51 protein-coding genes and 1 other RNA gene (2 of these 52 only partly in view) are annotated in these 57,671 nt (G+C 40.1%); 24 read left to right on the top strand and 28 right to left on the bottom strand.

The genetic code is table 11. The features are described from left to right. On the bottom strand, positions 1 to 2,651 hold the 5' portion of the coding sequence (locus ACQ2HE_RS06415; protein WP_430897270.1) for a PKD domain-containing protein. 1,684 nt of this gene lie to the left of the window's left edge; only the first 2,651 of its 4,335 coding nucleotides appear in the window; its start codon is at positions 2,649 to 2,651; its stop codon lies beyond the left edge, outside the window. Positions 2,652 to 2,733: 82 nt separating this feature from the next. Further along, entirely contained in the window at positions 2,734 to 3,351 is a 618-nt protein-coding gene (locus tag ACQ2HE_RS06410) for a WbqC family protein (RefSeq protein ID WP_430897272.1), read from the bottom strand. Positions 3,352 to 3,632: 281 nt separating this feature from the next. Here ACQ2HE_RS06410 and ACQ2HE_RS06405 point away from each other — a divergent pair, with 281 nt between their 5' ends. Beyond that, positions 3,633 to 4,076, top strand: coding sequence for a hypothetical protein (locus ACQ2HE_RS06405; RefSeq protein WP_430897274.1), 444 nt, complete (start codon positions 3,633 to 3,635; stop codon positions 4,074 to 4,076). A gap of 76 nt (positions 4,077 to 4,152) precedes the next feature. On the opposite strand, the gene ACQ2HE_RS06400 is transcribed toward ACQ2HE_RS06405, so the two are convergent. Next, entirely contained in the window at positions 4,153 to 4,533 is a 381-nt protein-coding gene (locus ACQ2HE_RS06400; RefSeq protein ID WP_430897276.1) for a heavy-metal-associated domain-containing protein, read from the bottom strand. A gap of 41 nt (positions 4,534 to 4,574) precedes the next feature. Further along, positions 4,575 to 5,213, bottom strand: a complete 639-nt coding sequence (pyrE, locus tag ACQ2HE_RS06395; protein WP_430897278.1) for an orotate phosphoribosyltransferase — start codon at positions 5,211 to 5,213, stop codon at positions 4,575 to 4,577. A 67-nt stretch (positions 5,214 to 5,280) separates the two neighbouring features. Between pyrE and ACQ2HE_RS06390 the strand changes: the two genes are divergently transcribed. Further along, positions 5,281 to 5,910: an NUDIX hydrolase gene (locus ACQ2HE_RS06390; protein ID WP_430897280.1), complete on the top strand. Its 630-nt coding sequence runs from the start codon at positions 5,281 to 5,283 to the stop codon at positions 5,908 to 5,910. Here the strand turns inward: ACQ2HE_RS06390 and ACQ2HE_RS06385 are convergent. From ACQ2HE_RS06385 to ACQ2HE_RS06350, 8 genes are all read right to left on the bottom strand, one after another. After that, the gene (locus ACQ2HE_RS06385; protein ID WP_430897282.1) at positions 5,907 to 6,338 is read right to left on the bottom strand and encodes a hotdog fold thioesterase; all 432 of its coding nucleotides are present in this window, start codon (positions 6,336 to 6,338) and stop codon (positions 5,907 to 5,909) included. The genes ACQ2HE_RS06390 and ACQ2HE_RS06385 overlap by 4 nt on opposite strands. Beyond that, complete coding sequence (coaD, locus tag ACQ2HE_RS06380) at positions 6,335 to 6,805, bottom strand: pantetheine-phosphate adenylyltransferase (protein WP_430897284.1); 471 nt, start codon at positions 6,803 to 6,805, stop codon at positions 6,335 to 6,337. Before coaD ends, ACQ2HE_RS06385 begins: the two co-directional genes overlap by 4 nt. Before the next feature lie 6 nt (positions 6,806 to 6,811). Beyond that, on the bottom strand, positions 6,812 to 7,741 hold the full coding sequence (locus ACQ2HE_RS06375; protein ID WP_430897286.1) for an aspartate carbamoyltransferase catalytic subunit: 930 nt from the start codon (positions 7,739 to 7,741) through the stop codon (positions 6,812 to 6,814). Between the two features lie 177 nt (positions 7,742 to 7,918). Further along, on the bottom strand, positions 7,919 to 8,449 hold the full coding sequence (gene pyrR / locus ACQ2HE_RS06370; RefSeq protein WP_430897288.1) for a bifunctional pyr operon transcriptional regulator/uracil phosphoribosyltransferase PyrR: 531 nt from the start codon (positions 8,447 to 8,449) through the stop codon (positions 7,919 to 7,921). Positions 8,450 to 8,498: 49 nt separating this feature from the next. Next, complete coding sequence (locus ACQ2HE_RS06365) at positions 8,499 to 9,002, bottom strand: hypothetical protein (RefSeq protein WP_430897290.1); 504 nt, start codon at positions 9,000 to 9,002, stop codon at positions 8,499 to 8,501. Between the two features lie 31 nt (positions 9,003 to 9,033). Further along, the gene (gene pruA, locus ACQ2HE_RS06360; RefSeq protein ID WP_430897292.1) at positions 9,034 to 10,665 is read right to left on the bottom strand and encodes an L-glutamate gamma-semialdehyde dehydrogenase; all 1,632 of its coding nucleotides are present in this window, start codon (positions 10,663 to 10,665) and stop codon (positions 9,034 to 9,036) included. Between the two features lie 26 nt (positions 10,666 to 10,691). Beyond that, positions 10,692 to 11,790 (bottom strand): peptide chain release factor 2 gene (gene prfB, locus ACQ2HE_RS06355; RefSeq protein ID WP_430897294.1). Its coding sequence is split into 2 segments (ribosomal slippage): positions 10,692 to 11,741 and positions 11,743 to 11,790, totalling 1,098 coding nucleotides; the frame shifts between segments, so codons are not numbered across the junction. Between the two features lie 25 nt (positions 11,791 to 11,815). Further along, entirely contained in the window at positions 11,816 to 12,262 is a 447-nt protein-coding gene (locus tag ACQ2HE_RS06350; RefSeq protein ID WP_430897296.1) for a YHS domain-containing (seleno)protein, read from the bottom strand. Positions 12,263 to 12,360: 98 nt separating this feature from the next. Here ACQ2HE_RS06350 and ACQ2HE_RS06345 point away from each other — a divergent pair, with 98 nt between their 5' ends. Both ACQ2HE_RS06345 and ACQ2HE_RS06340 read left to right on the top strand, forming a co-directional pair. Then, positions 12,361 to 13,152, top strand: coding sequence for a DUF2452 domain-containing protein (locus tag ACQ2HE_RS06345; protein ID WP_430897298.1), 792 nt, complete (start codon positions 12,361 to 12,363; stop codon positions 13,150 to 13,152). A 77-nt stretch (positions 13,153 to 13,229) separates the two neighbouring features. After that, positions 13,230 to 13,652 carry a YqaE/Pmp3 family membrane protein gene (locus ACQ2HE_RS06340; RefSeq protein ID WP_430897300.1) on the top strand — a complete coding sequence of 141 codons (423 nt, stop codon included), beginning with the start codon at positions 13,230 to 13,232 and terminating at the stop codon, positions 13,650 to 13,652. Between the two features lie 71 nt (positions 13,653 to 13,723). Here the strand turns inward: ACQ2HE_RS06340 and groL are convergent, their stop codons facing one another. Both groL and ACQ2HE_RS06330 read right to left on the bottom strand, forming a co-directional pair. After that, positions 13,724 to 15,361, bottom strand: a complete 1,638-nt coding sequence (gene groL / locus ACQ2HE_RS06335; protein ID WP_430897302.1) for a chaperonin GroEL — start codon at positions 15,359 to 15,361, stop codon at positions 13,724 to 13,726. A 41-nt stretch (positions 15,362 to 15,402) separates the two neighbouring features. Then, complete coding sequence (locus ACQ2HE_RS06330) at positions 15,403 to 15,684, bottom strand: co-chaperone GroES (protein WP_430897304.1); 282 nt, start codon at positions 15,682 to 15,684, stop codon at positions 15,403 to 15,405. A gap of 315 nt (positions 15,685 to 15,999) precedes the next feature. Here ACQ2HE_RS06330 and nusB point away from each other — a divergent pair, with 315 nt between their 5' ends. The 6 genes from nusB (at position 16,000) to ACQ2HE_RS06300 (ending at position 20,462) form a co-directional block, all read left to right on the top strand. Next, a complete protein-coding gene (nusB, locus tag ACQ2HE_RS06325) occupies positions 16,000 to 16,935 on the top strand; it encodes a transcription antitermination factor NusB (RefSeq protein ID WP_430897306.1) in 936 nt (311 codons plus the stop codon). 4 nt (positions 16,936 to 16,939) lie between these two features. Continuing rightward, positions 16,940 to 17,398, top strand: coding sequence for a DUF1573 domain-containing protein (locus ACQ2HE_RS06320; RefSeq protein ID WP_430897308.1), 459 nt, complete (start codon positions 16,940 to 16,942; stop codon positions 17,396 to 17,398). Positions 17,399 to 17,423: 25 nt separating this feature from the next. Next, a complete protein-coding gene (gene yajC / locus ACQ2HE_RS06315; RefSeq protein ID WP_430897310.1) occupies positions 17,424 to 17,753 on the top strand; it encodes a preprotein translocase subunit YajC in 330 nt (109 codons plus the stop codon). Positions 17,754 to 17,804: 51 nt separating this feature from the next. Next, on the top strand, positions 17,805 to 18,398 hold the full coding sequence (gene coaE / locus ACQ2HE_RS06310) for a dephospho-CoA kinase (RefSeq protein WP_430897312.1): 594 nt from the start codon (positions 17,805 to 17,807) through the stop codon (positions 18,396 to 18,398). Beyond that, positions 18,395 to 19,102 (top strand): CPBP family intramembrane glutamic endopeptidase, encoded by a 708-nt coding sequence (locus ACQ2HE_RS06305; RefSeq protein WP_430897314.1) that lies wholly within the window; start codon positions 18,395 to 18,397, stop codon positions 19,100 to 19,102. The genes coaE and ACQ2HE_RS06305 overlap by 4 nt, the downstream gene beginning before the upstream one ends. Positions 19,103 to 19,229: 127 nt before the next feature. Beyond that, positions 19,230 to 20,462 carry a Gfo/Idh/MocA family protein gene (locus tag ACQ2HE_RS06300; RefSeq protein ID WP_430897316.1) on the top strand — a complete coding sequence of 411 codons (1,233 nt, stop codon included), beginning with the start codon at positions 19,230 to 19,232 and terminating at the stop codon, positions 20,460 to 20,462. A gap of 54 nt (positions 20,463 to 20,516) precedes the next feature. Here the strand turns inward: ACQ2HE_RS06300 and ACQ2HE_RS06295 are convergent, their stop codons facing one another. Together ACQ2HE_RS06295 and ACQ2HE_RS06290 are read right to left on the bottom strand one after the other, a co-directional pair. Further along, the gene (locus ACQ2HE_RS06295) at positions 20,517 to 21,728 is read right to left on the bottom strand and encodes a pyridoxal phosphate-dependent aminotransferase (RefSeq protein ID WP_430897318.1); all 1,212 of its coding nucleotides are present in this window, start codon (positions 21,726 to 21,728) and stop codon (positions 20,517 to 20,519) included. Between the two features lie 55 nt (positions 21,729 to 21,783). Then, positions 21,784 to 23,091 carry a serine hydrolase gene (locus tag ACQ2HE_RS06290; RefSeq protein WP_430902427.1) on the bottom strand — a complete coding sequence of 436 codons (1,308 nt, stop codon included), beginning with the start codon at positions 23,089 to 23,091 and terminating at the stop codon, positions 21,784 to 21,786. A gap of 163 nt (positions 23,092 to 23,254) precedes the next feature. On the opposite strand from ACQ2HE_RS06290, the gene ACQ2HE_RS06285 reads away from it, so the two are divergent. The 3 genes from ACQ2HE_RS06285 (at position 23,255) to ACQ2HE_RS06275 (ending at position 29,338) form a co-directional block, all read left to right on the top strand. Then, the gene (locus ACQ2HE_RS06285; RefSeq protein WP_430897322.1) at positions 23,255 to 26,629 is read left to right on the top strand and encodes a glycosyltransferase family 117 protein; all 3,375 of its coding nucleotides are present in this window, start codon (positions 23,255 to 23,257) and stop codon (positions 26,627 to 26,629) included. A gap of 80 nt (positions 26,630 to 26,709) precedes the next feature. Beyond that, a complete protein-coding gene (locus ACQ2HE_RS06280) occupies positions 26,710 to 27,807 on the top strand; it encodes a vWA domain-containing protein (RefSeq protein WP_430897324.1) in 1,098 nt (365 codons plus the stop codon). 22 nt (positions 27,808 to 27,829) lie between these two features. Next, a complete protein-coding gene (locus ACQ2HE_RS06275) occupies positions 27,830 to 29,338 on the top strand; it encodes a magnesium chelatase (protein ID WP_430897326.1) in 1,509 nt (502 codons plus the stop codon). Between the two features lie 27 nt (positions 29,339 to 29,365). On the opposite strand, the gene murB is transcribed toward ACQ2HE_RS06275, so the two are convergent. Continuing rightward, positions 29,366 to 30,367, bottom strand: coding sequence for a UDP-N-acetylmuramate dehydrogenase (murB, locus tag ACQ2HE_RS06270; protein WP_430897328.1), 1,002 nt, complete (start codon positions 30,365 to 30,367; stop codon positions 29,366 to 29,368). Between the two features lie 110 nt (positions 30,368 to 30,477). Between murB and ACQ2HE_RS06265 the strand changes: the two genes are divergently transcribed. From ACQ2HE_RS06265 to ACQ2HE_RS06250, 4 genes are read left to right on the top strand one after another with little or no spacing between them, the layout of a single operon-like run. Further along, positions 30,478 to 33,771, top strand: a complete 3,294-nt coding sequence (locus tag ACQ2HE_RS06265) for a tetratricopeptide repeat protein (RefSeq protein ID WP_430897330.1) — start codon at positions 30,478 to 30,480, stop codon at positions 33,769 to 33,771. After that, positions 33,768 to 35,678: a DUF3857 domain-containing protein gene (locus ACQ2HE_RS06260; protein ID WP_430897332.1), complete on the top strand. Its 1,911-nt coding sequence runs from the start codon at positions 33,768 to 33,770 to the stop codon at positions 35,676 to 35,678. Before ACQ2HE_RS06265 ends, ACQ2HE_RS06260 begins: the two co-directional genes overlap by 4 nt. 9 nt (positions 35,679 to 35,687) lie before the next feature. Next, a complete protein-coding gene (locus tag ACQ2HE_RS06255; protein WP_430897334.1) occupies positions 35,688 to 37,649 on the top strand; it encodes a DUF3857 domain-containing protein in 1,962 nt (653 codons plus the stop codon). Next, positions 37,649 to 38,311 (top strand): NAD(P)H-binding protein, encoded by a 663-nt coding sequence (locus tag ACQ2HE_RS06250; protein ID WP_430897336.1) that lies wholly within the window; start codon positions 37,649 to 37,651, stop codon positions 38,309 to 38,311. Before ACQ2HE_RS06255 ends, ACQ2HE_RS06250 begins: the two co-directional genes overlap by 1 nt. Here the strand turns inward: ACQ2HE_RS06250 and priA are convergent. The 3 genes from priA to ACQ2HE_RS06235 are packed head-to-tail and all read right to left on the bottom strand — an operon-like array spanning position 38,308 to position 42,020. Continuing rightward, positions 38,308 to 40,797: a replication restart helicase PriA gene (priA, locus tag ACQ2HE_RS06245; protein WP_430897338.1), complete on the bottom strand. Its 2,490-nt coding sequence runs from the start codon at positions 40,795 to 40,797 to the stop codon at positions 38,308 to 38,310. The two genes, ACQ2HE_RS06250 and priA, sit on opposite strands and share 4 nt — an antisense overlap. Positions 40,798 to 40,801: 4 nt before the next feature. Then, on the bottom strand, positions 40,802 to 41,599 hold the full coding sequence (locus ACQ2HE_RS06240; RefSeq protein ID WP_430897340.1) for a lysophospholipid acyltransferase family protein: 798 nt from the start codon (positions 41,597 to 41,599) through the stop codon (positions 40,802 to 40,804). A gap of 40 nt (positions 41,600 to 41,639) precedes the next feature. Next, complete coding sequence (locus ACQ2HE_RS06235) at positions 41,640 to 42,020, bottom strand: DUF4258 domain-containing protein (protein ID WP_430897342.1); 381 nt, start codon at positions 42,018 to 42,020, stop codon at positions 41,640 to 41,642. Between the two features lie 67 nt (positions 42,021 to 42,087). Here ACQ2HE_RS06235 and mtaB point away from each other — a divergent pair, with 67 nt between their 5' ends. Together mtaB and ACQ2HE_RS06225 are read left to right on the top strand one after the other, a co-directional pair. After that, a complete protein-coding gene (mtaB, locus tag ACQ2HE_RS06230) occupies positions 42,088 to 43,368 on the top strand; it encodes a tRNA (N(6)-L-threonylcarbamoyladenosine(37)-C(2))-methylthiotransferase MtaB (RefSeq protein ID WP_430897344.1) in 1,281 nt (426 codons plus the stop codon). Positions 43,369 to 43,426: 58 nt separating this feature from the next. After that, positions 43,427 to 43,720 carry a hypothetical protein gene (locus ACQ2HE_RS06225; RefSeq protein ID WP_430897346.1) on the top strand — a complete coding sequence of 98 codons (294 nt, stop codon included), beginning with the start codon at positions 43,427 to 43,429 and terminating at the stop codon, positions 43,718 to 43,720. On the opposite strand, the gene ACQ2HE_RS06220 is transcribed toward ACQ2HE_RS06225, so the two are convergent. After that, positions 43,717 to 44,328 carry a YdcF family protein gene (locus ACQ2HE_RS06220; protein ID WP_430897348.1) on the bottom strand — a complete coding sequence of 204 codons (612 nt, stop codon included), beginning with the start codon at positions 44,326 to 44,328 and terminating at the stop codon, positions 43,717 to 43,719. The genes ACQ2HE_RS06225 and ACQ2HE_RS06220 overlap by 4 nt on opposite strands. Positions 44,329 to 44,421: 93 nt before the next feature. Here ACQ2HE_RS06220 and ACQ2HE_RS06215 point away from each other — a divergent pair, with 93 nt between their 5' ends. From ACQ2HE_RS06215 to ACQ2HE_RS06195, 5 genes are all read left to right on the top strand, one after another. Beyond that, positions 44,422 to 47,385, top strand: a complete 2,964-nt coding sequence (locus ACQ2HE_RS06215; protein WP_430897350.1) for a WD40/YVTN/BNR-like repeat-containing protein — start codon at positions 44,422 to 44,424, stop codon at positions 47,383 to 47,385. 154 nt (positions 47,386 to 47,539) lie between these two features. Further along, positions 47,540 to 48,079 (top strand): YceD family protein, encoded by a 540-nt coding sequence (locus ACQ2HE_RS06210; protein ID WP_430897352.1) that lies wholly within the window; start codon positions 47,540 to 47,542, stop codon positions 48,077 to 48,079. Positions 48,080 to 48,107: 28 nt separating this feature from the next. Beyond that, positions 48,108 to 48,299, top strand: coding sequence for a 50S ribosomal protein L32 (rpmF, locus tag ACQ2HE_RS06205; RefSeq protein WP_430897354.1), 192 nt, complete (start codon positions 48,108 to 48,110; stop codon positions 48,297 to 48,299). 29 nt (positions 48,300 to 48,328) lie between these two features. Continuing rightward, positions 48,329 to 49,273 (top strand): phosphate acyltransferase PlsX, encoded by a 945-nt coding sequence (gene plsX / locus ACQ2HE_RS06200; protein ID WP_430897356.1) that lies wholly within the window; start codon positions 48,329 to 48,331, stop codon positions 49,271 to 49,273. A 29-nt stretch (positions 49,274 to 49,302) separates the two neighbouring features. Beyond that, positions 49,303 to 50,196, top strand: coding sequence for a hypothetical protein (locus ACQ2HE_RS06195; protein ID WP_430897358.1), 894 nt, complete (start codon positions 49,303 to 49,305; stop codon positions 50,194 to 50,196). On the opposite strand, the gene rnpB is transcribed toward ACQ2HE_RS06195, so the two are convergent. The 7 genes from rnpB to rnr all read right to left on the bottom strand — a co-directional run. Further along, positions 50,194 to 50,569, bottom strand: an RNA gene (gene rnpB, locus ACQ2HE_RS06190) — RNase P RNA component class A. The two genes, ACQ2HE_RS06195 and rnpB, sit on opposite strands and share 3 nt — an antisense overlap. Positions 50,570 to 50,586: 17 nt before the next feature. Next, positions 50,587 to 51,384 carry a DUF3050 domain-containing protein gene (locus tag ACQ2HE_RS06185; RefSeq protein ID WP_430897360.1) on the bottom strand — a complete coding sequence of 266 codons (798 nt, stop codon included), beginning with the start codon at positions 51,382 to 51,384 and terminating at the stop codon, positions 50,587 to 50,589. A gap of 108 nt (positions 51,385 to 51,492) precedes the next feature. After that, positions 51,493 to 52,122 (bottom strand): LysE family translocator, encoded by a 630-nt coding sequence (locus tag ACQ2HE_RS06180; RefSeq protein ID WP_430897362.1) that lies wholly within the window; start codon positions 52,120 to 52,122, stop codon positions 51,493 to 51,495. Beyond that, positions 52,119 to 53,141 (bottom strand): Smr/MutS family protein, encoded by a 1,023-nt coding sequence (locus ACQ2HE_RS06175; protein WP_430897364.1) that lies wholly within the window; start codon positions 53,139 to 53,141, stop codon positions 52,119 to 52,121. Before ACQ2HE_RS06175 ends, ACQ2HE_RS06180 begins: the two co-directional genes overlap by 4 nt. Positions 53,142 to 53,189: 48 nt before the next feature. Then, the gene (locus ACQ2HE_RS06170) at positions 53,190 to 54,878 is read right to left on the bottom strand and encodes an amino acid permease (RefSeq protein ID WP_430897366.1); all 1,689 of its coding nucleotides are present in this window, start codon (positions 54,876 to 54,878) and stop codon (positions 53,190 to 53,192) included. Between the two features lie 38 nt (positions 54,879 to 54,916). Continuing rightward, positions 54,917 to 55,882 carry a polyprenyl synthetase family protein gene (locus tag ACQ2HE_RS06165; RefSeq protein ID WP_430897368.1) on the bottom strand — a complete coding sequence of 322 codons (966 nt, stop codon included), beginning with the start codon at positions 55,880 to 55,882 and terminating at the stop codon, positions 54,917 to 54,919. A gap of 3 nt (positions 55,883 to 55,885) precedes the next feature. Then, on the bottom strand, positions 55,886 to 57,671 hold the 3' portion of the coding sequence (gene rnr, locus ACQ2HE_RS06160) for a ribonuclease R (RefSeq protein ID WP_430897370.1). Its footprint extends 236 nt past the window's final position; only the last 1,786 of its 2,022 coding nucleotides appear in the window; its start codon lies off the right edge, out of view — the gene reads right to left on this strand; it ends in the stop codon at positions 55,886 to 55,888.

The following is a 57,671-nucleotide window of genomic DNA, read 5'->3' as shown; positions in this document are numbered from 1 at the left end:
TGTGTTGATCCGACTCCACCGTCACCAAAACTCCAGTACCAATTTGAAATACTATTGCCAAGCCCGTCACTTAAGTCTGTAAATCTTGTAGTATCACCCAAACACACTTCTGTACTCACATCAAATTTTGCCTTTGCTTGAGCATAAATTGCCGATAAAGTTCTTGATGAGTCATCAATACAGCCATTGTTCGAGGTAACAGTCAATTTTATCTGATAAGGTCCGGTGCCATTGAAAACATGATATGGGTTCTTACTGGTAGCGCTCGAGTTGTCGCCAAAATCCCAAGCGTAGGCAAAGTTAGCCTGAGTGCCATCGGCAATGGTCGACTTATCGGTAAACTGAGCCCCGGCCGGCAAACAAACCACCGCCGGAATATCGAAAGATGCGAGAGGCTTCGAATTCACTTTAAAAGTAACAGGAGTAACATAGCTTTTGCAACCGGTGTTTGACTGAACTTCCAAACTTGCCGTGTAGGTTCCGGCAGCTGCATATGTATGTTGCACAGGATCTCCATTGGCAGCCATTAAACTAGAGTTGTCGCCAAAATTCCAATTCCATTGACTAATAGTACCTCCGGGGAAACTAGATGCATTGGTAAAAGTGATGGAAGACTGCTCACACTTAATATTATCCAAAGAAAATGCAGCAATAGGTGGATCAACAATTGGAATAGCTGTAATAGTTGTATCCGACAAACAGCCTACATCTGTGATCGTCGAAAAACGCACAGTCTTGGTTCCGGCAGAACTGTATTTGTGTTTTGGATTTTTCAAATTACTCAAAGTATTATCTCCAAAATCCCAAGAATACTTGATGATCGCCCTCTCTTGGCCATCGGTTGCATCAAAGAAAGAGACACTATCTGTAGCGCAACCATTGTGCTGGAATGTAAAACTGGCAACGGGCGGATTGAAGATCTGTAAATTATAGGCTATTTGCTGTAATCCGGCACATCCGTCGGGCGTAGGGTTATTTGCTATAATTTGAATGGGATAGGTTCCGGCCAATGGAATGGTATAAGATTGGTTTATTTTATACCGATAAAGAATTTTGTCATCCACCACCCAGGTTGAATCATAAGTAGGGCTGGTTATTAAAGTATCGCGTATTCCAAAGCTGTTTAATTGGGTACCGAATTTCCATTGCAAGGTTGTAGGCTGGTATGGCAACACCATGGAAAACTTAAAAGGGGAATTTTTGCACCCTGCAGGGAAATTTACCGTAGCATAGTCGTTAGATATATTAATGAATTGGTACAAATCCTTCACGTTCGTACCCGCATTGTATCCGTACGACTCTACATTCCCCATACCATAAGCCAAACAAATAAAACCACTATCTGCATTAATTCGATGCGACGGATTAATGCTAGTTGAGCCGGTTACATTTTCGTGTAAATAAGAGTATTGTGTATTAGGAATTGGAATAAAAGTTCCGGTAGGAGCAGCACCATCAATTTTCAAACTACCCGTTGAAATGGTTTTCATGATGATGGTGAAAAAATGTTTGGTGATATTAGTTGCCGGAGGCGATAGGTCACTCCGAGCTGAAACCACCGTAACATCATTGATGGTTTGTTCAATTGGATTTAGAATTACCATCTCTGGGTCACCGGGATATCGAATAGTACCACCCGAGTTTCTACTATCACAGGTCTGAGATATCATATACTGAACCACCATTACAGGTTTATCAGTTGTTATTGAATTCGGGGTGGAACTAGTAAACTCATAGTAAGAACCATTTCTCAAACTAGAAAGCGGTAAAAAACTACCATTCAAATTGACCTCGGTGGTAGGATCGTCAACAATAATTCTGAAAATATCATACTCCCGATCAGCAAATGGAGCAGTAATATACTTTTTGCCAAGCGCCGATTTTGGCATCAATTGTTGAAACAAATTGTCTCCTCCTGAAGCATTGAAACAATTCATGGAAGTCCAAGCACTTCCTGAAAATACCGCGATAGGTTTGCAGGGTGTGGCGGCGGTTGCAACTGATCGAACATTTGTACCGGTCACATCGGCAGTATAAACGGTTCTGAACTGGTACACATCACCTTGATTTAAAGTGACCGTATAGGGAACTCCGGCCGGCCTTGTGCCATTCACATCGGTTGCAGTTGGTGTAATTTCAACCACCGTATTATTTTCAACTGCTACTATACAAAACTGACTCCCCGCATTGTTACTATTTGTCGCATTCGAAGTAGAATTGGTTGAACTGGGGTAAGATGCTGCTAAATATTCACGGCCGAGCGTGCCTGTAGGTAAAATCAAACTCGAACCGGAACGAGCCGCATTTAAAATGTGTGCGTATACTACCACCGGTTGATCGGAAACAATATGAATACCTTTACCGGTAGCAATTCCCTCTTGTTGAAAATTGATCACCGGATAGGCGTTTGCTGCAATTCGAACCACGGTAGCTTGGTTCGCGGTAACAGTGAAAGGAATTAAACCACTTGGAAGCGTTATGGTACCACTTGCATTAACCGTGGAAGAAATATAAAGCGCCATACGAGACGAAGTACCGTCAATATGCCCCGGATAACAGAGCCAAAAATCGGTGCCCCGATTTGAAAAGTCCTGAGCTTTTCCGAAAAAGCTAAGTCCCAGCAAGCCAATAAACAGTAATAGTTTTCTCATCCTAAGTTTTGATCGATCCAGTTGTTTACAAGATACTAATTCGCTTGATAAGGTAAAAGGGACGAACGTATATAAGTTTCAATTATTTGTGATGTTCCAACCAAGTTTTCGCTGCCCTTCCTTCGCAAAACAACAAATCTAAAATCGACGCATGTGGCTGAAAACCGATCCTGTCTTCAAATACTTGATAATAGGGTTGAATTTCAATGCTTTCCACCGACTTTGGGGTGATTGTATTCCTTAAATCTAGATACGGATGAAATTCTTGAACCGTTTGGTTGGGTGCCAACAGTTCAAATTCCGTAAATAGACCCAATTTCTGACTCACCCACTGCATGCAACTCAGGTTCCAATCCACCAGAAAATCAACCTTCCTGGAATAAAGGCTCCAAAGCTCGTCTTTATAAAATTCGAACCATGGCGATCTATTATAACAAGCGGTGAGAGTTCGCCAATGTTGCAATTGCCATTTATAGTCGTTTGCAATACGAATGTCTTTTATCAACGAACGCTGATCCCTTCCGTTCACTATAGGAACCGTCAACCATTGAAAACCGGCCGCTCCCAATACCCTGCAACGGTTGGTAAAACTCATTTTTTGGTGGCGCTCATATATATCAAAAACAACATTTATTTCCTTATACGAAATTTTATAGTAAGTAACCGTTGGAAAATATTGTAAATCAATAATTAAAGTCATAAATAAATCAATAAATCTCTTTTTGTTTAACTTACCTCAAAACATCGAGACTTACAGCCTCAAATTCGTCTCAAATAACAGCAATTAAATAATCATCAACACTTATAAATATATGAATATCACTGTAAAATATGAGTAAAACAATACTAAATAAATTAGATCACAGAATGAGGTGGTTTAGATACACCTAAATTACAATTTTCTAAGAACATTAGCATAGCTTTTGCGAATTCAATCTTTGATTTTTTGGCATTTCTTGCTTATTGGGATAGATTGCATACATGAAAAAAGGAACGCAAATTTGGGCCTCTATCCTACTCTTCATTGCGGTTTCGGGATGCCATCCCAAAGACTTTCAAGTTGGAAGCGTGGAGGAATTTCAGGTTTCAAAATTGAATTTAAAGGAAGCGACAATTAAGGTTAAAGTGAAATGCTTTAATCCAAATGGTTATAAGGCAAAATTGATCAATTTCAAATCCGATGTTTTTGTAGGGGAGCAATTAGCTGGGCAGGCATTTTCAGATACCTCGATTTTTCTTCCGGCAAAAGACAGTTTTCTGCTGCCAGTGACTATGACGGTAAAAATGGGTACCTCTTTTAATGCACTTAAAAACTGGGCGATTTCTCCTTCAGCTGCAGTTCCAATTCGATTTAAAGGGGAAGCGCTGTTAAAAAAGGGCCTGTTTTCGTTTAAGAAACATTTCGATCAAAAGAATGGAGAATAAGAAGTACTTATTGAACTTCCTTAAATTGAAAAAGGGCTGCCTTATCAAGACAGCCCTTTTCTATTGAACTAGTTAGTTAGGCTTTGGGAGCAGGAGGAATAGCTTTTTTACAATTCTTAGGCAATCTGGCAACCGATTCAGGATTTGCCTTTACATCATCAGCATCGTATCCCATATTTGCAATAGCTGTTTTGATGTATTCAATATTGGTTCTATCAGTTGCAAATGTGATTTTTACCTGTTGCCTTTTAAAGTCGGCCGTTACTTTTAAAACCCCATCAATTCTTTTCAACTCGCCCTCAACCCTCAATTTACAAGGTTCGCAGTCAATCGTTGGCGACTCGCATCCCATCGTTGGGGTGCTAATAACAGCGTTTACTACTCCCTTTTTGCCTTGAGCATTGGCTACCAATACCAATGAAAAGAGGCACAAAATCAAAACACTTATTTTTTTCATAGTTGCTATTTTACCTGTATACGTTAACCCGCACCGAAGGGTTAGGTTGTAACCCCTTTCCAATTTGCAGGGTCGTTCCTCCATTCCAAAATTACTTCTTGTTGCTCTGCCGATACGATTCCCTTTTCAATAGCCAACTCAATTAGCACGGGAAAATTAGTAAGCGACTTGTAGGGCAACTGATATTTTTCGAAAGCAGCTTTCGCAACAGGAAAGTCGTAAGTAAAAATAGAAACCATCCCAATAACATCCAATCCCGCCTCTTTCAACACGTCTACCACTTGCAAACTACTTTTTCCAGTTGATACGAGGTCTTCGATCACCAAAACCTTTTGCCCTTTTTCGTAGAAACCCTCAATTTGGTTACCTAATCCATGTTCTTTTGGCTTTGGACGAACATAGATATACGGGAGTTTTAATTGGTCGGCTGCCATGGCTCCCCAAGCAATACCTGCGGTGGCAACTCCTGCCAACAATTCAGCTTCGGGGAAACTTTCGAAAATCACATTGCACATTTCAGACTTTATGAAATCTCGGCTGAAAGGAAATGATAATACTTTGCGATTATCACAATAAATAGGGCTTTTCCAGCCGCTAGCCCAAGTAAATGGTTGTGTTGGATTCAACTTAATCGCATTAATTTGCAGTAGCTTCTCAGCAACAACTTTTTCGTTTGTCATGGAGCAAAATTACCAACAAACTGTCATTGATACGCGATGATTTCGTTTGTGTTTAAAACTTGAGAATATGTTTTACCGCCTTTTTTTTGAAAGAACGCAGTTGATTTTGACCGATAAAACGGAAGTGATCAATGATTTAACTCGCAATAACAGCAATAACTCCTTGTATTACAACCCGAGTGAATTGATCATTTCTCAAATACTGAATACTATTGATCCAACCGAAGAGCGCGCGGTTGTATTAGCAGCTAATAAATTAGAAGATCTAAAAGCAGCCCTGTGGAAACGATTTGAAATTATCAAGGCCGGTGGAGGACTTGTATTCAATGAAGATGGAAAAGTATTGATGATGTTTCGACGTGGCAAGTGGGATCTTCCGAAGGGTAAGTTGGATGAGGGTGAATCAATCGAGGAATGTGCAGTACGAGAGATAGAAGAAGAAACCGGATTAAAAGAATTGGTGAGAGAGAAATTTATTACCACAACCTATCATCACTATAGCTTTAAAGGAAAAGAAATTCTGAAGGAATCGTATTGGTACGAAGTACGTACTAACTTTAAAGGTTCACTAGTACCTCAATTGGAAGAAGACATTACAGAAGTAAAATGGGTGGCTATTACTGAACTTGACAACTATTTGGAAAATACGTACGCGTCCATTCGTGAAGTTTTCGCAGCTGCCGGCTTGATCCATTAAGATCCCGGCTTCTTCAAAATGGCAACGGTGAGTCGGCTCACACAAACAAGTTTTTCCCTTTCATCATGAATTTTTATATCCCAAACATGGGTGCTGGCTCCTAAGTGCAAAGGGGTGGCTGTCGCTATAACCAAACCCGACCGCACCCCACGAATATGGTTGGCATTGATTTCGAGTCCAACACAAATTTGGCGTTCTTGGTCTACTACAAGTACCGATGCAACACTACCCAATGTTTCTGCTAACACGCAAGAGGCTCCTCCATGTAGCAGCCCATATGGTTGTTTCGTTCTGGCATCAACGGGCATAGAGGCTTTTATATAGTTTGGGCCCACATCGATAAACTTGATATCAAGTACCTCTGCAATGGTACCTGCGCCGAGCTTATTCAATTCTTCAACGCTAATATGTGGATTTTGCCAGATCATTTTCTGAAAGAATGGGACACCACTTCAGGCAGAAAGGGAGATGCATCCCCTCCGTTCTTGATAATGTCTCGAACAATAGTAGACGCTACCGAAGTATACTTGGGTTCACCCGTTAGAAAGATCGTTTCAATATTGCGGTCGAGTGTACGGTTCGCATCGGCAATTGTTTTCTCGTATTCAAAATCGCTCACGTATCGAATGCCACGCAAAATAAACCTCGCCCCTATTTTTTTACAGAAGTCTATCGTAAGTCCTTCATACACCCCACCACTTACTTTGGGTTCATTTTTGTAGATATCTTCAATCCATTGCAAACGTTGTTCGGGAGAGAACATGGGGGTTTTAGCTGAATTTAATCCAATACCAACGATGATCTTGTCGAATAGAGGAAGAGCTCTATTAATAATGTCGGTGTGACCTAAGGTTACCGGATCAAAAGTTCCGGGGAACAAACAGATGCGTTCCATAAGCGTTTAGTTTGAGTCTCTGCCGGCTAATAAATAGAGAACTGCCATTCGCACGGCAACTCCATTTTCAACCTGCTGAAGGATGATCGATTGACCGCTATCTGCCACATCACTGTCTAGCTCCACCCCTCTGTTAATGGGCCCCGGATGCATGATGGTGATGTCCTTTCCCAAGCTTTCTAGCAAAGAGCGGCTGATTCCGTATACTTGGTTGTATTCTCTAAGGGAAGAGAACAAAACTTGATTTTGACGTTCCAATTGAATTCTTAGCACATTCGCTACATCGGCCCATTCCAATGCTTTTTTCACATTGTATTCCACTTTTACTCCAAAAGCCTCGGCTGTATATTTGGGGATGAGTGTGGGTGGCCCGGCAAGCATTACTTCAGCACCCATTTTCTTGAGTAAGTACATGTTACTCATGGCAACTCTACTATGCATGATATCACCAATAATGGCTACTCTCAATCCTTCTAATGTGCCAAACTTCTCGCGCATACTGAGCGCATCAAGCAGACCTTGGGTTGGGTGTTCATTGATTCCATCGCCCGCGTTTACAATGGCAGCTGGAATGTGTTTGGACAAGAAATGGGGGGCTCCGGTGGCGCTGTGTCGCATTACCACCATATCTACTTTCATCGACAAAATATTATTCACCGTATCCAACAAGGTCTCTCCCTTTTTTACTGAGGAATTACTAGCAGTAAAACTGATGGTATCTGCGCTCAGCCGCTTTTCTGCGAGTTCAAATGAAATACGGGTTCTTGTAGAATTCTCGAAAAACAAATTGACGATGGTAACATCGCGGAGAGAGGGAACTTTTTTAACGGGTCTTTGGAGGACTTCCTTGAATTGAGTTGCCGTATCAAGAATGATTTGAATGTCCTCCTTTGTGAGGTCTCTGATCCCTAAGAGATGTTTAGTAGACAGCTTCATCTTAGGGGGCGAAGATAAAGGATATTCACCTATTGAGCCAAATGATTTTTGAACATTCCATTCAGATTTTTATGCATCACATAGTGAAGATTCTCAAGGCTCTAGAATAAATTTTACACAAAAAGAATGGCTCCAAATTGGAGCCATTGAACTATTTTTTGAAAATCAGATTCTCGATTATTCAATTAGAACCACTTGTTGTACACCATCTCTTTGTTTCCAATACACTTTCACTTTTTGCGAAATGATGGAGTCGATTGTTTTACCAACATAGTCTGCTTGAATAGGCAATTGGCGGCTGAATCTGCGGTCAATTAAAGTACATAATTCAACAGAAGCCGGGCGTCCAAAATCGAGCAAAGCGTCTAATGCCGCTCGAATGGTTCTACCGGTATGCAACACGTCGTCAACCAATACAACTCGTTTGTTTTCGATACTGAAAGGAATATCAGTTTTATTGGCAATATGGAGCTCCTTGCGAATATCATCACGATAAAAAGTGATGTCTAATTTTCCGTAATTGAACTTCACGGTTGGCAACAATTCTTCTAGGGCGTTAACAATGGCATCACTTACAAATACACCTCTAGGTTGCAAGCCAATGATCGCCAAGTCGGCAAGATCATTCGTATTTTCTACAATTTGGTGACTCAAGCGCTTTAAGGTAATCGCCAATTGTGATTCGTTGAGAATAATTTTTTCGTCCATACATCTAGTTGATCACTTTCTAAATTCATGTCACTATCCAAGCCCTTAATTATGGTAAAGAGGCTACAATAGCAATTACAATAATGAGCGTAATCACCACGCTAATTCCATAACCGATCCAGGCCCATTTTACACGATTTTTCTTGTCGGCATCGTCGTTAATTACATAGGCTAGTAATACTCCTATGAGGCCGAGAAAAAAACCCAAAATGAAGCCAATACCGTGAAATCCTACTTCAGGTCCTCCTGTCTTTTTTGCGAAAAACTTGGCATACTTCTTTTTGTTTATCGTACCATCTTCTGCAATTGACTTGCGCATTTTCTTTTGCGACAACTTGAACGAAAGTCTTTCACTAAAATTCATTTTACGCCCAGTCAACGCTTCAAGTTCTGATTCACTGATCCTCGACAATTCCGCAAGAGATATATTCTTTCCTGTTTTACCTACTGGAATCATAATTTGATGCGCATTTACCGATGGAAGCACCGGAGTTGAAGCGGACAATCCAAGTGTCATCAAAAATAATACGCAGTAAAAAATCAACTTTTTCATAAATAGCATTTCAGTTTTAGTAAGATACCATTTAAATCTCATTCAAAAAAGGATATCGATAGTCTGTAGGTGGAGTAAATGTTTCCTTAATTGTCCTCGGACTTAACCAGCGATACAAGTTCAAAATAGAGCCGGCTTTGTCGTTGGTACCACTCGCTCTGGCTCCTCCAAAAGGCTGCTGTCCTACCACTGCTCCGGTTGGTTTGTCATTAATATAAAAATTACCGGCAGCATTTCTAAGCTTTTCAGTTGCCAATACAATTGCCGCACGATCGGTTGAAATAATTGATCCGGTAAGGGCGTATGGTGATGTAGCATCTACCAATTCAAGCGTTTGTTCGAATGACTGTTCTGGATATATATAAATGGTTAGAACCGGTCCAAAAATTTCCTCGCACATCGTTACATAATGTGGGTCGGTTGTTTCAATTACAGTTGGCTGAACAAAGTATCCTGTTTTTTTATCACACTTACCTCCCACTACAATTTTCGCCTTTTTATCTTTTGCGGCTTTATCGATATAGGATTTGATCTTGTCGAAACTCTTCTCATCAATAACCGCATTAATAAAATTGGTGAAATTTTCAACAGTTCCCATTTTAAATGACTTCACTCCTGCTACCAATTTCTTTTTAACGGCATCCGCTAAATTGGAAGGGATGTAAGCGCGTGAAGCCGCAGAACATTTCTGGCCTTGGAACTCAAAAGCTCCTCTCAAAAGAGCGGTGGCAACTACATCGGGGTCGGCACTGGGATGTACCATTACAAAATCTTTACCGCCGGTTTCTCCAACAATACGTGGGTAAGAGCGATATTGACCCATATTTTTCCCAATAACTTCCCACATCTTATTGAAAACACCTGTTGAACCGGTAAAATGTACCCCTGCAAAATCTCTATGTTTAAAACAAACATCACCCAAAACAGGGCCTTCTACATAAACCAAATTGATAACACCGTCGGGTAATCCTGCTTCTTTCATGATGCGCATAAACATTTGCGCAGAATATACCTGTGTATTTGCCGGCTTCCAAACCACAACATTACCACACATGGCCGCAGAGGTTGGAAGATTGCCACCAATTGCTGTGAAGTTAAATGGAGTTACAGCCAGCACAAATCCTTCCAGGGGTCTAAATTCTAAACGATTGTGCATGCCCGGTCCGCTAATAGGCTGTTGTTTGTATATTTCACTCAAGTAGTGAACATTGAATTTCAAAAAATCAATGATTTCGCAAGCACTGTCTATTTCAGCTTGATAAGCATTTTTACTTTGACCCAACATCGTTGTACCGTTCATATACGGACGATATTTGGTAGCAATTAAATCAGCTGCTTTTAGGAAAATCCCCGCACGATCTTCCCAAGGCATCGCAGCCCAGGAAGCTTTTGCCTTCAATGCAGCATCAATCGCTTTTTCAACGTGAGCGGCGTCACCCATATGAAAGTATCCTAGAATATGCTTGGTTTCATGAGGAGGACGCATGGCTATTTTCTTACCTGTTCTCACTTCTTCAGCACCGATGTACATTGGAACATCGATTTTTTGTTTTTTTAATTCGGCAAGAACTGATTTCAATCTCTTTTTTTCGGGTGATCCCGGTGCATAACTCAACACCGGTTCATTTACCGGTAAGGGATAACTAAAGGTTCCTAAACTCATAACAAGCGATTTATTGAATTAAAATATTATTTAGACTCGTTTTCTTCCTTTGCACTCATTAAGTAAGCTTTGATAAAGCCATCCAATTCACCGTCCATTACCGGGCCTACATTCCCCACTTCATAATCAGTTCGATGATCTTTGATCATTTTATAAGGATGGAAAACGTAGGATCGGATTTGTGATCCCCATTCAATCTTTTTCTTACTGGCATTGGCAGCATTCTTTGCTTCTTCTCTCCTTCTTAATTCTTCTTCATACAAACGACTTTTCAGCATCTGCATGGCCTTTTCGCGGTTACCCAATTGGGTTCTCTCTGTTTGGCATACAACCACAATACCTGTTGGCAAGTGGGTCAACATTACCTTTGTTTCTACTTTATTCACGTTCTGACCACCGGCACCTCCACTTCTGGCAGTTTCCATTTTTACTTCACTGTCTTTCACCTCAATATTGATCGTGTCATCCACCAACGGGTATACGAAAACTGAAGCAAAGGAGGTATGCCTGCGGGCGTTGCTATCGAAGGGAGATATACGTACCAATCGATGCACACCGCTCTCAGCTTTCAGAAAGCCATACGCAAATGGACCATCGAACTGTAAGGTACAAGTTTTAATACCGGCACCATCGCCCCAAACCCAATCGAGTTCTGTTACCTTCCAGCCCTGCTTTTCCCCATACATTCTGTACATACGGGCCAGCATTTCCGACCAGTCTTGGCTTTCCGTACCACCGGCACCGCTATTGATCTGTAATACTGCCGGAAGTTCGTCTTCGGGTTGGTTTAATGTGCTTTTAAATTCGGCTTCCTCTATTTTTTCTAAGGCTTTTTTATAGGCGTCGCTGGTTTCTTCTTCGCTAGCATCACCCGATTTCCAAAAATCAAATAATACGGCAAAGTCCTCTACAGATGTTTCTGTAGAGCGAAACAATTCAACCCAAAACTCATTCAACTTGATGTTTTTTAGAATTTCGGTGGCGCGCTTGTTATCGTCCCAGAATCCGGGACTTAGAGAGAGTTGTTTGTCTTCTGCAATTTTAAAGAGTCGGTTATCGACGTCAAAGAAACCTCCTCAGGACCACCACACGGTCCCTCATATCCTGTAATTTTTCAGCTGTCATGCTGCAAAGATAACAGGTTTCAAGATTAAGGAAGGTTTTTCGGAGCAAATTTCACCCAAGAACTATCGGCTCTTTTAATATATTGGGCACTGTCTTTTACCCAAACATCCATAACCTTGAGGTTGTAATTGAAATATAATTTTTGATTCATAAGGGTAAATGCAACAGCTTCGGTGGGTGCTTTATACCCTCTCGACATGCCAAAGGCACAATAGCCGCCATACTGAGGTAGGAATTTCAAAGGCTCTTTCTCAAACATTTGACGGTGTTGATCAGAACTGAAGAGCCACTGTACGCCTTGATATTGATATGAGAATTCGGCCACTCCTTTTACCGGCTTGTGCTCAGTAAAAAAAGCGACCACATCATAGCCATCCAGTGCCAGACCATTTTTTTGAAAAATGGAAGGTTCTTGACTTTTGGCAATATATCCGACCAATAGTAAGCATGCTAGGGCAAAAATATTTTTCATTTTTTTCCCAAACTTACACATCGCTTGTTCTACTTTTTGTCAGTTAGCAGACACTGAATTCTAAACATTTGTGAAGCTTTTTTGTAATATTGTCACACATGGTACAAGCATACAATTTTATAGGAAGTTGGCAATTATTTCCCGAACGAGGAACCTATGACTTTGGGGAACGACCAAAAAGTGGAATCTACAAGATTCAATCGAATGGTGAAGAAAAGCAATTGTATATCGAGCATAATTGGGTGACGCTTGAAAATCAAGCTTTTAATTCGTCTTATACAGTACAGGCGGGCAGTGGTCTTCAGCCAATGGAACATCAAGAAATAGCAGAGGCATCAGAGCTTGATTTTCCGGATGGGATTACACTCATCATAAAACTTTACAAGGGTAGTGAATTGTGGCTTGAATTGCTCCATGAACTTCAACCCAATGGTTACTTGAAACTAACTCAAAAAGGCAGAAATGAATCCGGCGACGCGTATACGAATGTTGAGATTTTTCATAAGCAATTGAGTGTACTTCCTTACTCAGCCTCCGTATCGGGTGCTGTAATTAAACATACAGAAGAGGGCGTTATCAGGCACAAAGCACTTACTGCAATGGAAGAACAAACCAATATGCAGTTAGAGCAAATTAGGAAGCAAATTGAATTGCTCGCCATTCAAGCGCAAGAAATTCAAAAACGAAAGGAGCTTTCTATGATTATCTATGGCGCCCAACTTAATTTCCAGCCTGTGATTGGTCAGATATATTATTTATATGAGAGAAAAGACGGCTCACATCTCTTATCGATGGTTAGTCCGAAAGAATGGGGAAGATCTGCTCCGTTTAAAAAGGCCGTTGCATCGGTAAAACTATTGGCTGACCATACATGGACGGAAGTCTTATAAGAATTAGTTTAATATATATTTCCTGTGCCTTTTATATTTCGAAAGGGGTAACTTTGCGTCATATTAAATTTTTTACTATGAGACGTTTACGTTACAAAATTCTTACGCTCACTCTTGCAGGAGCCAGTTTCTTAAATCCTGTTTTCAGTGCCTCTATCGCCAGCACTCCTGCTTCAGTTGACAGTTCTAGTTTGCCAAACGAAGAAGTTGTAAAAAATGCCTTAAAAGAGTTTGAAAGCTTGTCGAACAAAGAACGCAAGAATAGAATTAAAGATGTAAAGAAAACCATGAAAGAATACCGTGCCGATAAAAAGGCCGGAAAAGCATCTGACACCGACACGCTGTTACTTGCTATTCTCGCTATCTTACTCCCACCGTTGGCTGTATATTTGAAAGAAAACGCAATTACTTCCAAGTTTTGGATCAGCCTATTACTTTGTTTTCTGTTTTGGATTCCGGCTGTAATTTTTGCCTTGCTTGTAGTATTTGATGCTATTTAATTTTCAAGACACAAATAAATAAAAAAACCGATCTCAAGAGATCGGTTTTTTTGTATCTGGAACTTACGTTTTTAGTAATCCATTCCACCCATTCCAGGAGCTCCCGGATGAGCATGACCTGCTTCTTCTTTCTTAGGTTTGTCGGCAACTACACATTCAGTAGTCAACAACATACCGGCAATTGATGAAGCGTTTTCGAGAGCAATACGAGCTACTTTCGTAGGATCGATTACACCTGCTTTCAACATGTTTTCATAAGTTTCTGTACGAGCGTTGAAACCGTAGTCAGCTTTTCCTTCTTTAACTTTCTGAACTACAATAGAACCTTCGATACCTGCGTTGGCAACAATTTGACGCAAAGGCTCTTCCAATGCTCTTCTTACGATTGCAATACCGGTAGCTTCATCTTCATTAGCTCCTTTTAATTTATCCAAACCTTCAATTGCACGAATGAAAGCAACACCACCACCAGGAACAATTCCTTCTTCAACCGCAGCACGAGTAGCATGCAAAGCATCGTCTACGCGATCTTTCTTCTCTTTCATTTCAACTTCAGTAGCAGCGCCTACATAAAGTACGGCTACACCACCACTCAATTTAGCTAAACGCTCTTGTAATTTTTCTCTGTCGTAGTCAGAAGTAGTTACTTCAATTTGAGCTTTGATCTGATTTACACGAGCATTGATATCGTCCTTTTTGCCTTTTCCACCAACTACTGTAGTATTGTCTTTGTCAATAGTTACAGAAGCAGCAGTACCTAAATAACTTAGGTCAGCATTCTCCAATTTGAAACCTTGTTCTTCGCTGATCACTACACCTTTTGTGAGGATCGCAATATCTTGCAACATTTCTTTTCTACGGTCACCGAAACCAGGAGCTTTAACGGCAGCTACTTTCAATGTACCTCTTAATTTATTTACAACCAATGTTGCCAATGCTTCACCTTCTAAATCTTCAGCAATGATCAACAAAGGACGACCACCTTGTGCAACTTTCTCCAAAATGTGAAGAATGTCTTTCATTGCACTGATCTTTTTATCATAGATCAGGATATAAGGATTTTGCAATTCTGCTTCCATTTTTTCGCTGTTTGTAACGAAATATGGAGAGATATATCCGCGGTCGAACTGCATACCTTCCACAACATCAACTGTAGTGTCAGTACCTTTCGCTTCTTCTACTGTAATTACACCCTCTTTACCAACTTTACCGAAAGCTTCAGCAATTAACTTACCGATTGTTTCGTCATTGTTAGCAGAAATAGAAGCTACTTGTTGGATCTTTTTGGTATCAGTACCTACCGTTTGGCTTTGAGCTGCTAAGTTTTCGATTACTTTAGCAACAGCTTTGTCCATACCACGCTTCAGATCCATTGGGTTACTACCTGCAGCTACCATTTTCAAGCCTTCTGCGATGATAGATTGAGCTAAAACAGTTGCAGTTGTTGTACCATCACCTGCAATATCAGCAGTTTTGCTTGCTACTTCTTTCACCATTTGAGCACCCATGTTCTCAATTGGATCTTCTAATTCAATTTCTTTAGCTACTGAAACACCGTCTTTTGTTACAGCAGGTGCTCCAAATTTCTTTTCAATTACTACGTTACGACCTTTAGGTCCGAGTGTTACTTTCACTGCGTTAGCGAGAATGTCTACACCACGCTTCATTCTGTTACGGGCTTCAATGTCGAAAAACAATTGCTTTGCCATATGTTGTGTTATTTGAAATTAATGAATAATGATTGACTCGATTAAACGATTGCGAGGATATCGCTTTCACGCATGATCAATAGATCATCGCCTTCAATTTGGATTTCTGTTCCTGCATATTTACCATAAAGAACGGTATCGCCAACTTTAACGGTAACAGGCTCATCTTTCTTACCAGGGCCAGCGGCTACAACAATACCACGTTGTGGTTTTTCTTTAGCCGTATCGGGGATGATAATTCCACCGGCAGTTTTTTCTTCAGCTTTCGCAGGTTTCACAATTACCCGGTCGTGCAAAGGGGTAACACTTAACTTTTTAGCCATAACTTATCGTTTTGAGTTTTTGAATGATTTAGTTCGCTCTTTAGAGCGGGCAGCAAAGGTAATCGAATTTCATACCAGTGGCGTGTCCGCTCAAAAAAAAGGAAGCAATGTCAGTTTTTTGTTAAAACTTGTCAGTACTGGCTGATTATCAGGCCCTAAACGCTGCCGTGAAATGTCAATTTTTCAGTCTTAGAACTGCTACCTGATTTCTACCAGACTTCCAATCTTGTGATTTTTAGTTGTATCGCACACCGGTTTTCGAGGAGTTTTCAGCAGTTTTGCCTAATTTTGCGCCTCAATAAAGTTCATTGATTCATGATCAGCAGAAGAAATATTCGAGTGAAAGTGATGCAAGCGCTCTACGCTTCAGAAACTATGGAGGATAATCAACCCATTAATTCGATTCAACCCAGAAAACTACTACAAAAACATTTCGATCTTTCTAAACAATTATTGGTTCATATTATCAATAGCATTTGTGAAGTTGCAAGATATGTAGAAGAAGATGCCCGAAACCGCGCTTCCAAGCACTTGCCTAGTGCCGAAGACCTATCTGTTAACACAAAATTGGCCGGAAACGAATTGTTGTGGATCATTAACGAATTACCCAGTTGGCAAGCTGTTGTTAAAGAAGAAAAGCCGGCACATTGGGTAAACCACGATCTTATCAAAAAAATATACCTTCAATTAGTTACAACCGAAATCTATCAAACTTATATCGCTACTCCATCGAGAGACAAGAAATCGGAGAAAGCCATCCTTGATTACATATTCAGTGAACTTTTGTTGCCAAATGAGGATTTCATCAACCATGTAGAGGAGTTATTCACCAACTGGCAGGACGATGGAGAAATGATTGTGTTGTTAGTTAATAATTTTCTTTCAAAACCCCATACCTATAATTTTTCTGATTTGCTTTCGGAAGAGAAGTCAAAATTCGCTTTCAATCTATTGAAGGCAGTAATTGAAAAGAATGAAGTATGCATGGAATACATCAAACCCAAACTGAAGAATTGGGATGCGGAGCGGATCGCAGTTTTAGACATGATTTTGATGAAAATGGGGGTATGTGAATTTCTGTTTTTTGAAACCATCCCTCCAAAAGTAACCATCAACGAATACATTGATCTTGCAAAAGAATACAGCACACCTCAAAGTGGGCAGTTTATAAATGGAATTTTAGATAATATTCATAAAGACTTGGTAAGAGACAACAATCTTCATAAAATCAGTTTTAAACCCAATAAATAATCATATGAAAGCGAGAACCTTTATACTGGCTTCAGTCATTTCTTTGGTTGGTGTTTCTTGTTTGAATACTACTGACAAGGAAAAAAAAGGATATGAACCCGTAGTTATGCCCGACAATACTGTAAAAAGGGATACTGCAAACTTCACCAAAATTGAATGGATCGATTCGAGTCGTTCAATGGGTGAAATCGAAAACGGTCAAGTTTTGAAAATTAATTATAAGTTTAAAAATAGTGGTAATAAGCCTTTGATTATTGAAAAGGTGCAGCCCGGTTGCGGATGCACTGTTGCCGACTATCCAAAGGAACCCATCGCCCCAGGTGCAAGTGGCGAAATAACTGCCGAGTTTGACAGTAAAGGCAAAGAAGGCATACAAAAAAAGAATATTACTGTTTATGCCAATACCATGGTAAACATTTATACCTTGTGGTTTGATGTAAAAGTAAAGAAAGCAGCGAATTAGTTTTTTAATATAATAACTCTCAAAAATGACAACACTTGTGTATTTATTGCAAGCTCCTGCCGGTGGCGGTACGCTTCAGTTGGTTTTATTAGGCGGTATGATCGTAGTATTCTATTTCTTCATGATCCGTCCTCAAGCTAAAAAGGCAAAAGAAGCAAAGCAGTTCCAAACGGATCTACAAAAAGGTGACAAAATTGTAACAATCGCCGGTATCCACGGAACAATCAACAAAGTAAACGAAGACGGTACAACCATTATGTTGGAAACAAGCCCGGGCAGTTATATCAAAGTTGAAAAAAGCGCGATCTCTATTGAATGGTCGAAAGCTTTGAACCAAGCCCCTGCAGCAAAATAATCATCGTCCCCCGAAATCCTTTCGGGGGATTTTTTTGTCCTATTTTTGATTATGCTTAGAGTTGGACTAACAGGAGGAATTGGGTCGGGGAAATCCACCATTGCCGGGATATTCATGGTTATGGGCATTCCTATTTATGATGCAGATTCTCGGGCGAAAAAGATCATGAATGAAAACGAAGCCTTGAAACAATCGCTGATTGAAGAATTTGGGCCTGAAGTTTATACTCCTGCAGGGTTAAACAGGTCTTTTCTGGCCCAAATCGTTTTTTCCAATCCCGAACGCCTGCAAGTCCTCAACCATTTGGTTCATCCACATACCATACAGGATGCTGAAACATGGATGCATCAACAAGAAAGCCCTTACGCTATTAAAGAGGCTGCTCTTATTTTTGAAAGTGGGGCACAATCACATCTCGATATCGTAATTGGAGTTACGGCACCTTTGGCATTAAGGATTAAACGTACCATGCACCGTGATAAAACTACCAGGGAGGCGGTAATGGAACGTATGAGCCGGCAAATCAACGACGTCATCAAAATGCGTTTGTGTGATTATGTTATCGTAAACGATGACCGGAGTCCGGTTATACCTCAGGTTCTCCGAATACATGCTGAATTGATTAAAAGAGCACAAGCTGTATGATTTATGCACCTACCCTTGTAGACGCTTTGTTGGCGCTAGTTTTTGGGCTAGTTATTCCAATTTTAATGGGTATTAAAGGGAATCAAACTTCCCAACAAGAACTTCCCGAATTCAGCTCACATCAAAAAAGGCAATTTTATATAGCTAATAGTATTTTTCTATTCGCGATGGCTTTCTTAGTTGTAATGGTTTGGTTGTATTACCAAAGAAGTTTTGACATTCTTGGTTTTAAACAACCCGATGAAACAACCGCTACCATTAGCTATACCTTGCTAATCGTATTTGCTTCATTGTATTTTGGAGATCTGTATTATTCGCTGAAATGGGATGCAGATTCAGAAGATTTGATAAAAAAAGCTCCCTTTATGCCCACCCGATGGAGCGAACTCCCCTCCTATTTGGTGCTGTGCATAAGTGCAGGTGTATTTGAGGAAGTGGTGTTCAGAGGCTTTTTAATTCCTTATGTTCATTCAATGCTTCAACACACATTCCTTGCCAGTACTTGGGCTGTAGTAATTCCAACAGTTGTATTTAGTTTGGCACATATGTACCAAGGAAAAGAAGCGGTTCTAAAAATTGGAGTATTTTCATTGCTCTTCGGACTACTTTTCTTTCATTCCGGATCACTGCTATATGTGATAATTGTTCATACCTTGATCGACTTGATTGGTGGTCTTGCAACCATTACCAGTAAAAAAGCCTAATTGGTTTTAAGCAATTCTATAACTTTAGTAAAACTTGCCAATCATGAATCGTCGGGATTTTTTTGCTCATTCCGCAGCACTAGGTGTGGCACCTTTCACGTTACATCAAAATCAAACTCCCAGAAAAATGAAAATAGCGATTGTTGGAACAGGTGTAAGAGCCCTTGGAATGTGGGGACGCCCTGTGTTAGCTGAATTCGGCGATAAAGTAGAATTTGTTGGCCTTTATGACATCAATGAAGGAAGGGCTCACAGTTTTCAAAAAATGCTGAACCTCAATTGCCCTGTTTTTAAAGGATTTGATCAAATGATGCAGCAGTCAAAACCCGATTGGTTAATGGTGATGACGGTAGACGGTACGCATCACGAATTCATCATTAAAGGAATGGAGTATGGCGCCAATATTATTACTGAAAAGCCCATGACAATTGATGAAGAAAAATGTGAGGCTATTTTACAAGCTGAAAAAAGAACCGGCAAAAAAATCATCGTAACATTTAATTATCGCTATTCTCCCCATCGGCAAAAGATTTGGGAATTATTACAAGCTGGCTCTATCGGCAAAATAACATCTGTTGATTTCCATTGGTATTTGGATGTTTATCATGGGGCCGATTATTTCAGACGCTGGCATCGGTTGAGGAAAAATAGTGGCTCACTCTTGGTTCACAAAGCAACTCACCACTTTGATTTATTGAACTGGTGGATTGACTCTGACCCTGAGGAAGTAAGCGCCTTAGGAGGACAAGAGTTTTATGGTAAGAATGGCCCGTATAGAAATAGCCATTGTAGAACATGTACCCACAAAACAGAATGCCCTTTTTATTTCGATGTTTTGAAAAATAACGACTATACAGAACTGTACGTGAAAAATGAAGCTTATGATGGATATACAAGAGATGGATGTGTATTTAAAGAGGATATAGACATTTTCGATAAAATGGCAGTTCAAATTAAGTATGCAAATAAGGTACAGGTCAGTTATTCTCTTACCACCTATTCGCCTTACGAAGGGTATAGAATTTCGTTTAATGGCACGAAAGGTAAATTAGATGCTTGGATCAAAGAACGCCAACCCTGGGAAGAAACAGAAGGCGATGTGATTGAAATTACTACCAATTTCGGCAAGAGAGAGCGCATCGAAATTTCGAATAATGAAGAAGGACACGGTGGAGGCGACGAACGTTTGAGAAGACAAGTATTTAGCCCCGGGCCCGATCCTTTCAAACAAGCCGCCGGCTCAAGGGATGGTGCCTTGTCTTGCTTAATTGGTATTGCTGCTCGAAAAAGTATTGACACAGGTAACCCGGTCGCAATTGGTTCTTTAACCAGTATCAAGCCGGAACTAAAAAAACGATGAAATAAAAAAGCCTTCCTTTTACAATTGGAAGGCTTTTTTATAGAGAAAGATCTCTTATTTCAATTTAGCCAATGCCGCTTTAATTCGCTCATACGCAGCTTCAATTTTGGGAAGGCTGTTTGCAAAACTCAAACGAATGCATTCTGGCGATCCAAATGCACGACCGGTTACGGTAGAAACGTGCGCCACATTTAACAAATACATACATAAATCATCGGCATCATTAATAGCATTGGTTCCATCCGATTTACCGAAATAGGAACTAATATCCGGGAACACGTAGAATGCTCCGGTAGGTTCGGCACACTTCCAACCCGGAATTCCTGCGATCAATTCCATTACGCGTTTGCGTCTTCTTGCAAACTCTTCTGTCATTTCAAACGTAGGTTTCAGATCCGCGGTCAAAGCCACTACAGCAGCCTTCTGTGTAATTGAATTGGTACCGCTGGTGAACTGTCCTTGTAATTTTTCCATTGCCTTTGCAATAGTTGTATTAGAGGCGGTGTATCCTAAACGATAACCGGTCATTGCAAATCCTTTACTCAAGCCATTTACAATGATTACGCGGTCTTTAATATCACTAAATTGAGCGATGCTTTCATGAGCACCAACGAAATTGATGTATTCATAAATTTCATCGGAAATGATTAGAATGGAGGGGTTCGCTACGAACACTTCTTTTAAAGCTTCGAGCTCGGCCTTTGTATAAACAGCACCGGAAGGATTACACGGAGAAGAGAATAAGAACAATTTAGAGCGATCAGTAATGGCAGCTTTCAATTGCTCCGGAGTTATTTTGAAACCAGATTCCATTGAAGTTGAAACAATCACCGGTACACCACCCGCAATCTTTACCAATTCAGAGTATGTTACCCAAAATGGCGCAGGGATGATAACTTCATCACCTTGATCTACAACTGCCAGAATGATGTTTGCTAGGCTTTGCTTAGCACCTGTAGATACAACGATGTTCTCAGGTTTATAGTCTAGATTGTTATCACGCTTTAATTTTGTACAAACAGCTTCTCTCAAATCCAAGAAACCAGCAACAGGAGTATAATGGCTCCAGTTATCATCGATAGCTTTCTTTGCTGCTTCTTTGATGTGGGTTGGGGTATCGAAATCAGGTTCTCCTAAACTTAGGTCGATTACATCGATACCTTGAGCTCTCAATTCACGACCTAGTTTGGCCATTTTAAGTGTTTCCGGCTCACTGAATCTTCCTAATAGTGAAGAAATAGCTGCCGAATCTGTTGATGCTTGCATTGTTTGTTTGTTTTTAGACGGCTGCAAAATTACAATATATATGCACTAACAACTGTTACTTTTGATAGCTAAATTTGAAAGCCGATAAATCGGGTGTAAAACTTCTCTTTCTACTTAGTTCATATTCGTAAATCACCCGGCCCAAATTTTTGAAAAACGGGAACCCGACTGCATCGTAGTCATACTTGCTGTCATTGAGTATTCCATCACTATTGCAATAGATTACAGCAGAAACCATGAACTCTATGTTATTATCGAAATCGACTACATAAGCCACGTCTAGCAGAAATCCATATGCATCGCCTACTTTGTTAAACACGCGGAAGGACTTTGGTAAGGTTCCTTTCTCGGATCCCCAATACAAAAACTTGCAATAAGCATCCCAATAACTAGTGCTGTCATATCCGGCTATGCCGCTTTCTGCAGGGTACATCGACATATAATTTCTCAAAAACTGATAATCTTCCCTATCCAAGTTGAACCTTCTCTGACTCGCAACTGCTTCAGGGAACATAATGGCTCTCAGTACATTATGGAGGTCATCTAAACTAATTCGGTTCTTTTTGGAAAAATCCATGGGCCCATCTATTAACTGGTCGTTTTTGTAATAAGCTTTACCCAATCGGTCAGATCTATCGGGGTATGGCTGCTGATTAAAAAACATCGGTTTTGAATAGATTGATTGACCTGTTACGAGATCAAAGAAATGAACGGGATTGGAATGTCGATTTTCATCTTCGCTCAAAGAGCGCTCTAAACGGTGGATGATTTGGGCCGATTGATAGCCTTTTTTGTGCAGTTCTGAATTGATGTATTCAGAACCCAAAAACTCATATAGCCTGTTAAAAGCGTCGTTATCACTTGTTAACAGAATTTTTTTGATATAGTGATCGATACTCGGTTTACCATCGGGAGCGCTAGGGTCGTTGTATACTGGAAGCATACCGGAATAGCCGGCTTCGGTAATCATGGTAGAGAATCGATCCAATCCGGGCTTGTTCAATTCTCTGAGTTTCTGGAGCGCTAGAACTGAGGTAGGAAATTTTACTGTAGAGGCCGGATAAAAGTATTCTGCATTATTCAGTCGAAAGCTATAATCCACAAAACTCGGCACATTCTGTTGATTTCTATTGATTTGCGTGTAAATTATTTGAACCCGATAGGCATCTGGCTGGTCAAGAATAGATTTGAATTCATTTGTATGGGCATGCAACAAACTATCTAAAACGTTGACTTTGGTAGAAGTAGCCGACTCCATTTTCGAGGATGAGTTCACGTTAGTTGATTTTTGTTTGGACTTACAGGAAATGATACTGAAGCAAGAGGCGAAAAGAAGTCCGGGAATCCAAAGAGAAATGCGCATCTTGATTTTTTTAGATATGAATGTACTACTATTCGGTTCACCTTTCCCGACTGCGAAAAAAATGAGGAAAAGTTCCTGAAAATAGGGGCCAAAATTAAGGCCGCGCTAGTTTGTAAGTAATTAAAATTCATGTAGGTTTGCCAAGTTTAAATTAAAATACGCTATGACATTTAACCGTTTGAACAACATTGTGGGATGGATCGTGGGTCTGATTGCTTGTACAGTATACGTACTCACTATGGAACCCACCGGAAGTTTTTGGGATTGTGGTGAATTCGTTTCCAGTGCCTATAAATTACAAATTCCTCACCCACCGGGTGCTCCCCTCTTTACATTGATCGGCCGGTTTTTTATCGTGTTGTTTGGCGATAATCCGATGACTGCTGCCAAGGGTGTAAACTTCATGAGTGCCATCGCTAGTGGTATGACGATCCTTTTCTTATTTTGGACGATCACTCACTTCGCTCGTAAAATTGTTCAAAAGCCAGGAACTGAATTAAGCGGCACCCAAATCTTTTCTATTCTAGGTTCCGGTGTAATCGGAGCTTTAGCCTATACGTTCTCTGATAGCTTTTGGTACAGCGCTGTTGAAGGTGAGGTGTACGCATTGTCTTCTTTCTTTACAGCTCTTGTATTTTGGGCCATCTTGAAATGGGAACATGAAGTAGATACTGAAAGCAAAACCGATGGGCATCGCTTCTCAAGAGCCGATCGTTGGATCGTGTTCATCTTCTTCATGATGGGATTATCAATTGGTGTTCACTTGTTAAACTTATTGACTATTCCGGCCATTGTAATGGTGTATTATTTCAAACGTTATACACCAACTACGAAAGGAATGATCTGGGCTTTCTTCATCGGCTGTATTTTAACTGGCTTGGTGCAAGTAGCCATTATTCAGTGGAGCATTAAAGGTGCAGGCGCGTTCGATATTTTCTTTGTGAATAAACTCCACACACCATTTTTCTTTGGATTCGGAACTTATTTCTTCTTGTTATTTGGAATGTTGATCGTAGGATTGAGATTCAACGATGCTTCCATTAAGAAATTTTCTAGTTTCCCGGTTTGGTTAGGCGCAATTTTACTATTGTTCTGTTTTCCCTTTATCAAATCAGCTGGAAGTGGACTTGGCCTACTAATCATTATAGGTGGTGTTATTGCGCTTACCTATTTCTATAAGAATTCTGTTGCTTCTTTTATTAAAATCGGTATTCTTTCAACCCTCTTCTTAGTCATGGGTTATTCAACCTATTTCACAACATTGATTCGTTCTTCGGCAAATCCCTCAGTGGATATGTACAATGTAGACAATCCTGTGAGTTTGGTAGGTTACTTAAGTCGTGATCAATATGGAGATTGGCCCATCCTATATGGTCCTGATTTCACGTACCGTGCCCCCTCCGTTTCTGTGGGTACACAGTACATCAAAGGAAAAGATGAATACATCGCGAGCGGTGAAATGAAAAAACAAGATTTCAGCGCAAAACCGTCTGACAATGATGTTGAAGAAATCATGAGTCAACACCCCGATTGGGATGCTGCAAAAATTGGTCCTCGCTTATTCCCTCGTATGTACGATAACGGGAATGAAAGAAACCAAGAGTATGTTTATCGCAATTTTGGTGGACTGAGCGCCGGCGAACAGCCCGGTTTCGCTAACAACATTCGTTACTTCATGGATTATCAGTTTAGATGGATGTATTTCCGATACTTCATGTGGAACTTTGCGGGTAAACAAAACGATTTGCAAGGGTTCGGAAATAATCGCGATGGTAACTGGGCTAGTGGTATCAACTTTATCGATGGTCTATTCGGAACTGCCACTCCGGATGTATTACCGGAAACTGCCGGTAAGCTCAATAAGGCCAACAATAAGCTTTTCTTCTTGCCGCTTATCTTTGGTATCATCGGGTTCATCCATCAATTCAAGAGAACCAATCGAGACTTTATCGTTTCGTTCATGCTTTTCTTCTTCACAGGTTTTGCCATTGTGATCTATTTGAATCAATCAGGTTACCAACCTCGTGAACGCGATTACGCTTACGTAGGATCTTTCTATGCATTTGCAATTTGGATTGGCTTGGGTGCCCTTTGGTTGAAAGACAAACTCGCCTCCTTACTTAAGAGCCAAACTACCGGTAACTATGCTGCATTTGCAGTTTCATTGTTGGCAGTTCCGGTTCTGATGGCAAGCCAAGAATGGGACGACCACGACCGTAGTCAAAAAACCCTTGCATATGACTTGGGTAAAGACTATCTGGAAAGTTGTGCAAAAGACGCTATTGTAATTTCATTTGGCGACAACGATACCTACCCGCTTTGGTACACTCAGGAAGTTGCTGGAAACCGTTTGGATCTCCGTGTGATGAACTATAGTTTGCTAGCAACTGATTGGTACATGAATCAATTGCGCTATCGAGTAAATGAAAGTGCACCTGCTGATGTTATTTTCACAGAAAACCAAATTGAAGGAACAAAAAGAGACGCCGTTTTTTCAGCTAACTATTTGAGTCGCTATAAAATTCCAAATAATCCGATCTCTTATTTCGATCAGAACAAGTATTACGATTTGTATACGATATTGAAAACCGTAACAGGTAGTGATGATCCAAAATACATGGTGCCTATCGGAGATGGCGAATCATTGAATACCTTCCCTGTATCAAAGGTATCAGTACCTGTGAATGTAGAAGAAGTTAGAAAGTCGATGAGTTTCAATCCGGAAGACAGCATTGTGTCAGAGTTGAAATTAGATATCAAGAAGAGCTTCATTCAAAAGAATGACCTAGCCATTCTAGCTTTGATTGCTGCTAACAATTGGAAACGTCCTATTTACTTTACTTCAACCCAAGAATTGGAAGAATTAGGATTGGACAAATACACACGTCTTGAAGGAATGAGTTATCGCTTGGTTCCTGTTGAAAATACCAATGTAGAACGTAACGTGGCCTATAAAAACATTATGGAGAAATTTGCGTACGGAAATGCTGATAAGAACGGTGTTTATTACGACGAAGAGAACCGTCGCCACTTAAGCAGTATTCGCTCTACACATGCATTTGTAGCCCTTAGTTTGGCAAACAATGGCATGAAAGATTCGGCTCGTAAAATCCTTAACAAATACGACCAAATGGTGAATGAGAAGAACATCCCTTATGGCATGACTTCCAATCGTGGCAACATGCACAATAGAATTACCATGACCTTCCTTTTGGCCGCTTACCAAAGCGGAGATACCAAATTGGCGGAAAAGGTAAATGCATCTGTGAAGAGAGATCTGGAACAACAAATGGTATTCTACAAATCGTTGGGTGATCCGGGTATGGATACCAATGAATTGGGCCTTCAAGCTTACCAGTACCTGAATCAAAAAGCAAATGGCTTAAATGATAAACAGGAAAATTATGTTCAGGACATTGCTTCTTGTTTTGATATGTTAAGACAAATTGCCGACTGGGAAAAGCAATTCAAAGGCAGTAAAAGTACGGTTGAAAAAGCCCCTTCCGAGCTAAAAATTCCCGATACTCCCAAAAACTAAAATCTTCCTTAAATAGTAAATCCCGGAAATGAACTTTCCGGGATTTTTTTTATTATTTAGAATAGACGAAATTACAGGACATGAGAGGATTTTTGTTTACCGGTTATGACCCCAATAGCTCCGAAAAGTCAAAATTCGAGCAGTTATTGGATTTGTTCATGGAGTTACTCTCCTATACCAACGGAGATGCATCTGAAGCTTTGCAGTGGATGAACCAACTCGACAAACAATATGAGCTTACGAATAGCGAGTATGGAATGGGGGATTTTATTGAAGATTTAAAGCAAAATGGCTACCTAAAAGAAGACGACCACAACGGTAGCTTTAAAATAACTCCAAAAACAGAACAAGGCATTCGAAAGAAATCGCTAGAAGAGATTTTTGGCAAACTTCGCAAAACGAAATCGGGTGATCATAGAACTTTTAAGCCCGGACAAGGTGATGAAATTAACCCTGAAACCAGGCCATTCCGTTTTGGTGACATGTTGGAGCAGATTGACTTTACCAGTTCCATTATGAATGCTCAAATTAACCACGGAATCGACTCTTTTAGAATGAATGAGGAAGATCTGGCGATCCGCGAAACGGATTTTAAAACGCAAACCTCTACGGTTTTGATGATCGACATTTCACACTCAATGATCCTATACGGAGAAGACCGTATAACGCCGGCAAAGAAAGTAGCAATGGCATTGAGCGAAATGATCACTACAAAATATCCAAAAGATACTTTAGACATAGTAGTGTTTGGAAATGATGCCTGGCCCGTTGCAATCAAGGATCTCCCCTATTTAGAAGTAGGCCCTTTTCACACCAATACCGTGGCGGGACTTGAATTGGCCATGGATCTGCTCAGAAGAAGAAGGAATCCCAACAAACAAATTTTCATGATTACCGATGGAAAGCCTACTTGCTTAAAAGAAGGAAAACGCTATTATAAAAACGCATTTGGCTTGGATCGAAAAATCACCAATCGTTGTTTGAATTTAGCGGCCCAGTGTAAAAAATTGAAAATACCTATTACTACCTTCATGATTGCTACGGATCCCTATTTGCAAAGATTTGTTCAGGAGTTTACTGAAACTAACAATGGAAAGGCGTTTTTTGCAAGCCTCGACAAACTGGGCTCTTTCATTTTCAAAGACTTCGAAAGCGGAAAGAAAAAAACATTATACTAAACAGTACCTATAAAATTAAAGAATGTCGAAACCAAGTATTAGCACCTTAGGTGCTTTGAAAGCGAGTGGATACCAACCTGTTTCTATTAAAGAAGAGATCCGCAGAAACCTAATAAAAAAACTACAAGCCGGAGAAACCACTTTTCCAGGTATTGTTGGTTATGAAGATACTGTAATTCCGGATGTTGAAAGAGCTATTCTATCAAGGCATAATATGTTGTTCTTAGGGCTCAGGGGTCAAGCAAAAACCAGGATGGCTCGAATGATGACGCACCTTTTAGACGAATACATTCCGGTGGTAGCAGGGTCTGAAATAAACGACGATCCTTTTGAACCAATTTCTAAATATGCAAGAGAAGTGATCCTCCATAAAGGAGAAGACACCCCCATTGAGTGGTTGCACCGTTCGCAGCGTTATGGCGAAAAATTGGCAACTCCTGACGTAAGCGTGGCCGATTTAATTGGCGACATTGATCCAATTAAAGCCGCAAACTTGAAACTTAGCTTTTCTGATGAAGGAGTTTTGCATTACGGAATCATTCCAAGAAGCAATCGATGCATTTTTGTAATAAACGAAATCCCTGATTTGCAAGCAAGAATTCAAGTCTCGCTCTTTAATATTTTAGAAGAAGGAGATATTCAAATCCGTGGATTTAAGTTAAGAATGCCGCTCGATATCTTATTTGTATTTACTGCAAATCCGGAAGATTATACCAATAGAGGGTCCATCGTTACTCCTTTGAAAGACCGAATTCAAAGTCAGATTTTAACCCATTACCCAAAATCAATCGAAACTGCTTTAACAATAACCGAACAGGAAGCGGCCATTCATGAAACGCAGGCTAAAAAGGTTTCAGTAAGTGATTTGATCAAACGCCTTATTGAACAGATCGCATTCGAAGCAAGAAACAATGAATATGTAGATAAAAAAAGCGGTGTTTCAGCGCGATTGAGTATTTCAGCTTATGAGAATGCATGGAGTTCCGCCGAGCGTCGTGGTATTATCAATAAAGAAGAAAAAACGCAGATATGGATCAGTGATCTGCAAGGAATTATTCCAGCGATCACCGGTAAAATAGAGTTGGTTTACGAAGGTGAGCAAGAAGGTCCATTTCAAGTGGCGATGAATTTGTTAGACAAAGCCATTCGCACTCAGTTTACCACTTATTTCCCGAGCCCTGATGGGTATAAGAAACGTCGTCAAAATAGTCAACAACCTGCGCCGGAGAACCCTTACAAAGCCATCCAAGCATGGTTTGACAGAGGCAACTTGTTGGAATTAAGTGTTGACTTTACTGATGCATTCAAACTGCAAGAGCTTTATAAAGTTGACGGATTGCACGCTTTGGTAAAAAAATACTATAAACATGCCAATGATTTTGAAGCGGCTTTATTAATGGAATTTGTATTACACGGATTGGCTTCTTATTCAGTTATTAGCAAGAAGGCCATTGATGGTAAAATAGAGTTCAAAGATTTAATGGGAAGCATGATCAATTTAGGTCCATCGATCGAAGATGACGAAGAATAAAGTAAAAGGAGCCTTAAAGGCTCCTTTTTAAATAATATTCACTTCACGTTCTAGATGAACTCCAAATTTATCTTGAACAGATTGAATGATCTCATTACTCAATGCTAAAATTTCGGCACCGCGGGCCTTTCCGAAATTAACAAGAACCAGCGCTTGCTTCTCATGACAGCCGGCATCGCCTCTCCTAACGCCTTTCCATCCGCATTGCTCAATAAGCCATCCGGCGGCTAACTTAACTGATCCGTCTATATTTGAATAGCTTACCAAACCAGGATAAGCTACCTTCAACTTGTTGGCGAACTCAGTAGATACAGACGGGTTTTTGAAAAAGCTTCCCGCATTGCCAATTTGGTTAGGATCGGGAAGTTTACTTTGACGTATTCGAATTACGGCGTCAGAAACATCTTTAATTTTGGGTTCTACCACACCCATCTTATCTAACTCTTGCTGTATCGCTCCATAACCAATGTTAATGTCAGGTTTTTTAGAAAGCTTGAATTGAACATTCATAATAATGTATTGCCCCCTCAAGGCACCCTTGAAAACACTCTCTCTATATCCGAATTTACAATCGTCTTTAGAAAAATGATGTACTTCTTTAGAAGCAATATGATAGGCTTCAAGAGCATGAAAAGTTTGAACTAACTCTACCCCATAAGCGCCAATATTCTGAATTGGTGCTGCTCCTACCGACCCGGGAATAAGAGACAAATTTTCCAACCCTCCCCATCCATTTTCAATCGAATGTAATACCCACTCATGCCAAACAACCCCTGCGCCTACCCTAACTAACACATAATCAGCATTTTCTAGTATCACTTCAATACCCTTCAACTCATTTTTGATTACCCAACCATCAAAATCTTTTGTAAACAACATATTACTTCCCCCACCTAAAACAAGTAAAGGAACCCTAGTATGAAGAATGCTCAAATCTGAAACAGAACTGAGTATGGAAAAATACCGGGCGGAAGTCTCAATCTTAAAAGTATTGTAAGGAAGCAACGAAACTCCTTCCTGAATCATCATAATTAGGTGTTTTTACTGAACAATAATAGCTCAAAATAATGGCTAAATCGCTAGAAATTAATAAAATAATCACTAATTTAACTCATTCACATTGATCAATTTTTATGAACTTGAAAATTAACCTAACTATCCTTTTGGGGCTTTGTACTTTGTCGCTTTTCGCGCAAGAACCCAAAAAAGAACATCCTGCTTCTTTAGACCTTATTCAAAAAGGTATCGAACTTCACAATGACGGAAAGTATAAGGAAGCAATTGCCTTGTATAAGCAAGTGTCAAAGAGTGACACCAACTATGTTTGGGCTATTTATGAATTGGGGCTCAGTTATAACGCTGATTCGAATTTTACAGAAGCCAAAAAAATGTATGAACTAGGACTCTCACTCGAAACCGAAAGAGAAAGAGAACCTGATTTCTACAATAACTACGGAAGTTTGATTGACGATCTGGGCGATTCACAAAGAGCACTTAGAATTTATGATTCAGCAATTGCGAAATATCCTGCCTATTCACAATTAAGACTGAACAAAGCGACCACCCTGATCAAACTTGATCGAATTAAAGAAGCCGAATCCATTCTAAAAGAAAACATTTTAATGGATCCTTATAGCACCAGCTCGCATTACCTGCTTGGATATTGTGCGTTAAAGCAAGGGAAAATAGTTCAATCCTTTATCAGCAATATTGCTTATCTCATGATGAATCCCTCCGGCAGGTTTCAACAGAATGCGATCAATGGTTTGAATATGGTGGCAAAAAGCAATGATGAAGTGGCAGAACTAATTGCAAAAAGAACAGAAGGCCCAACTGACAACTTTCAGTTATTGGAGCAGATATTGCTTTCCAAGATAGCCCTAGACAAAAATTACAAACCCTTAATCAAATTAGACGACCCCATATCGCGTCAAATTCAAGTACTCATGGAAAAAGCAGAGTACAATCCAGACGATGACGATTTTTGGATGCACTACTATATCCCTCTTTTTAGACAATTGTTCGATAGTAAGAAATTTGAACCATTCATCTACCATATTTTTTCGAACATTAACATTGAAGTAATTCAATCTTATAACAAGAAAAATAAAAAAGAGTCGGAAGCCATGGTAAACGATATCGTTGCATATCTAACCAGCATAAAAACCACTCGTGCCTTAAAGGTAAAAGACCGAGAGAATCCTTCTTTCTACTATACATTCGAAGAGGGTAAACTAACTGGTAAAGGTTACTATACCGAAAACGGAGAAAAATACAAAGGCGCCTGGGAATTCTATTACAGTCCAGGAAATATTAGAAGCAGAGGCAAATACAACGATAATGGTGAACGTGAAGGTGAGTGGACATATTTCTATTTCACCGGTGCGAAACGAGCGGTAGAAAACTATTCCAATGGAAAAGTTTCAGGGCCGGCGATCGTTTATTTTGAAAATGGCAATGTGTCATCAAAAATGAACTTCAACAATGATGAAAAAGAAGGTACAGAATATACATACTTTCTTTCAGGCGCTCCAAGAACGATCGCTAATTATAAAAATGGAAAGCTAGACGGAACCAAAACCATTTACTACAAGAATAAAATGGTTGAGTACATTGAAAACTACAAAATGGACAGCCTCAATGGTGAATATGTAAGTTACCATCAAAACGGGGAACTAGAATACAAAGCCCAATACGTAAATGGTGATTTACAAGGATATATCAAAGGTTATCATAATAACAAGAAGTTAGCCTTTGAAGGTGCTTATAAAGATGGCAAACAAGATGGAAAATGGAAACGTTACCACAAAAACGGTGCTTTGAAAACAGTGGAGAACTATGTTGCCGGAGAACTTGATGGTGAATATCTTGAATACTACGACGATGGAACTCTTAGTTCAAAACAATTGTATAAAGCCGGCAAAACTGAAGGTCAAAGTATCTTTTATGATATCGATGGAAAGCAATACGCCGTTTATGAATACGAAAAAAATAAATTAAGAAAGGCCACACAATTCGACAAAGCCGGAAAGCAAATTAGCAGTGTAGACTTGAGAGGAAGAAAATATACTTTACCTGTATTTCATCCAGATGGGGCAAAAAAAGTTGAACAAACCTATAACGACAAAGGAGATGCCGATGGTCCGGAAACCTTCTATTTTAAGTCGGGCGCAATAATGGAAAAAAGCACTTATATAAAAGGATACCTGGAAGGCACTACGATAGGCTACCATCCCAATGGCACCGTTAGTGCTGAAATCAATTACCATGAGAGTAAACAAGAAGGTGCGAATAATCGATACTATATTAATGGTAAACTTTCCGAAACCGGATGGAATATTGCAGGCGAACAAGAAGGGGAATGGTTGAAATACGATGAAATGGGCAACCTTGAATCGAACACGCACTTCTACGAAGGCGATTTACATGGTTGGAAAACAGAGTACTGGCCTAACGGCAAAGTAAAGTCCGAAAAACTAAATGAGTACGGCTGGATCCGCAAAGAAATTCAATACGATACTACGGGCAAGGTGCTCATTGTAAACGACTTTAAAACATTAGACGGAAAGTACCAAGCCTTGCATTTCAATGGTAAACTTGCAATTGAAGCAACTTATGATAAAGGAAACTTCAACGGAAACTATAACTTCTACTATTTCGATGGTAGCCCGGAATTGAAGCTTATCTATAAGAATGGCCTACTAGATAGTACATATGTTCGCTATTCCTTCGGCAATAAAAAATCGGTTGATGGAAAGTACAAAATGGGAGACAAAATCGGAACATGGACTTACTATAAGCCTAATGGCAAAATCAATTTCACAGAAAAATATGAGAACGGCGAACTGAATGGAGAACGAATTTACTACCATGACAATGGTAAGATCGAGCAATCGTTAAGCTTTAAGGATGATGAAAAAACGGGATGGACAAAGAAATTTGACAGTACAGGCGTATTGATCTACCAAATAAAATACGAAAACTCAATTCCGGTTTCGTACAGCTACTTGGATAAGAACAATAAACTACTTCCCGAAATTCCAATTCCTTTTGGATCTGCAAAAATCACAACCTACTATCCAAATGGCAAGATTTCAGCCTCGTTTGAGTATAAGGACGGCAAACTGATTGGAGCCAATAAGACCTATTATCCAAATGGGCAGGTTTCTTTCGAAAGCAATGAAGTGTACAGCTTGAGTGAAGGCCTGGTAAAAGAATACCATCCTAACGGTCAACTAAAGTCTCAATACACATCAGTACTTGATAACTACAATGGCCCTTATGCTCTTTTCAACAGCAAAGGGGTTAAAATTGAAGAAGGATTTTATTATAACGATAATCTACATGGCAAGAATACTTTTTACGACGATAATGGAAAAGTGAAAGAAGTAAGAACTTATTATTATGGAGAACTAATATCAGTTACAAAATGATGAAGAAAATTTTTGCACTAGCAACACTCATACTAACATTCAACAAGGGCTATTCACAAAAAGCAGAAGAAATACTGGCCAAATTTCCCGGAGAGGAAATGGCTGTTTTAAACAGTTCCCAGCATTACCATATCTCGTTGAAAAATGGACAGCCTGCGGTTGAAAGCAACGATGTCCAACAATTAATCTACTTAACGGCAAATGCCCCTGCATATTTAAGTAGGTATGGTTTTGCTCAAAGCAGTTTTCACCAAATTACCTCTTTCAATGCCTATACCAAAACGGCAGATGGTAAGAAAATAAAAGTGACTAATTTTAAAACAAGCGACAATCGTTCTAGCAGTGTTTTCTATGACGATGTAAAAGAAACCAACTTTGACTTCCCGGGTCTTGGCCTTGGTGCTGTTGGTACTTTAGAAATGGAAACAGTTCACAAAGACCCCAAACTGCTTTCACCTTTTTATTTTACACGACGAATCCCAGTGGTTTATTCAGAACTGAAAATCTCTTTTCCTAAATCAATTTCGATAAAGTACATCATCAAGGGTTTGGACAAAGAGAAAGTTCAATTCACTGAGGAAACGAGAAGAGGAGAAACCACCTATTCCTTCAAAGTTCAAAATCTGGAAGCTGAAAAAAGCTACGGTGATGCACCCGACAATGCATATTATGCAACACATGTTATTTTCTATATCGAAAGTTACGAGGGAGAATCAGGGGAAAAACTGCCCTACCTAGGAACTACTGATGATTTAAATAGACTGAATTATTCTCATGTTAAGGAGATCAATAAAACAGTCACCCCTGAAATCAAATCCATTGTAGATTCGCTTACCAAAGGTATAAGCAATCAAGAACAAAAAGCGAGAGTTATCTACAGATGGGTACAGGAACACATCAAATATGTAGCTTTTGAAAATGGCATGGAAGGATTCATTCCAAGAGAAGCTGCTCTGGTTTGTAATCGCCGATTTGGCGACTGTAAGGACATGAGTAGCATTCTAACAGTTATGCTAAACTATGCCCAAGTTCCTGCTTACTACACTTGGATAGGCACAAGAGCCATTCCCTATGACTATACAGATGTAGCTCTGCCCATCGTAGACAATCACATGATCTGTACAATTAAACTCAATGATAAGTACATCTTTCTGGATGGAACAGACCCCTCTTGTATATTTGGAATCCCTTCCGAACACATTCAAGGAAAACAAGCCTTTATTGGAATTGATGAAAAAAACTATAAAATTGAGAGAGTTCCTGTTGTTCCAAAAACAATAAATACCGTTGCAGATACTACTCATTTGAGCTTTACAGAACAAGGTCTAAAAGGTAAAGTATCCATGGATTTAACCGGCTACTACTCTATCGACATGCACAGTACTTTGAATTATGTAACTGAAAAAGATCGGGAAGATTTCTTTAAAAAGCTCTTTAATAGAGGTTCAAATAAATTCAAGCTCGAAAAATACGATTACCCCGATTTAAGCTCGAGAGAAAAAGTACATTTCAATGGCGAATTTCTCTTACAAGACTATGCCAAAAAAATAAGCAGTGATATCTTTTTGAATCTGAACTTATTCAAGTTCTATGAACATCAGGAAATTGACTATCCCAAAAGGAAAACACCTATCGAGTTCTCCCATTTATCAACTCGGAAATACGTAACCATTTTAGACATCCCGGATGGATACAAAGTGAGTTACCTACCCAAGAGCAAAACATACAAAAACGATGTTTGGGGGTTTTCGATTCAATATGAGCAGAAAAACAATCAAGTGATCATGACTCAAATATTTGAAAACGATCACATGATGTTGCAACCCGACAAGTTCCAGGCTTGGAATAAAGTACTTGAAGAACTGTTCCCTCTTTATAAAGAAACCATAAACCTTTCAAAAAAGTAATCTTTAGTTATGAACAAGATACTGTTCACTCCCCTACTCCTTTTAAGCAGTCTTTTTTCAAATGCACAAAAAATAGTGTTAGAAACTTGGGAGGATAAACCGAAACTGCACACGCTCGACAAACAATTTCAGAATGAATCGGCTGTAGTTCTTTATGATCTAAGAAGAATGGAGTATTACGACGAGAAGGATGGACTGGTTGGATTTAAAACACTGCATCGTATTGTAAAAGTACTAGACGATAAGGGTATTGAATCTTACAATAAAATCTACCTTGGAGTGGCTAATAGTAATGATATTTTGGATATCAAAGCTCGCTCCATTCAACCGGATGGGAAAATCGTAAATCTTGATAGAAATGATATCAAAGATTATAAAGACGATGAAGGCAATATGTATAAGATTTTTGCCATCGAAGGTTTAGTAAAAGGAAGTGAAGTAGAATACTATTATACCTACAAACGATCGGCAAGTTTCTTCATGAAAGAAATTATTCAGGAATCCATTCCGGTTGTAGAATCAAATGTTGAAATTATTGGCCCTAAACGCTTGATATTCGAGCCTAAAGTGTTCAATATCTCAACTATTACCCAATCACTCGATACTTCCGACGCTGAAAGAAGAATTGTTCGCTTCAAACAACAAAATATTGTAGGCGCTGAGAATGAAAAATACAGCAATTACAGAAGTAACCTTCAACGTATAGAATACAAGCTATCGTACAATGCATCGAGAAGTACCAGTGAACGATTGTTTACCTGGAATGAACTCGCTAAACGTGTTTTTGATATTTATAATCAGATTTCTGACAAAGATTTTAAACGAATCGGCGACTTCATCGATAAGAATAAATTTGATGCGTATAATTCAGAGAGAGATAAAATAGTGGCGGTTGAACAATATATCAAGAAGAACATTCGAACGGGAGAGGATATAGACGGTCAAGACTTTGAAAACATAGAAAAAATCCTGAAGAATAAGATCGCAAGTCATGGAGGAATTATTCGATTGTACGCTGGAATTTTCAGCCGCCTAGGCATTAGCTACAATTTTGTGTTAACAGGTGATCGCTCAACTTTTACACTAGACAAATCTTTTGAGAACTGGAGCAACGCTGAGAATACACTATTCTACTTCCCCAATCTGAAGAAATTCATGGCTCCTACTGCTTTGGAATACCGCTTTCCATGGATTCGTCCAGACTGGGGCGGAACCAATGGCCTTTTCTGTAAGTCAACTACAATAGGCAGCTTCAATACAGCAGTTGGTGAAGTAAAACCGATTCCATTAGAAGACTACACTTCAACATTAAATAATATTGAAGCAAGTGTTACCATCGATCCGGTAAAAGACAGCTTACTTATTGATATCAAACAAATTTACACCGGCTATACTTCTGCCATTTATCGAGCCACATTCACCTTTACTTCCGCTGAGGAACAAAGAAATATTCTAAAAGAAATGGTGAAATTCGGGACTAAATCGGAAAACATCGTAAGCTCAAAACTTGAAAATGCAGATTTTGAGTCCTATCCAGATAATAAGCCATTTGTACTTTCTGCATCAGTACGTGCTAATGAACTGATGGAACGTGCTGGAGATAAAATTCTAGTAAAAATTGGTGAGATCATCGGTCCTCAGGTTGAAATGTACCAGGAAAAGCCTCGCCAATTTCCTATGGAGTTGGACTATGGACACATTCTCGACAGAACTATTGAATTCAAGGTTCCGGAAGGCTACAAACTGAAAAATCCTGAAGATCTGAAGATCAATCACGTGTACCTCGACAATGGTAAACAAACCATGGGTTTTGTGAGTGACTATAAACTTGAAGGAAATAAATTGAAAATTAGAATCACCGAAGATTACCGCTTACTGTACTATCCGGTTTCCATTTATGAAGACTATAAGCGCATTATCAATGCCGCAGCTGATTTCAATAAAATAGTATTGGTATTAGAGAAACTATAATGAATACAGAAATTGTAATAATAGGAGCAAGTGGATTCATTGGTCAACACCTTTTGAACAAGGCATTGGCTGATGAATCCATCCATCTCGTAACCATTTTGGTTCGAAAAGAACTGCCCATTCAAAACCCTAAGTTGAAGCAGATAGTAGTGGATTTTTCAAATAGAGACCAAGTAAGTGCAGCCATTCCTCACCAAACCCCTATTTGCTGCGCCATTGGCACAACCATGAAAAATGTGAAAGGCAACTTGGAAGCCTATAGAAAAGTGGATTATGATATCCCGTTATTAACAGCGGAAATTGGTGCAGCGAAAGACACGTCAGCATTTATACTCGTGTCTGCTGTTGGGGCCAATGCACAATCAGGCAATTTTTATAGCAAACTGAAAGGCGAAACAGAACAAGCGTTAAAAACCGTTCAGTTAAAGAGCTTTCATATTCTTCAACCTTCCCTTTTAATGGGAAACAGAGCTGAAAAAAGAACCGGAGAAAGGATTGCTCAGTTTATTATGCCTCTCATTTCCTTCCTGCTACCGGATCGTTACAAACCCATACAAGGTTCTGATGTTGCCGCGTGTATGCTTCAATTGGGGAAATATCCAACCAATGGCATTCATTATCACTGGCACAAAGAAATCCTTAATTTAAGTAAGGTAGGCTAAATGGCGTCCACGTCAATATGCACTATCATTGCTTTGAAGCGCTTGTCTTGATGAACTTGTGCAACCATGTAAGCAAGGGCTTGTTTGCATCGCTGCATAATTCCGGGTTCTTTAGGAAGTTTCAAACTCAGCTCCATCAAATATTGATTCCGAATACGGTTGATAACAGGCTCGGCAGGGCCTACCAAAAATCCACCAAATTCTCTTTTTAACTGCTGTGCGAAACTAAGCGCACCTGCGGCTACTGTTTCTTTATGCCGATGCTTGAAAATGATCTTTATAAACCGCGAAAAAGGAGGATACAAAAATTGACGTCTTCCTATCATTTCATTAGCAAAGAAAAGATCGTACCGATGTTGTTGTACAAATTGTAATACAGGATGCTGTGTATTTGCAACTTGAATCAATACTTTGCCTTGCGCATTCTTTCGTCCTGCCCTTCCACTCACTTGTTCCATCAATTGATATGCACGCTCGTTTACTCGAAAATCGGCAAAACTCAAGATACTATCTGCGTCTAGAATGCCTACTAGGCTAACATGTTCAAAATCGAGCCCCTTTACCACCATTTGAGTTCCAACTAGAATATCTATTCTTCTATTTTCAAATTGTTGAATCAAAGCATCGTGCGCTTGCTTACCCCGAACGCTGTCGATATCCATTCTGGCAATTTTCGCCTTTGGAAATATCTCTTCCAATTGTTCTTCAATTTTCTCCGTACCAAAATTCTTTTGTATAAAAGAATCACTTCCACAAGCCATGCACCTATTTATTGGTGGATAAACTGTTCCACAGTAATGACAATGCAGTTTATGTGTTATTTTATGAAATGTAAGTGTTACATCGCAGTGCTTACAATGTGGAATCCAACCACATACTTCACAAATTTGATAAGGCACATACCCCCTGCGGTTCTGGAAGAGGATTACCTGCTCGCCTTTTAGCAAGGCTTGGGTAATGGCTTCTTGTAATGGTGGACTAATGATACTTTTTTCGCGATCCGCCTTCTTGATTAGTTTGGTATCAATCAATCCAATTGCCGGCATCTGAATGCCACCGAATCGTTCCTCCAAAGCCACATACCCATATTTCCCTGAATGAGCATTGTAATAGGTTTCAACAGAAGGAGTAGCACTACCCAACAACACTTTGGCTTTGAATAAACCGGCGTAATAGATGGCTGCGTCTCTTGCGTGGTAGCGCGGCGCAGGGTCTTGCTGCTTAAATGAAGCATCGTGCTCTTCATCAACAACAATCAATCCTAATTCTTGAAACGGTAAAAACAAACCCGACCTTGCCGCCAATATAATTTTAAGGGAACCTGATTTGATCTTATTCCAGATTTCAACGCGTTCATTTGGGTTGAACTTACTGTGATAAATTCCAATATACCCACCAAAATGCTGTTGAAGTCTTCTGATGATCTGCGAAGTAAGTGCAATCTCGGGTAACAAATACAAGACCTGTTTTCCCTCGCGAATAAACTCCTCAATCAACTTTATGTATACTTGAGTTTTTCCACTACTTGTTACACCATGAAGTAAACAAACATTTTTGCTATCCAAACAGGCTTTAACTTCAGTGAATGCTTTGCTCTGAGCGTCAGTTAATTCAAAATTGATGGTTACTTCTCTTGGCAAGTACTTAATTCGATCGATCTGACGCTTTTCAACACGTAAAATACATTTCTCAATCAATCCCTTCAATTGTGCATCAGTGGAATCACTCTTCTTCAACAACTCTGACTTTACAACTTCCCCCTCCGTTTTGGAAAGATGCAAATAGCTTAAAAGAAGCGACAACTGCTTTGGAGCTCTAGACCAACTGTTCAATAATTCTTCTAGTTTGGATTCGTTGTCGTAAGCAGGATTCAACTGCACATAGGATTCTTTTTTGGGAACATACTGTTCTCTCAATTCCTCCCAAACATGGCAAACTCCTTTTTCAATAATTGACTTAATAACAGGATATACATGATTCGCATCCAGAATTTGTTGAACCTCGGTAAGCTTGAGTTCTTTTTTAATATGAAGGGCTTCAGCCACTAAATATTCATCATGCTCTAGCATGGTAAAATCATCACCAAATTCTTCATTGAAAACTACAACGGTTTCAGAGCTTAATTTGAAATGAGAGGGCAAGGCAGCTATCATCACCTCCCCTTCGCTGCACATGTAGTAGTTGCCGATCCATTCCCAAAGTTTCAATTGTTCATCAAATAAAACAGGCTCTTGGTCTAAAACATTCAAGATATCTTTTGTTTCGATGAATTCAGGTTTTTGCTGATGCACCTGCTTTATTAACCCGGCATATTTTTTATTCTTTCCAAATATCACTTCTACTCTTACTCCAGGTTGAACTCGATCTAACAAATGCGCGGGTATTGACCAAGTATAGTTTTTAGGAACAGCCAAAGGAATGATCACTTCGGCATAATGAGAGGAAGAAGCAGGTGATTCAAACAGTCCATCTAATTGTTTTGCCACAAACTCATTTCGCATTGTTCACCTCCTTCTCTTTCACTTGATACTCTTGAACCCAACTTGCGTTGTATTCCAAAAGTTTCAATTCCATGACTTTGTAAACTTCTTGCTTCAAACGATCTAAGTCTTTCATGGTATATCCTTCCACAGATATGGGTGCCAAATAAACCGCCCTGCACTTACCTGGGCTTAAACTAAAAACAGATTTATAGTTCATTCGATCGTATGCATCTAAAAAAAGTATGGGTTTTATAGGCACCTGTGCTTCAATTGCTATCTTAAATGCGCCGTCGAAAAATGACTTAAGCGGTGTATGTTGTTCATTAAAGGTTCCTTCCGGAAAAATAAAAATAGAAATCCCTTTTTTAATAACAGATTTAAGAACTCGAACACTTTTTGCTCTGTTTTCAGCACTCGATCGATCTACTGTTACAATGGCTCGTTTATAGATGTAACCGAAGATGGGGATCTTTCCCATTTCTATCTTCCCAAGTACTCGAATGGGTTGCCTAACTGCTTTTACAATGATCGGAGCATCTAAGTATGAAATATGATTTGCGACGAAAATATAGTGTGCATTCTTGTCATGTGGCACTTCGTATATATTCTTTTGCCGAATGCCTATAAGGAAAAACCAACAGTCACCCCAAATCATACACATTCTAAAAATAAAATTCCCACCTTTTATTTTACCAAAAAGAGACCCCACTACCACAAAAGGTAGAACCAGAAGCATGATGATTAAAAAGGTCAATGCCGCCCAAACTAAATAAACAATCTTAAGAGGTGCCAGAATCCAACGCATGCAGCAAGTATAAAAAACAAAAATAACGACTTGTGAGGTATTAATGACAGTCGCATTGCCATTCCTGTTGTAAATCAATAACAGTTATGATCACATTTACTTCTTGTTTGGGTGCAACAATTACCCGTACCAATTGACCATCGCTTGTAGTACCCTCAACGGCATATTTAGGATCGGGTTTGCCATTCGGTTCGCTTTTCTTCCAATTAATGGTACCTTTTTCCAAAACCGCTTGAATCTCAGACGCTGTAATATGTCGACAATCCATTCTACAACGCGCGTGTTTGGTGAGTTTTAAAGCGGCATTTATGGTATAGGGCCTGTTTTGGGGTACTTCCTTACCTACTTTTGGCTCACAGCTCGCAAAGAAGAAACTAAGTAAAACGAGAAACACCCAAAGTCGCCGCATCAGTACAGTCATATGATTTACAATGTATTAGAACGAATATACCCCTTTTTTCGCTACTTGTATTATCTTTGCGCTTGTTATGACGGAAAAAAGAACAGTGGCATTTCATACGCTAGGTTGCAAACTCAACTATTCAGAAACATCAACACTTTCCAGATTATTGGAAAACGATGGCTTTGAAAAAAGAGAGTTCGATGATCTGGCCGACGTGTATGTGATTAATACCTGCTCTGTTACTGAAAATGCCGACAAAGAGTGTCGTCAACTGGTACGTCGAATTCAAAGAAAAGCTCCCGACAGTTTTGTTGTAATTACCGGTTGTTATGCGCAACTTAAACCAACGGAAATAGCTTCAATTCCGGGGGTAGATCTAGTATTGGGCGCTGCCGAAAAGTTCAACATCACCAAGCATTTGGTAGACCTTACCAAATCTGCCCAAGCTAAAGTACACAGTTGTGAAATTGATGAAGTTGATGGATTCAATGCATCGTTCTCACTTGCCGACAGAACCCGTACCTTCTTAAAAGTACAAGATGGATGTGATTACAATTGCTCATTCTGTACCATTCCAATGGCTAGAGGAAAAAGCCGAAGCAATACCATTGAAAAGGTGCTTGTACAAGCTCGTGAAATTGCAGCCTCCGGAGTAAAAGAGATTGTACTCACGGGTGTAAATTTGGGCGATTTTGGTGCCTACACTCCGGAATTAGCAGGGGCTGATGTAAAAGAAAGTTTTTTTGAACTAATTCAAGCACTCGATAAAGTAGAAGGAATAGAACGCTTTCGAATTTCTTCAATAGAACCCAATTTGCTTTCCAACGATATCATTTCATTCGTTGCAAACAGCAATAAATTCATGCCACATTTCCATATCCCTTTGCAAAGCGGAAGCAATAAAATCCTAGGATTAATGCGCCGCCGTTATAAAAGAGAATTGTATGCTGAAAGGGTTGCACTTATTAAGAAATTGATGCCGCATGCGGCCATTGGTGTAGATGTAATAGTAGGGTTTCCGGGAGAAACAGAAGAATATTTTGAAGAAACTTTTCAGTTTATACATGAATTAGATGTAACTTATCTTCACGTATTCACCTATTCAGAACGCGACCATACAAAAGCACTAGAAATTACCCCTGTAATTCCGGTGAATATCAGAAACGACCGAAACAAGCGATTGCGCAACCTGTCATATATGAAACAACAGTACTTCAACCAGCAATTTGCTGGCCAAGAACGAAAAGTATTGTTCGAATCTCACAACAAAAACGGTATGATGGAAGGCTACACCGATAACTATATCAAAGTAACCACCCCATATCGAGAAGAATGGAAAAATGAATTGGTTAACTGGACATTGTGATTTCCAGTGCAACCAAAGAGGTAAAGATTACGTTATTAAGAAAGAGAGGAGGATTATCATGAAGAAATTTCAGGTTACAATGCATTTTGAAATGGACGACGAATTTATGTCGCTCGTTCCCTCACATCGTGTTTATGTTAACAGTCTCATCGAAAAGGGGATTGTAGATCAATATGTTGTATCTATGGAAACGCAACGATTGTGGATCACCATGGGTGCCGAATCGAAACAAGAAGTGAGTCAGCGATTGAAGAAATCGCCGATCTATAAATATTGGGACGCTATTGAAATTGATGAGTTGTTTGTGATTGACGGACAGCATTATCGATTACCTGCCCTTCAAATGAATTAATACCAGATCAAGTATTTGTAAAATGCAGGAACTTCTCTGAAAGCCCCATCAATATCTCTTACAGAATACAGTTTTGAAGAAGCGTGGTAGATCGTATCGGCTATACCAAGCTTCTTAAATACCAATTCGCAGCGAGCAGCATGGTAAAACTGGGAAACAATGTACACGCTAGTGCATTGGTGATCTTTTTTCCATCTCAAAAAATTGACTGCGGTTTGGAATGAATTGATTCCCTGATCGTCTACAATAATTGCTGAATCGGGCACACCTTTTTTCAATAAGTACTTTTTCATTCCTGTTCCTTCAGGGTATAGATCATCCTTGCCAACACCTCCACTCACAAAAATATATTTGACTTTTTTCTTTTGATAAAGATCGTAAGCAACATCTACCCTACCTGCCGTCCAAGTGGCAAGCGTTCCATCGGAAAAAACGCGATTCCCCAATACAATAGCAACATCTGCCGATTCTTGATTGTCATTCAATCCATATACTGTAATAATCAAAGCGTGAACGAGTACAAAAGTAAAACCAACCCAAAACAATTGACGGAACCAAGTTCTACCCCATAACAATCGGAAAGGTCTAAAAATCGATTTTAACTGCATACTCAAATTTAATAAGAAAGCTGTGGCAAGTGGAGAAAACTAACAAGATTCAATAATTTAAATCAATAACTTTAGTGACCCAAAATCATCAACATGAGAAAATTCACTTTAACGTTACTGGTATTCCTTGTTTGCTTCTCAAGTTACAGTCAGTTCGCTAAATATTATGCTTCATTAAAATGGAGAAGCATTGGCCCATATAGGGGTGGGAGAACCGTTGGCGGCGTTGGTGTTCCTAGCGAACCCAATGTGTTTTATATCGGCGCCAACAATGGTGGCGTTTGGAAAACAACTGACTATGGTAGAACTTGGAATCCTATATTCGATGATCAACCAACCGGTTCAATAGGCGATATCGTGGTATCGCCATCAAACCCCAAAGTTATCTACGTAGGAAGTGGAGAAGGCATTCAAAGACCCGATCTATCAGTAGGTGATGGTGTATACAAATCTGTTGATGCAGGCAAAACCTGGACACATCTCGGGCTCTCTAATATTTTACAAATTGGTGGATTGGCCATTCACCCCACCAATGAAAACATCGTTTATGTTGCCGGTTTAGGTCATCCCTATGGTCCGAATAAAGAAAGAGGTATTTTCAAAACCACCGATGGAGGAAAAACATGGGAACATGTATTGTACATCGATGAAAATACCGGCGCTATTCAAGTTACCCTAGATCCTAAAAACCCGGATATTGTTTATGCAGATATGTGGGCCGGTAGACAAGGCCCTTGGGAAAACGGTGCATGGAATGGGCCTAATAGCGGTATGTTTAAATCCTTCGATGGAGGTAAAACATGGAAACGCCTCACAAAAGGGCTTCCCACACCTGCAGAGGGTTTAGGTAGAATCGGTTTTACGATTAGCCCCAGCGACCCAAACCGCCTGTATGCAACCGTTGATGCAGGTGATAACGGCGGGGTATACAGAAGCGATGACGCAGGAGAATCGTGGTATTGTCTCACTAAGGATGGACGCTTTTGGGGAAGAGGTGCCGATTTTGCAGAATTGAAAGTGGATCCTAATAATCGCGATCTAGTATACAGTGCCAATGTGGTGACTTGGAAATCGGCAGACGGTGGCTACAACTGGGAGGCCTTCAGAGGTGCACCGGGTGGCGACGATTACCATAGAATTTGGATTAATCCGAATAATTCGAACATCATGCTCTTGGTAAGCGACCAAGGCGCCATTGTTACGGTTAACGGAGGAGAAACCTTTTCTTCGTGGTACAATCAGTCTACCGCTCAATTTTATCATGTTAGCACTGACAATAGCTTTCCATATAATGTAATGTCGGGTCAACAAGAAAGTGGATCAGCCAGTGTTGCGTCTAGAGGCAATGACGGTGCCATTACCTTTAAAGATTGGCATCCGGTAGGCGTTGAAGAATACGGATACATTGCCGCCGATCCATTGGATCCAAACATAGTTTACGGAGGTAAAATAACCCGCTTCGATCGCAGAACCGGACAAGTTCAAAACATTGCGCCGGAAGCTATTCGTTCAGGAAAATACAGATTCATCAGAACGGCTCCCGTTCTCTTCTCTCCGGTTGACAATAAAACCTTGTATTTCGCCGGAAACGTTTTATTCAAAACCTTGAACGGAGGCCAAAATTGGGAAGTAATTAGTCCCGATCTAACTCGAGAAACCTGGGATGTACCAGCCTCAGTGGGGATCTATACATCTGAAAAGTTGAAAACCATGCCTCGCAGAGGTGTGATCTATACAGTAGCCCCTTCTAATTTCGACCTCAATACAATTTGGGTTGGAACAGACGATGGGTTGATTCATTTAACTAGAAACGGAGGAAAAACATGGACAAATTGTACACCTCCTGAAATCAGTTCTTGGCAAAAAGTATCGTTGATGGATGCGGGGCATTTCGACAATAATACTGCATATGCCGCCATCAATGCTATTCGCTGCGACGACCTACTTCCTCATATTTTCAGAACACATGATGGAGGAAAAACATGGAAAGAAATTACAAACGGTTTGCCAAACGATCCCATTAATGTTGTTCGTGAAGATCCTACTACCAAAGGATTGCTGTATGCCGGAAGTGAAAGAGCCGTATATGTTTCCTTTGATGATGGAGAACACTGGGAATCGCTTCGTTTAAACATGCCCGCTACATCCGTTCGCGATTTGGTTATCAAAGATCATGATCTGGTTGTGGGAACACATGGTCGTGGATTTTACATTTTAGATGATATCACTCCATTACGGAATATGGCATCTATTAAGCCAAACGAACCTGTATTCTTTAAGCCTTCGTATGCATACCGCGTGCGTTGGAGTATGTATACCGATACGCCTTATCCACAAGAGGAGCCAGCCGGAGAGAACCCTCCCGACGGAGCTCAACTCTATTATTACTTACCATCAAATGCGAAAGAAGTTAAAATTGAAATCAAAGATGGCAAAGGAAGCGTCATCAGAACCTATTCAAGTAATGATACTTTTTATGGCATACAAGGACTGAATATTCCTGACTATTGGATTCGTCGACAATCTATACTAAGCACTCAGCGGGGTGCACATCAATGGGTTTGGGATTTGCGCAAACAGCCACTGAACATTCAAGCGAGTTTTCCGATTGGAGCAGTGTATCACAATACGGCCCCCGATCCAACTTCCCCATTGGTAGCACCGGGCAAATACACAGTTGTTTTTACAGCAGACGGCGTTTCAAGCACAGGAATAGTGGAAGTGAAGCCCGATCCGAGAGTTAAAACATCGAAAGCGGATCTTCAATTGGTATATCAATTGGCTGATTCGGTGTATCAAGTTCGAAAAGCAGGATTGGAATGGGCTTCAAAAATTCAAAAAGCAAGTTCACTCACTGCCACTAAAGAGATGTTAGCAGGCTCTAAGGAACAACCCGGTTTGAACAGCATTTTATCGCGTGCGGGGTCTCTTTTTGGCCAAATTGACGATAATGATGTACGTCCCACAGCAATTTGCATCAAAGAAAGTCGCAAATTGGTAGCCGATTATTCTGCCTGGCTCAAACAATGGGGCAGCGTATTGAATACGGTAAAGTAAGGCAAAAGGGAATAAATTGGAATATTTTTCTCTGATAATCAACATCTTGCAAAGAAATCCCCGTTGGGGTAAAACTTTTCAAAGAAAGTTGATCCAGAACCTTAATAATTAGGACATTATCACTACCTTTGCAAACTCTAAAAAAGTGACTGAAATGAATCCCCGGAGAGCGTTTGACATAGCTTTTGTTGGATTGAAACCCGGAATCCATGAATTCACTTACGAGATCAACGATAAGTTCTTTGTAGATTTTCAAGAACAGGAGTTCAAAAATTGCGATGCGGAGGTAAAGTTAACGCTCGACAAGAAAGTAGGCTTCATGTTATTGAAATTTGAAGTTGGTGGTACACTAGAAACCGGATGTGACAGATGTGGAAATGGATTTCCACTTGAACTTTGGGACGAATTCAACATTGTTGTAAAAATGGTGGATGACCCTGAAGTGATGAACGAGCAGGAAGAAGACCCGGATGTGTATTTTATCGGTAGAGGTGAAAGTCACATTAATGTGGCTGAATGGATTTATGAATTTATCAACTTGAGCATCCCTTTACAAAAAATGTGTAAGGAGGACGAAATGGGCGGGCCTTTCTGTAATAAAGAGGTTTTGGAAATGTTGAAGAAAATGGAAGGCAATGCCACCCCATCGAATCCGCTGTGGAAAGGGTTAGACAAGTTCAAAGATTTACAATAATTGTTTTTAGAAGTTTAAATTATACGTTATGCCAAATCCCAAACGGAGACATTCGCAACAAAGAGGTGCTAAAAGAAGAACGCACTACAAAGCTGTGAAAGTTACTTTAAGCAAAGACAGCACAACTGGTGAGATCCACGTTCGTCACCGCGCTCACGTTAGCGAAGGAAAATTATATTACAAAGGGAAGGTTGTAGCGGAAACCGCTCCAATTAAATAAGCCTTTTAAATATAAAGCCATCGCCGGAGATGATTATCTGTATTGATATGATGGGAGGAGACTTTGCACCGTTAGAAGCGGTGAAAGGTATTCAATTGTATCTATCACAGGTATCAACTCCGGCTATGCTTGTTTTAACAGGTGATGAAGCCATCCTCCAACCTTTATTGAACGAACAGGGAATCCCCCCTACTGCTTACAAAATCGTTCATGCCCCTCAAGTAATCGGTTACAACGAACACCCCACCAAAGCGCTCAAAGAAAAGCCTAACAGCTCTATTGGCATTGGATACCACTTACTGGCCTCAGGTAAGGCAGAAGCCTTTATCAGTGCCGGTAATACAGGTGCGATGTTGGTTGGTGCTTTATTTAGCATCAAAGCCATTGAAGGAGTTCAACGCCCCACCATTTCTACCGTTATTCCAAAAGAAGATGGTAGCACCGGATTATTGCTTGATGTTGGTTTAAATGCCGACTGCAAGCCTGAACATTTGAATCAATCTGCGATTCTAGGTTCTTTGTACGCAAAAAACATCCTTGGAATTGACAACCCTCGTGTTGCGCTTTTGAATATAGGCGAAGAAGAGGGAAAAGGAAATGTGTTGGCTCAAACTACTTTCCCACTATTGAAGGAAAACAATGAAATCAATTTCGTTGGAAATGTAGAAGGTCGGGATGTATTATTAAACAAAGCCGATGTGATGATTTGTGACGGGTTCACCGGCAATGTGGTGCTGAAATTATTGGAATCCTTCCATGCCATCACTCAGGAAAAGAAAATCGAACACGAATATTTCGATCGCTTCGATTATGAAAACTATGGTGGCACGCCAGTTCTAGGAGTAGCCAAACCTGTTATCATTGGTCATGGCATCTCTCATGCCAAAGCATTTTCAAACATGATTCATCTCGCAGAAAAGATGATTTCAACCTCGCTTCTCGATAAAATGAAAGCCAGTTTTGAAGGTAAATAATTACCTTTCGACTCACGCATGTTGGCTTCATGAAATCCTTCCTCCATCACATCATTCAATTCTTTAAAGTACAGCATCCATGGGCTTTGCTATGGAATAGTGTTTGGGTGGGATTCACTGTATTTTTGAATTTCTACTTCAAAATTTCAAAAGCCATGTTAGCATGGTCGCTCGGTTGGCAACTGCTGTTTTTCGTGGGAATTTTTACTTTGATCTATGGAGTTTCTGTTCTGATTCATAAAAAGTATTATAAACTTACACTTACAAAGGACTTCTATCTTTTTTTCATAACGGCTGTTCTGATCTTTTCATTCAAATCCATTCCTTATCATAGTGAATGGACGATCTATTTCCCATCATTTGTACCACATCAATGGGAAAAACCTTTGTTTCATTGGCTCGTGAAAGACATCGTTATCTTAGTTACTACTGTTTGGTTTTTTAGAAAACTGGGGGGCATAGGATGGATCCCTGGATTTAGCTGGAAAAATGTTCCTTGGAGAATTATTCTGGTTTGCTGGCTTATAATGATTCCATTGCTTTTTTGGGCCGGTTTCCAACCGGGCTTTCTAGCTCAGTACCCCAAAATGAGCAGTTTAATAGAACAAGGCGCATCTAAGGTTCAACTACTTTTTTTTGAACTCCTTTACAGTTTTGATTTCCTGATTATCGAGGTATTCTTCCGCGGTTTATTGGGAATAGCTGCTTTTCAATTCTTAGGAGAACATGCCATTCTAACCATGGCAAGTTTTTATTGTGCCATTCATTTCGGAAAGCCGCTTCCTGAATGCATCAGTTCTTATTTTGGTGGAACAATATTGGGAGTACTAGCCCTTCGATCCGGGAAAATTACCAGTGGATTTCTCATTCATGTGTCTGTTGCCCTTGGTATGGAAATCACAAGTTATTTGGGAAAGAAATAAAACTACAAACCTATAAGCCGGATTCTGTACTTCCGAAGAAGCGGTTATCATTTATCTGTCTTAACACTTGCGCGTTAAGATCCATCTGCCTACCCTCCGGCTCTTGCTGTTGCCAACAAACGGAACGAGTCATTCCTTAACCGGTATACGTGGCATTTCAGCATGCAAGGTTTACCCCCAACCAACATTACTATTGGCTGCCGGGAGCTCTTACCTCCCGTTTTCACCCTTACCGTTGGTTGCCCAAAGGCGGTAATTTTCTGTGGCACTATCTGTTCCCATTTTACTGAGACCCGGCTATTCACCGGTGCAATGCTCTGCGCTGTCCGGACTTTCCTCCCCCATTACTGGAAGCGATAACCCGGTTTGTAGTTTCCACAAAGATACTGATTAGTTGCGGCGAGCCCGAATTTCATCGTAGGCGCCGTCCCACAATAGTTTTCTATGTTTTAACGAGAGAACGGTTGCTTGTTCAGCTTCATTCCATTTCTGATCATCATCTCCACATAATTCTGTAGTCATTTCAATAGCAAGATGACTGTGGTGATCTCCATCCACTTCTATATGGCGCTCTAAATAATATTTGAATGTTCCAATGCTTTCCGGAAATTTCTGGTGAAGGTCACGAACAAGTTCCATGAACATACCCGGAATCAAATCTTCCCTACCGAAAGTAAACACAGCGGCTTGCACATGCGCTTTACCGGTACCTATTACATCAAACGTATTCGTTACAAAGTTTTGAGCTGCCCTGGGGGTATTTGCGGCGTTGAATGCGCCATCAAAATCATTGGTCAATTGAAGCACTTTTATAAAAGTTTCAATTGAAGAGGCTGAAGCACCCGCTTGCTTCATCGCTTGCAAGTACAATTCAAAATGGCTCATCCGAATTCCATTCTCGTCAACATCAGATTCTTCCCCAACAACAATTTCATTGATCAAAAATCGAGTATTGGCGGAACCTACCGGAAACCAAGGGTAACTGGTACAGGTAAGTCCGGATTGCAAAGCCTTTAATAAACTCATGAAATCCCAAACAGCATAAACATGATATTTCATGAATATTTTTAAGTCTTCAACATCCTGAATGATGTGATAAAGAGGATGCGAAATGATTTCATTTCGAAGCGATTCAATTGAAGTACGGATGCGGTCCATCCTGTTCGTTGTTGTAAAAACGGCGTCCATTGTAAGAAGTTTAGTTTTCAGTTCAGGATGAAGGTTGGGGTGCAAAATTAATCTAGTCTCTAGTATTTTACGCCTTAACTAATATACGCTTGAGGGCGTGTTTTGGTTCTATGGAAGCTTAGCCCAAAGCAGCTTAAGAGCGAAAATCGCTAAAATTGCGGCCATTATTCGGCGAATGATGAGTTGACGTCGGTGATTGGAATTGATGGCGCCTGTGGCTTTGCTTACAACATATACAACAGTAACATTCGTAACAGTGCTACACAGCATTTGTATACCCCCAAGTGTGAGATTTTGTTGCACAAAATGACCCTGCTCCGGCTTTATGAACTGTGGCAACAAGGAGAAATAGAGGATAGTTGTTTGGGGATTGAGTACATTTCCAACAAATCCCTTAACCCAAAAAGACAAAAGTGGCATTTGTTCAACCCGTTCGAAATTCAGCATTTGTACAGGGGGAGCTTTCCATATTTTATATGCGAGGAAAACAAGATAGGCAGCGCCCGCTACTTGAATGGTCGAAAACACCATTGGAGCTTCTGTTAACAATGCTGTTACTCCTAAAACGGTAGCAGTAATGTGAACTACAAAAGCAGAAGTGATACCCGCCACAGTTAGCCAACCTGCTTTTCTTCCATAAGCAATGGTTTGACTAACATATAACATCATATTCGGTCCCGGTAATAGTGCTATACCAGTAACCAATAAAATGAAAGGCAAGTATGTTATTATGCTCATTTTTTAGTGAAATAAATTTCAGTAGCACCATATCCATATGAAGGGTGATACTGATTCACAAAGGTTTTCACCTCTCTTCGCATTTTCAAAGCCTCGTGTATTTCGTCTCTCAGTTTTCCTGTACCTACACCGTGAATTACAACCATTGAAGGCAAGTGATGAACAATCGCTAAATCTAAATACTTTTCGAAAGTTTGCAGTTGGATCGTCAAGGCTTCAAAAGCATTTAGCTTCTCATAATTCATTGCCAGCTTTTCAATATGTAGGTCTATAACCCCTTTTGCCGGCTCAAGATGTTGCCTCGTTAAACTTGCATCGTACACCTTATAACCTGCCTTTGTAAGTGCCGATACATCAAGTTTTTCTGCTTCTTCTTGCTTGTCGGGATAGGTTTCCATGATTCTGTAAGAAAAGGTAGCATGGCCTTGTTCTTGGGTTTCTCGTATTTTTTGAAATACTTGTTTAGCCTTGAGTTTTAAATGGGTTTCATGGTAGTCGGCCTTACCTTTAATAGGTTTTACCAATGCAAATTCAACCGAGAAAACCGGACTGTCGTTCAGCGTTTCGAAATCAATATCATGAATATAAAAATCTTCGAATGCCTTGATCGTATTCTTTAGTTCGAAACCGGGCTTGTTAATGTAGCTCAGATCATATTGAAAATGATAATCCGATTCTGTTCTGTTTACCAAATGAATTTTGAGTTCGTCTACTACATCATCACCAAATTCATCTGAATGCATTACAGGGATAAAAGTGAGCCACACGCCGTCTACTACTTTCTTAGAGAGGGGCTTTTTTTCAACCTGCACATCGTCGATGTATTTCTTCTCTTTCTCGGGAGGAAAGAGCTTGTTTTCTGTAAAACGTTTGAAGTAAGGGTATTCCAATTGGTCGGTGTATACCGGGAAATTGACTCCTTTCACCTGCACCACCACCATTTTCGCATTGATGATTTCCACCACCTCACCTTCGTCATTGGTATGCTTCACCACAACCGTATCTCCAACCTGAAACATGTTTCTACCTTGTTTAGGCTGCAAATTTACGAAGAAAAGAGGGCTTTTTTAGGCTTTTAGCTTACTGTGTGAATAACCATAGAGGAAGTAAATGCACAACCCTAGTGCCATCCAACAGAAAAACCAGATCCAGGAAATAGCCGGAATCTCAATAAGTAAGTAGGAACAACTTAGTACCCCAAGGATCGGGATCAATGATAGCTTTTTGAGAGCTGTAAGAACACTTACAATAGTTGCCAGAACAATGTAAGCAAGAAAAAGAACTTCTTGCAATCCTTCCTTCCCAAGTCCTTTTATAGCATCTGTGATTCTTCCCATTGAGGCTATTACGAATATCAAATACAAGGCCGGAACAATGATCTGGCCGTTGATATAGGGCAGTTTGAAACTTCTGTTAGAACCACCATCATCTTTGGGCAACATCAATACACCTGCAGCCACCAATACAAATGCAAATAGGGTTCCGATGCTGGTTAAATCGGTCATCCTAGAACTTTGCATGAACAATGATGGAACGGCCACAAGAATTCCGGTTACGATTGTTGAAAAATAGGGTGTTTGAAATTTAGGGTGCACTTTACCAAATGCTTTTGGCAAAAGCCCATCTCGGCTCATGCTCATCCAAATTCTTGGTTGACCAAGCTGGAATACCAACAGTACACTTGTTGTAGCCACTACAGCACTTATTGATACCACCGTTTCTATCCAGGGAGCTTTCTTAGAGAATACATATGCAAGTGGATCATTTACGTTTAATTCGCTGTAATGCACCATGCCTGTTAACACTAAGGCAATGAGAATGTACAACACCGTGCAAATCACTAAAGAGTAAATCATTCCTCTAGGCAAGTCGCGCTGAGGGTTCTTACATTCTTCCGCGGTAGTTGATATAGCATCAAATCCAATATAGGCGTAGAATACAGCTGACACCCCTTTCAATACACCTTCAAAGCCATTGGGCATAAAAGGGCTCCAATAAGAGGGCTGTACGTAGAACATGCCTAAAATGATGACAAAAATGATCACTATGATCTTAAAAATCACCATGTAATTGGCACTGCTCTTACTCTCTTTTATTCCAACATACGTAAGCGCTGAAATCAAGCCTACAATAATGAAAGCAGGAATATTGAGAAAGAGCTTGTATCCAAATAAGATCGGCGCATTGTTCCAAGCATTCACGATTGATTGCATGTCTGCATCTGCAACTTTTCCCGCCGCAATCGCCTCAGTAGTGGCTTTATAGGCTGCTTCTGCGGTGGTACTGTCTACAATGGCCCATCCCGGCAAGTGAATGCCAATATCCATTAAAAGATTATTGAAATAGCTACTCCAAGAAATAGCTACCACTATGTTCCCAATTGCATATTCTAATATTAACGCCCATCCAATGATCCAAGCTACTATTTCACCGAATGTAACATAGGCATAAGTATATGCACTGCCGGCAATGGGAACCCTGCTTGCAAACTCTGCGTAACAAAGCGCCGAGAACCCACAGGTAACTGCAGTAATCACAAAAAGAAGAGAAATAGCAGGCCCGCCGTTTGAAGCGGCAGTACCAATAGTAGAAAATATACCGGCGCCAACTACGGCAGCAATCCCCATGAAAGTGAGGTCTTTTACACCCAGTACTTTCTTCAATCCACCCGCATCTGCGTGTCCATCAGTTAAGCCTTGTTCGGCTTCTTGAACTATTTTCTGAATCGATTTTTTACGAAACAAAGAGTTACTCATGCAGCAGTTGTTTTACGGAGTTCAAGATAAGGAAAAGATCAATATTCCCGTTGTATGAGAAAATTTGCTAATCCTTGTAAAGGTTCTTTTCGATGCTGTAAAACTGCAATGGCTTCCAAATGCTGCATTGCAGTATCGTAGTACTTTGCCTTTAATTCCAAGGCCCATTGATCTACTCCCGATTTCTTAAATAACTCCACTACACGCTGTACTTTATCTGCGGGATTGGAGCTCAAAAGCAGCTCTAATTCTTTCTTATCTGTTCCCTGCACAACACTGAGTGCTTGTATCAATAAAAAGGTCTTTTTATTGGCAAGAATATCTCCCCCAACTTGTTTACCAAATTTTTCCGGATCGCCAAACGCATCCAAGTAGTCGTCTTGAATTTGGAATGCAATTCCAAGATTCTTTCCAAATTCATAAATATGCTTTTGATTGCCTTCACCCGCGCCGCCCAATATAGCACCCATTTGCAAACTAGCTGCCAACAACACCGATGTTTTCAATGTAATCATTTCGATGTATTGCTGCAGTGTCACCGTGCTCATCTTTTCAAAATCCATGTCCAACTGTTGTCCCTCGCACACTTCCCTTGCCGTTCTATTGAACAAGTAAAGTATTTTAGGTAGCAGTGAAGGCTGAATTTTAGCTAATTGTTCGTAGGCAGCTACAAACATAACATCGCCCGCCAACAAAGCTGTTGAAGACCCATATTTTTCATGTACGGTTGTCATACCCCTGCGCAACGGAGCATTGTCCATGATATCATCGTGAATAAGGGTGAAATTATGGAACAACTCTATAGCGTTTGCTACTTGATAGGCATCTGGATGAATTTGCTCAAACAAATCATTACCCATTAACACCATCACCGGACGTACACGCTTGCCTCCCAAACTCAAAAAATAGTTATTCGGTTCATACAGGCTTTCGGGATGCCCTTTAAATGTTAGATTGGCAAACTTTCCAGTGAATTCCTTCAATAATGCTTCAAACGACTGCATGTTTTAGTGCTTCTTTTTGGTTTTCTTTTTAGTTTCAGTTGTTGAATCGTCGGCAGATTCAATTGAATTTTTCTCGAGTACCCACTCGTAATCAAGTTGTCGCTTTGTTAAATTGGCCGCCACTACTTTGATGCGAACTTTATCGCCCATTTTAAACTTACGACCACTTCTCATTCCCACCAAACTATAATCCGATTCAATTAGTCTGAAATCATCAAAGTCAGAAAGATGGTTGATACTTACCAATCCTTCACATTTGTGTTCAATAGTTTCTACCCAAAATCCGAAGGCCGCTACCCCACTTATCACACCATCGAATTCATCACCCAAGTAGTCTTTCATAAATTCTACTTGTTTGTATTTGTTGGCGGCTCTTTCAGCTTCCATGGCGGCTCTTTCACGCTCACTGCAATGTTTACACTTCTGCTCTAATTTGGTATCAATTTCAAGAGCATTGTTCAGTAGATCATAAATGATTCGGTGAACCAAAATATCGGGATATCGGCGAATGGGAGAAGTAAAATGACAATAGTGTTCGAATCCAAGTCCATAGTGCCCTATATTCTCCGTAGTATAAATAGCCTTAGCCATGGTTCTAATTCCCAATTGCTCCAATACGTGCTGTTCAGGTTTACCCTTGGCGTCTTCCAGCATTTGATTAAAAGAGGCGGCAATTTTTTCCGGGCTTCCTATATCAAACTTGTGACCGTATTTCTTCGCAAAATCAACAAAAGGCTGCAGCTTTTGTTCATCAGGTGTATCGTGTACTCGATAAGGAAAAGGGATTTCCCGACCGTGTACTTTCACTTTCCCTGCATAAATAGCGACGGCCTTATTGGCCAACAGCATGAACTCTTCAATAAGTTGATGAGCTTCTTTACTTTCTTTTACAACGATCCCTATGGGCTTTCCCTTCTCATCTAATTTGAATCGTACTTCTTGTGATGAAAAATTAATCGCTCCTTTTTTAAATCGTTGTTTTCTGAACTTCTGTGCCAGTTTATTTAAGAGCAAGAGTTCATCTGCTAAATGCCCCTCTCCTTTTTCCAATATTTCTTGTACTTCTTCGTAAGTAAAGCGATGATCTGAATGGATGGCTGTTTTGCCGATCCAGGTATCTTTTACTTCACCTTTTGTATTGATTTCAAAAACGGCCGAGAAGGTTAATTTGTCTTCCTTAGGTCTCAGCGAACAGAGTACATTGGAAATATGTTCGGGTAACATCGGCGATACGCGATCTGGCAAATACACCGAAGTAGCTCGTTCGTAAGCGTCGGCATCCAACGCAGTGCCGGCTTCCACATAATGGCTAACATCGGCGATATGAACGCCAATTTCGTAATGACCATTTTCCAATAGCTTAATTGAAAGCGCATCATCAAAATCTTTCGCATCAACCGGATCTATGGTAAAGGTCAGGGTTGTTCGGAAATCTTTTCTAATACTAAATTCTGATGCAGGAATACTATCAGGAATTCGAGCTGCATCTTCCAAGGCTTCGTCGGAAAACATCAATGGAAACCCGCCCTCCATCAGTAATTCTTTCATCGCTAAGTCATTGGCATCAGATGGTTCCAATTTCTGTGTTACGAGGCCTACCGGCTTTTTATTCTTTTCCCATTCAACAATTTTTACAATCACCGTATCGCCATCTTTCGCTTCATTGATGTTTTCAAATGGGATGTAGATATCGGGCATTGGCTTGTCAGAATCTGGTATGAAGAAAGCAAAGGATTTCCCCATTTGCAATTTCCCCATGAAAGACAGCTGCTTTCTATTTAACACTTCC

This window comes from Endoryza foliicola (assembly GCF_050589245.1).
GTDB classification, from domain to species: Bacteria; Bacteroidota; Bacteroidia; order Chitinophagales; family Chitinophagaceae; genus Endoryza; species Endoryza foliicola.
Note: the sequence above shows the minus strand (reverse complement) of the source record. Positions and strands in the feature narration are given on the sequence as shown.

Coding starts and splice junctions, on each gene's coding strand:
- ACQ2HE_RS06410 (WP_430897272.1), bottom strand. CDS start 3,351: ATGACTTTAATTATTGATTTACAATATTTTCCAACGGTTACTTACTAT.
- ACQ2HE_RS06405 (WP_430897274.1), top strand. CDS start 3,633: ATGAAAAAAGGAACGCAAATTTGGGCCTCTATCCTACTCTTCATTGCG.
- ACQ2HE_RS06400 (WP_430897276.1), bottom strand. CDS start 4,533: ATGAAAAAAATAAGTGTTTTGATTTTGTGCCTCTTTTCATTGGTATTG.
- pyrE (WP_430897278.1), bottom strand. CDS start 5,213: ATGACAAACGAAAAAGTTGTTGCTGAGAAGCTACTGCAAATTAATGCG.
- ACQ2HE_RS06390 (WP_430897280.1), top strand. CDS start 5,281: ATGTTTTACCGCCTTTTTTTTGAAAGAACGCAGTTGATTTTGACCGAT.
- ACQ2HE_RS06385 (WP_430897282.1), bottom strand. CDS start 6,338: ATGATCTGGCAAAATCCACATATTAGCGTTGAAGAATTGAATAAGCTC.
- coaD (WP_430897284.1), bottom strand. CDS start 6,805: ATGGAACGCATCTGTTTGTTCCCCGGAACTTTTGATCCGGTAACCTTA.
- ACQ2HE_RS06375 (WP_430897286.1), bottom strand. CDS start 7,741: ATGAAGCTGTCTACTAAACATCTCTTAGGGATCAGAGACCTCACAAAG.
- pyrR (WP_430897288.1), bottom strand. CDS start 8,449: ATGGACGAAAAAATTATTCTCAACGAATCACAATTGGCGATTACCTTA.
- ACQ2HE_RS06365 (WP_430897290.1), bottom strand. CDS start 9,002: ATGAAAAAGTTGATTTTTTACTGCGTATTATTTTTGATGACACTTGGA.
- pruA (WP_430897292.1), bottom strand. CDS start 10,665: ATGAGTTTAGGAACCTTTAGTTATCCCTTACCGGTAAATGAACCGGTG.
- ACQ2HE_RS06350 (WP_430897296.1), bottom strand. CDS start 12,262: ATGAAAAATATTTTTGCCCTAGCATGCTTACTATTGGTCGGATATATT.
- ACQ2HE_RS06345 (WP_430897298.1), top strand. CDS start 12,361: ATGGTACAAGCATACAATTTTATAGGAAGTTGGCAATTATTTCCCGAA.
- ACQ2HE_RS06340 (WP_430897300.1), top strand. CDS start 13,230: ATGAGACGTTTACGTTACAAAATTCTTACGCTCACTCTTGCAGGAGCC.
- groL (WP_430897302.1), bottom strand. CDS start 15,361: ATGGCAAAGCAATTGTTTTTCGACATTGAAGCCCGTAACAGAATGAAG.
- ACQ2HE_RS06330 (WP_430897304.1), bottom strand. CDS start 15,684: ATGGCTAAAAAGTTAAGTGTTACCCCTTTGCACGACCGGGTAATTGTG.
- nusB (WP_430897306.1), top strand. CDS start 16,000: ATGATCAGCAGAAGAAATATTCGAGTGAAAGTGATGCAAGCGCTCTAC.
- ACQ2HE_RS06320 (WP_430897308.1), top strand. CDS start 16,940: ATGAAAGCGAGAACCTTTATACTGGCTTCAGTCATTTCTTTGGTTGGT.
- yajC (WP_430897310.1), top strand. CDS start 17,424: ATGACAACACTTGTGTATTTATTGCAAGCTCCTGCCGGTGGCGGTACG.
- coaE (WP_430897312.1), top strand. CDS start 17,805: ATGCTTAGAGTTGGACTAACAGGAGGAATTGGGTCGGGGAAATCCACC.
- ACQ2HE_RS06305 (WP_430897314.1), top strand. CDS start 18,395: ATGATTTATGCACCTACCCTTGTAGACGCTTTGTTGGCGCTAGTTTTT.
- ACQ2HE_RS06300 (WP_430897316.1), top strand. CDS start 19,230: ATGAAAATAGCGATTGTTGGAACAGGTGTAAGAGCCCTTGGAATGTGG.
- ACQ2HE_RS06295 (WP_430897318.1), bottom strand. CDS start 21,728: ATGCAAGCATCAACAGATTCGGCAGCTATTTCTTCACTATTAGGAAGA.
- ACQ2HE_RS06290 (WP_430902427.1), bottom strand. CDS start 23,091: ATGCGCATTTCTCTTTGGATTCCCGGACTTCTTTTCGCCTCTTGCTTC.
- ACQ2HE_RS06285 (WP_430897322.1), top strand. CDS start 23,255: ATGACATTTAACCGTTTGAACAACATTGTGGGATGGATCGTGGGTCTG.
- ACQ2HE_RS06280 (WP_430897324.1), top strand. CDS start 26,710: ATGAGAGGATTTTTGTTTACCGGTTATGACCCCAATAGCTCCGAAAAG.
- ACQ2HE_RS06275 (WP_430897326.1), top strand. CDS start 27,830: ATGTCGAAACCAAGTATTAGCACCTTAGGTGCTTTGAAAGCGAGTGGA.
- murB (WP_430897328.1), bottom strand. CDS start 30,367: ATGATGATTCAGGAAGGAGTTTCGTTGCTTCCTTACAATACTTTTAAG.
- ACQ2HE_RS06260 (WP_430897332.1), top strand. CDS start 33,768: ATGATGAAGAAAATTTTTGCACTAGCAACACTCATACTAACATTCAAC.
- ACQ2HE_RS06255 (WP_430897334.1), top strand. CDS start 35,688: ATGAACAAGATACTGTTCACTCCCCTACTCCTTTTAAGCAGTCTTTTT.
- ACQ2HE_RS06250 (WP_430897336.1), top strand. CDS start 37,649: ATGAATACAGAAATTGTAATAATAGGAGCAAGTGGATTCATTGGTCAA.
- ACQ2HE_RS06240 (WP_430897340.1), bottom strand. CDS start 41,599: ATGCGTTGGATTCTGGCACCTCTTAAGATTGTTTATTTAGTTTGGGCG.
- ACQ2HE_RS06235 (WP_430897342.1), bottom strand. CDS start 42,020: ATGACTGTACTGATGCGGCGACTTTGGGTGTTTCTCGTTTTACTTAGT.
- mtaB (WP_430897344.1), top strand. CDS start 42,088: ATGACGGAAAAAAGAACAGTGGCATTTCATACGCTAGGTTGCAAACTC.
- ACQ2HE_RS06225 (WP_430897346.1), top strand. CDS start 43,427: ATGAAGAAATTTCAGGTTACAATGCATTTTGAAATGGACGACGAATTT.
- ACQ2HE_RS06220 (WP_430897348.1), bottom strand. CDS start 44,328: ATGCAGTTAAAATCGATTTTTAGACCTTTCCGATTGTTATGGGGTAGA.
- ACQ2HE_RS06215 (WP_430897350.1), top strand. CDS start 44,422: ATGAGAAAATTCACTTTAACGTTACTGGTATTCCTTGTTTGCTTCTCA.
- ACQ2HE_RS06210 (WP_430897352.1), top strand. CDS start 47,540: ATGAATCCCCGGAGAGCGTTTGACATAGCTTTTGTTGGATTGAAACCC.
- rpmF (WP_430897354.1), top strand. CDS start 48,108: ATGCCAAATCCCAAACGGAGACATTCGCAACAAAGAGGTGCTAAAAGA.
- plsX (WP_430897356.1), top strand. CDS start 48,329: ATGATTATCTGTATTGATATGATGGGAGGAGACTTTGCACCGTTAGAA.
- ACQ2HE_RS06195 (WP_430897358.1), top strand. CDS start 49,303: ATGAAATCCTTCCTCCATCACATCATTCAATTCTTTAAAGTACAGCAT.
- ACQ2HE_RS06185 (WP_430897360.1), bottom strand. CDS start 51,384: ATGGACGCCGTTTTTACAACAACGAACAGGATGGACCGCATCCGTACT.
- ACQ2HE_RS06180 (WP_430897362.1), bottom strand. CDS start 52,122: ATGAGCATAATAACATACTTGCCTTTCATTTTATTGGTTACTGGTATA.
- ACQ2HE_RS06175 (WP_430897364.1), bottom strand. CDS start 53,141: ATGTTTCAGGTTGGAGATACGGTTGTGGTGAAGCATACCAATGACGAA.
- ACQ2HE_RS06170 (WP_430897366.1), bottom strand. CDS start 54,878: ATGAGTAACTCTTTGTTTCGTAAAAAATCGATTCAGAAAATAGTTCAA.
- ACQ2HE_RS06165 (WP_430897368.1), bottom strand. CDS start 55,882: ATGCAGTCGTTTGAAGCATTATTGAAGGAATTCACTGGAAAGTTTGCC.